57 protein-coding genes and 1 tRNA gene (1 of these 58 cut by a window edge) are annotated in these 56,020 nt (G+C 63.9%); 45 read left to right on the top strand and 13 right to left on the bottom strand.

Annotated features, from left to right (window positions below; genetic code table 11):
• The 15 genes from hisG to tatC form a co-directional block, all read left to right on the top strand.
• Positions 1-74, top strand: the final stretch of a protein-coding gene (gene hisG / locus G3O06_RS17630) for an ATP phosphoribosyltransferase (RefSeq protein ID WP_011350725.1). The gene continues 580 nt to the left of window position 1, outside the view; only the last 74 of its 654 coding nucleotides appear in the window; its start codon lies beyond the left edge, outside the window; its stop codon occupies positions 72-74.
• A gap of 24 nt (positions 75-98) precedes the next feature.
• Positions 99-1,415 (top strand): histidinol dehydrogenase, encoded by a 1,317-nt coding sequence (hisD, locus tag G3O06_RS17625; RefSeq protein WP_205816926.1) that lies wholly within the window; start codon positions 99-101, stop codon positions 1,413-1,415.
• Between the two features lie 144 nt (positions 1,416-1,559).
• A complete protein-coding gene (gene hisC / locus G3O06_RS17620) occupies positions 1,560-2,633 on the top strand; it encodes a histidinol-phosphate transaminase (RefSeq protein ID WP_174999050.1) in 1,074 nt (357 codons plus the stop codon).
• A 65-nt stretch (positions 2,634-2,698) separates the two neighbouring features.
• Positions 2,699-3,286 carry an imidazoleglycerol-phosphate dehydratase HisB gene (gene hisB / locus G3O06_RS17615; protein WP_011350728.1) on the top strand — a complete coding sequence of 196 codons (588 nt, stop codon included), beginning with the start codon at positions 2,699-2,701 and terminating at the stop codon, positions 3,284-3,286.
• A gap of 66 nt (positions 3,287-3,352) precedes the next feature.
• Entirely contained in the window at positions 3,353-3,973 is a 621-nt protein-coding gene (locus G3O06_RS17610; protein ID WP_011350729.1) for a YchE family NAAT transporter, read from the top strand.
• Positions 3,970-4,611, top strand: coding sequence for an imidazole glycerol phosphate synthase subunit HisH (gene hisH / locus G3O06_RS17605; protein WP_011350730.1), 642 nt, complete (start codon positions 3,970-3,972; stop codon positions 4,609-4,611). Before G3O06_RS17610 ends, hisH begins: the two co-directional genes overlap by 4 nt.
• 163 nt (positions 4,612-4,774) lie before the next feature.
• Complete coding sequence (hisA, locus tag G3O06_RS17600) at positions 4,775-5,530, top strand: 1-(5-phosphoribosyl)-5-[(5-phosphoribosylamino)methylideneamino]imidazole-4-carboxamide isomerase (protein ID WP_174918448.1); 756 nt, start codon at positions 4,775-4,777, stop codon at positions 5,528-5,530.
• 107 nt (positions 5,531-5,637) lie between these two features.
• A complete protein-coding gene (hisF, locus tag G3O06_RS17595) occupies positions 5,638-6,411 on the top strand; it encodes an imidazole glycerol phosphate synthase subunit HisF (RefSeq protein WP_011350732.1) in 774 nt (257 codons plus the stop codon).
• Complete coding sequence (gene hisI / locus G3O06_RS17590) at positions 6,411-6,827, top strand: phosphoribosyl-AMP cyclohydrolase (RefSeq protein ID WP_039366640.1); 417 nt, start codon at positions 6,411-6,413, stop codon at positions 6,825-6,827. Before hisF ends, hisI begins: the two co-directional genes overlap by 1 nt.
• A complete protein-coding gene (locus G3O06_RS17585; protein WP_006751798.1) occupies positions 6,824-7,189 on the top strand; it encodes a phosphoribosyl-ATP diphosphatase in 366 nt (121 codons plus the stop codon). Before hisI ends, G3O06_RS17585 begins: the two co-directional genes overlap by 4 nt.
• Before the next feature lie 69 nt (positions 7,190-7,258).
• Complete coding sequence (locus G3O06_RS17580; protein ID WP_011350734.1) at positions 7,259-7,651, top strand: membrane protein; 393 nt, start codon at positions 7,259-7,261, stop codon at positions 7,649-7,651.
• A gap of 31 nt (positions 7,652-7,682) precedes the next feature.
• Complete coding sequence (locus G3O06_RS17575; RefSeq protein ID WP_205816925.1) at positions 7,683-8,048, top strand: histidine triad nucleotide-binding protein; 366 nt, start codon at positions 7,683-7,685, stop codon at positions 8,046-8,048.
• Positions 8,049-8,141: 93 nt separating this feature from the next.
• Entirely contained in the window at positions 8,142-8,372 is a 231-nt protein-coding gene (gene tatA, locus G3O06_RS17570) for a Sec-independent protein translocase subunit TatA (protein ID WP_174918447.1), read from the top strand.
• A gap of 26 nt (positions 8,373-8,398) precedes the next feature.
• Positions 8,399-8,929, top strand: a complete 531-nt coding sequence (tatB, locus tag G3O06_RS17565; protein WP_205816924.1) for a Sec-independent protein translocase protein TatB — start codon at positions 8,399-8,401, stop codon at positions 8,927-8,929.
• Between the two features lie 41 nt (positions 8,930-8,970).
• The gene (gene tatC, locus G3O06_RS17560; RefSeq protein ID WP_174918445.1) at positions 8,971-9,759 is read left to right on the top strand and encodes a twin-arginine translocase subunit TatC; all 789 of its coding nucleotides are present in this window, start codon (positions 8,971-8,973) and stop codon (positions 9,757-9,759) included.
• A 211-nt stretch (positions 9,760-9,970) separates the two neighbouring features.
• On the opposite strand, the gene G3O06_RS17555 is transcribed toward tatC, so the two are convergent.
• On the bottom strand, positions 9,971-11,176 hold the full coding sequence (locus tag G3O06_RS17555; protein WP_039366626.1) for a Do family serine endopeptidase: 1,206 nt from the start codon (positions 11,174-11,176) through the stop codon (positions 9,971-9,973).
• 21 nt (positions 11,177-11,197) lie between these two features.
• Here G3O06_RS17555 and G3O06_RS17550 point away from each other — a divergent pair, with 21 nt between their 5' ends.
• From G3O06_RS17550 to G3O06_RS17485, 13 genes are all read left to right on the top strand, one after another.
• Entirely contained in the window at positions 11,198-11,944 is a 747-nt protein-coding gene (locus G3O06_RS17550) for a Nif3-like dinuclear metal center hexameric protein (protein ID WP_043191752.1), read from the top strand.
• 218 nt (positions 11,945-12,162) lie between these two features.
• Entirely contained in the window at positions 12,163-12,783 is a 621-nt protein-coding gene (gene petA / locus G3O06_RS17545) for a ubiquinol-cytochrome c reductase iron-sulfur subunit (RefSeq protein WP_057924755.1), read from the top strand.
• Positions 12,780-14,162 carry a cytochrome bc complex cytochrome b subunit gene (locus tag G3O06_RS17540; protein WP_174918444.1) on the top strand — a complete coding sequence of 461 codons (1,383 nt, stop codon included), beginning with the start codon at positions 12,780-12,782 and terminating at the stop codon, positions 14,160-14,162. The genes petA and G3O06_RS17540 overlap by 4 nt, the downstream gene beginning before the upstream one ends.
• Before the next feature lie 21 nt (positions 14,163-14,183).
• Complete coding sequence (locus G3O06_RS17535; protein ID WP_039366615.1) at positions 14,184-14,942, top strand: cytochrome c1; 759 nt, start codon at positions 14,184-14,186, stop codon at positions 14,940-14,942.
• 92 nt (positions 14,943-15,034) lie between these two features.
• Positions 15,035-15,646, top strand: coding sequence for a glutathione S-transferase N-terminal domain-containing protein (locus G3O06_RS17530; protein WP_006400565.1), 612 nt, complete (start codon positions 15,035-15,037; stop codon positions 15,644-15,646).
• A 71-nt stretch (positions 15,647-15,717) separates the two neighbouring features.
• Positions 15,718-16,245 carry a ClpXP protease specificity-enhancing factor gene (locus G3O06_RS17525; RefSeq protein ID WP_205816923.1) on the top strand — a complete coding sequence of 176 codons (528 nt, stop codon included), beginning with the start codon at positions 15,718-15,720 and terminating at the stop codon, positions 16,243-16,245.
• A gap of 18 nt (positions 16,246-16,263) precedes the next feature.
• A tRNA-Thr gene (locus tag G3O06_RS17520) sits at positions 16,264-16,339 on the top strand.
• 171 nt (positions 16,340-16,510) lie between these two features.
• Complete coding sequence (locus tag G3O06_RS17515; RefSeq protein WP_205816922.1) at positions 16,511-17,707, top strand: integrase arm-type DNA-binding domain-containing protein; 1,197 nt, start codon at positions 16,511-16,513, stop codon at positions 17,705-17,707.
• Between the two features lie 154 nt (positions 17,708-17,861).
• Positions 17,862-18,086 carry a hypothetical protein gene (locus tag G3O06_RS17510; RefSeq protein ID WP_205816921.1) on the top strand — a complete coding sequence of 75 codons (225 nt, stop codon included), beginning with the start codon at positions 17,862-17,864 and terminating at the stop codon, positions 18,084-18,086.
• Positions 18,087-18,569: 483 nt separating this feature from the next.
• The gene (locus G3O06_RS17500) at positions 18,570-19,166 is read left to right on the top strand and encodes a hypothetical protein (RefSeq protein ID WP_205816919.1); all 597 of its coding nucleotides are present in this window, start codon (positions 18,570-18,572) and stop codon (positions 19,164-19,166) included.
• A complete protein-coding gene (locus tag G3O06_RS17495) occupies positions 19,163-20,311 on the top strand; it encodes an XRE family transcriptional regulator (RefSeq protein WP_205816918.1) in 1,149 nt (382 codons plus the stop codon). Before G3O06_RS17500 ends, G3O06_RS17495 begins: the two co-directional genes overlap by 4 nt.
• Positions 20,312-20,806: 495 nt before the next feature.
• A complete protein-coding gene (locus tag G3O06_RS17490) occupies positions 20,807-23,863 on the top strand; it encodes an ATP-binding protein (RefSeq protein WP_205816917.1) in 3,057 nt (1,018 codons plus the stop codon).
• Positions 23,864-23,865: 2 nt separating this feature from the next.
• Entirely contained in the window at positions 23,866-24,738 is an 873-nt protein-coding gene (locus G3O06_RS17485; RefSeq protein ID WP_205816916.1) for a hypothetical protein, read from the top strand.
• 536 nt (positions 24,739-25,274) lie between these two features.
• On the opposite strand, the gene G3O06_RS17480 is transcribed toward G3O06_RS17485, so the two are convergent.
• Positions 25,275-26,009, bottom strand: coding sequence for a LytTR family DNA-binding domain-containing protein (locus G3O06_RS17480; protein ID WP_174917430.1), 735 nt, complete (start codon positions 26,007-26,009; stop codon positions 25,275-25,277).
• Position 26,010: 1 nt separating this feature from the next.
• Positions 26,011-27,096, bottom strand: coding sequence for a histidine kinase (locus G3O06_RS17475; protein WP_205816915.1), 1,086 nt, complete (start codon positions 27,094-27,096; stop codon positions 26,011-26,013).
• 414 nt (positions 27,097-27,510) lie between these two features.
• On the opposite strand from G3O06_RS17475, the gene G3O06_RS17470 reads away from it, so the two are divergent.
• Together G3O06_RS17470 and G3O06_RS17465 are read left to right on the top strand one after the other, a co-directional pair.
• The gene (locus G3O06_RS17470; protein ID WP_205816914.1) at positions 27,511-28,053 is read left to right on the top strand and encodes a DUF6622 family protein; all 543 of its coding nucleotides are present in this window, start codon (positions 27,511-27,513) and stop codon (positions 28,051-28,053) included.
• A 354-nt stretch (positions 28,054-28,407) separates the two neighbouring features.
• The gene (locus G3O06_RS17465; protein WP_085042962.1) at positions 28,408-28,611 is read left to right on the top strand and encodes a hypothetical protein; all 204 of its coding nucleotides are present in this window, start codon (positions 28,408-28,410) and stop codon (positions 28,609-28,611) included.
• Between the two features lie 59 nt (positions 28,612-28,670).
• Here the strand turns inward: G3O06_RS17465 and G3O06_RS17460 are convergent, their stop codons facing one another.
• Complete coding sequence (locus tag G3O06_RS17460; protein ID WP_174969726.1) at positions 28,671-29,471, bottom strand: transporter substrate-binding domain-containing protein; 801 nt, start codon at positions 29,469-29,471, stop codon at positions 28,671-28,673.
• A gap of 235 nt (positions 29,472-29,706) precedes the next feature.
• On the opposite strand from G3O06_RS17460, the gene G3O06_RS17455 reads away from it, so the two are divergent.
• The 4 genes from G3O06_RS17455 (at position 29,707) to G3O06_RS17440 (ending at position 31,547) form a co-directional block, all read left to right on the top strand.
• A complete protein-coding gene (locus G3O06_RS17455) occupies positions 29,707-30,087 on the top strand; it encodes an Imm10 family immunity protein (RefSeq protein ID WP_174969725.1) in 381 nt (126 codons plus the stop codon).
• A 105-nt stretch (positions 30,088-30,192) separates the two neighbouring features.
• The gene (locus G3O06_RS17450; protein ID WP_205816913.1) at positions 30,193-30,507 is read left to right on the top strand and encodes a hypothetical protein; all 315 of its coding nucleotides are present in this window, start codon (positions 30,193-30,195) and stop codon (positions 30,505-30,507) included.
• Between the two features lie 51 nt (positions 30,508-30,558).
• A complete protein-coding gene (locus G3O06_RS17445) occupies positions 30,559-31,077 on the top strand; it encodes a DUF4265 domain-containing protein (RefSeq protein ID WP_241020092.1) in 519 nt (172 codons plus the stop codon).
• Positions 31,077-31,547 (top strand): hypothetical protein, encoded by a 471-nt coding sequence (locus G3O06_RS17440; protein WP_241020091.1) that lies wholly within the window; start codon positions 31,077-31,079, stop codon positions 31,545-31,547. The genes G3O06_RS17445 and G3O06_RS17440 overlap by 1 nt, the downstream gene beginning before the upstream one ends.
• Positions 31,548-31,758: 211 nt before the next feature.
• Here G3O06_RS17440 and icmH read toward each other — a convergent pair whose 3' ends face one another.
• The 3 genes from icmH to tssJ form a co-directional block, all read right to left on the bottom strand.
• Positions 31,759-32,541: a type IVB secretion system protein IcmH/DotU gene (gene icmH, locus G3O06_RS17435; RefSeq protein WP_174969723.1), complete on the bottom strand. Its 783-nt coding sequence runs from the start codon at positions 32,539-32,541 to the stop codon at positions 31,759-31,761.
• Positions 32,538-33,884 (bottom strand): type VI secretion system baseplate subunit TssK, encoded by a 1,347-nt coding sequence (tssK, locus tag G3O06_RS17430; RefSeq protein ID WP_174969722.1) that lies wholly within the window; start codon positions 33,882-33,884, stop codon positions 32,538-32,540. Before tssK ends, icmH begins: the two co-directional genes overlap by 4 nt.
• Positions 33,885-33,986: 102 nt before the next feature.
• Positions 33,987-34,598: a type VI secretion system lipoprotein TssJ gene (gene tssJ, locus G3O06_RS17425; protein WP_174969721.1), complete on the bottom strand. Its 612-nt coding sequence runs from the start codon at positions 34,596-34,598 to the stop codon at positions 33,987-33,989.
• A gap of 373 nt (positions 34,599-34,971) precedes the next feature.
• Between tssJ and G3O06_RS17420 the strand changes: the two genes are divergently transcribed.
• The 9 genes from G3O06_RS17420 (at position 34,972) to tssA (ending at position 45,652) form a co-directional block, all read left to right on the top strand.
• Positions 34,972-35,601: a tetratricopeptide repeat protein gene (locus G3O06_RS17420; RefSeq protein ID WP_174969720.1), complete on the top strand. Its 630-nt coding sequence runs from the start codon at positions 34,972-34,974 to the stop codon at positions 35,599-35,601.
• Positions 35,602-35,647: 46 nt separating this feature from the next.
• Positions 35,648-36,163, top strand: a complete 516-nt coding sequence (gene tssB, locus G3O06_RS17415) for a type VI secretion system contractile sheath small subunit (RefSeq protein ID WP_006484395.1) — start codon at positions 35,648-35,650, stop codon at positions 36,161-36,163.
• A 15-nt stretch (positions 36,164-36,178) separates the two neighbouring features.
• Positions 36,179-37,669: a type VI secretion system contractile sheath large subunit gene (gene tssC / locus G3O06_RS17410; protein ID WP_174917419.1), complete on the top strand. Its 1,491-nt coding sequence runs from the start codon at positions 36,179-36,181 to the stop codon at positions 37,667-37,669.
• Positions 37,670-37,739: 70 nt separating this feature from the next.
• A complete protein-coding gene (locus G3O06_RS17405; RefSeq protein ID WP_006477093.1) occupies positions 37,740-38,243 on the top strand; it encodes a type VI secretion system tube protein Hcp in 504 nt (167 codons plus the stop codon).
• 62 nt (positions 38,244-38,305) lie between these two features.
• Positions 38,306-38,791, top strand: coding sequence for a type VI secretion system baseplate subunit TssE (tssE, locus tag G3O06_RS17400; protein ID WP_043191646.1), 486 nt, complete (start codon positions 38,306-38,308; stop codon positions 38,789-38,791).
• A 77-nt stretch (positions 38,792-38,868) separates the two neighbouring features.
• A complete protein-coding gene (tssF, locus tag G3O06_RS17395) occupies positions 38,869-40,704 on the top strand; it encodes a type VI secretion system baseplate subunit TssF (protein ID WP_174969719.1) in 1,836 nt (611 codons plus the stop codon).
• Positions 40,668-41,768, top strand: coding sequence for a type VI secretion system baseplate subunit TssG (gene tssG / locus G3O06_RS17390; RefSeq protein ID WP_205816912.1), 1,101 nt, complete (start codon positions 40,668-40,670; stop codon positions 41,766-41,768). The genes tssF and tssG overlap by 37 nt, the downstream gene beginning before the upstream one ends.
• Positions 41,769-41,818: 50 nt before the next feature.
• Entirely contained in the window at positions 41,819-44,488 is a 2,670-nt protein-coding gene (gene tssH / locus G3O06_RS17385; RefSeq protein ID WP_205816911.1) for a type VI secretion system ATPase TssH, read from the top strand.
• Positions 44,489-44,530: 42 nt separating this feature from the next.
• Positions 44,531-45,652, top strand: a complete 1,122-nt coding sequence (tssA, locus tag G3O06_RS17380) for a type VI secretion system protein TssA (RefSeq protein ID WP_174969716.1) — start codon at positions 44,531-44,533, stop codon at positions 45,650-45,652.
• Between the two features lie 81 nt (positions 45,653-45,733).
• On the opposite strand, the gene G3O06_RS17375 is transcribed toward tssA, so the two are convergent.
• The 4 genes from G3O06_RS17375 to G3O06_RS17360 form a co-directional block, all read right to left on the bottom strand.
• Positions 45,734-46,696, bottom strand: coding sequence for an OmpA family protein (locus G3O06_RS17375; RefSeq protein ID WP_205816910.1), 963 nt, complete (start codon positions 46,694-46,696; stop codon positions 45,734-45,736).
• Between the two features lie 4 nt (positions 46,697-46,700).
• Positions 46,701-47,690, bottom strand: coding sequence for a type VI secretion system-associated protein TagF (gene tagF / locus G3O06_RS17370; protein WP_174917413.1), 990 nt, complete (start codon positions 47,688-47,690; stop codon positions 46,701-46,703).
• Positions 47,687-51,634 carry a type VI secretion system membrane subunit TssM gene (gene tssM / locus G3O06_RS17365; protein WP_205816909.1) on the bottom strand — a complete coding sequence of 1,316 codons (3,948 nt, stop codon included), beginning with the start codon at positions 51,632-51,634 and terminating at the stop codon, positions 47,687-47,689. The genes tagF and tssM overlap by 4 nt, the downstream gene beginning before the upstream one ends.
• A 301-nt stretch (positions 51,635-51,935) precedes the next feature.
• Positions 51,936-52,781 carry a M15 family metallopeptidase gene (locus G3O06_RS17360; protein WP_174917411.1) on the bottom strand — a complete coding sequence of 282 codons (846 nt, stop codon included), beginning with the start codon at positions 52,779-52,781 and terminating at the stop codon, positions 51,936-51,938.
• 121 nt (positions 52,782-52,902) lie between these two features.
• Here G3O06_RS17360 and G3O06_RS17355 point away from each other — a divergent pair, with 121 nt between their 5' ends.
• Both G3O06_RS17355 and G3O06_RS17350 read left to right on the top strand, forming a co-directional pair.
• The gene (locus tag G3O06_RS17355; protein WP_205816908.1) at positions 52,903-53,874 is read left to right on the top strand and encodes a phage tail protein; all 972 of its coding nucleotides are present in this window, start codon (positions 52,903-52,905) and stop codon (positions 53,872-53,874) included.
• A gap of 205 nt (positions 53,875-54,079) precedes the next feature.
• The gene (locus tag G3O06_RS17350) at positions 54,080-55,105 is read left to right on the top strand and encodes a transporter (protein WP_205816907.1); all 1,026 of its coding nucleotides are present in this window, start codon (positions 54,080-54,082) and stop codon (positions 55,103-55,105) included.
• A gap of 24 nt (positions 55,106-55,129) precedes the next feature.
• Here the strand turns inward: G3O06_RS17350 and G3O06_RS17345 are convergent, their stop codons facing one another.
• Both G3O06_RS17345 and G3O06_RS17340 read right to left on the bottom strand, forming a co-directional pair.
• On the bottom strand, positions 55,130-55,282 hold the full coding sequence (locus G3O06_RS17345; RefSeq protein WP_081051886.1) for a DUF1427 family protein: 153 nt from the start codon (positions 55,280-55,282) through the stop codon (positions 55,130-55,132).
• Between the two features lie 24 nt (positions 55,283-55,306).
• Positions 55,307-56,020 (bottom strand): zinc-binding alcohol dehydrogenase family protein (locus G3O06_RS17340; RefSeq protein WP_205816906.1); only part of this gene is annotated, 714 nt, incomplete at its 5' end.

Below are 56,020 nucleotides of genomic sequence, written 5' to 3'. Positions count from 1 at the left end.
CGCTGAAGTTGAAGCGCACGGCACTCAAGCCGATCCTCGACGCGTTCGAACGCGCGTCGCAGAATGGCGGTTGAGCGCATCACCGTAACGGAACTCCCATGTCCATCACCATCCGCAAGCTCGATTCGACGAGCGAAGGCTTCGGCGCCGCACTGCGCGCGCTGCTCGCATTCGAGGCGAGCGAAGACGCGGCGATCGAGCAATCGGTCGCGCAGATCCTCGCCGACGTGAAGTCGCGCGGCGACGCCGCGGTGCTCGAGTACACGAACCGCTTCGACCGGCTGAGCGCAAATAGCGTCGCCGCGCTGGAGCTGCCGCAGGACGCGCTGCAGACGGCGCTCGACAGCCTCGCGCCGAAGGCGCGCGCGGCACTGGAAGCGGCAGCTGCGCGGGTGCGCGCGTACCACGAGAAGCAGAAGATCGAGTGCGGCACGCATAGCTGGCAGTACACGGAAAGCGACGGCACGGTGCTCGGCCAGAAGGTCACGCCGCTCGACCGCGTCGGCCTGTACGTGCCGGGCGGCAAGGCCGCGTATCCGTCGTCGGTGCTGATGAACGCGATTCCCGCGCGCGTCGCGGGCGTCGGCGAAATCGTGATGGTCGTGCCGACGCCGGACGGCGTGAAGAACGACCTCGTGCTCGCCGCGGCGCTGCTCGGCGGTGTCGATCGCGTGTTCACGATCGGCGGTGCGCAGGCGGTCGGTGCGCTCGCATACGGCACGGCGACGGTGCCGGCCGTCGACAAGATCTGCGGCCCCGGCAACGCTTACGTCGCATCGGCGAAGCGCCGCGTGTTCGGCACGGTCGGCATCGACATGATCGCAGGGCCGTCGGAAATCCTCGTGCTGTGCGATGGCACGACCGACCCGAACTGGGTCGCGATGGACCTGTTCTCGCAGGCCGAGCACGACGAACTCGCGCAATCGATCCTGCTGTGCCCGGACGGTGCGTTCCTCGAGCGCGTCGAAAAGGCGATCGACGAGCTGCTGCCGTCGATGCCGCGCCGGGACGTGATTCGCGCGTCGCTCGAAGGCCGCGGCGCGCTGATCAAGGTGCGTGACATGGCCGAGGCCTGCCGGATCGCGAATGACATCGCGCCCGAGCACCTGGAGATTTCGGCGCTGGAGCCGCAGCAATGGGGCAAGCAGATCCGCCATGCGGGCGCGATCTTCCTCGGCCGTTACACGAGCGAGAGCCTCGGCGACTACTGCGCGGGCCCGAACCACGTGCTGCCGACGTCGCGCACCGCGCGTTTCTCGTCGCCGCTCGGCGTGTACGACTTCATCAAGCGCTCGAGCCTGATCGAGGTCAGCGCCGAAGGCGCGCAGACGCTCGGCGAGATCGCCTCCGAGCTCGCGTACGGCGAGGGGCTGCAGGCGCACGCGAAGAGCGCCGAGTTCCGGATGAAGCACTGACCGCACGCTGCGCGGGGCCGCGGCTGGCGCTGATGTGCCGCCCGGCCTGCCCCTGAAGGCCGGGGCTGGAGACACCTGTGCAGGGCGGCAGCCGCCGCCCTGCCGACCCATTGACGCCGGCGCGACGCACGCCGGCTTGAGACCATGACGACGCCACAAGACATCATCCGCCGCGACGTGCTCGCGATGACGAGTTACCCGGTGCCGGACGCGAGCGGGTTCGTGAAACTCGACGCGATGGAGAACCCGTACCCGCTGCCCGAACCGCTCGCCGCGGCGCTCGGCGAGCGTCTCGCGCAGGTCGCGCTGAACCGCTACCCGGCGCCGCGCCCGGCCGCGCTGCTCGACAAGCTGCGCCACGCGATGGGCGTGCCGGCCGGCTGCGACGTGCTGCTCGGCAACGGTTCGGACGAAATCATCAGCATGATGTCGGTGGCCTGCGCGAAGCCGGGCGCGAAGGTGCTCGCGCCGGTGCCGGGCTTCGTGATGTACGAACTGTCCGCGAAGCTCGCGCAGCTCGAATTCGTCGGCGTGGCGCTGAAGGCCGACCTGACGCTCGACGTCGACGCGATGCTCGCGGCGATCGCCGAGCATCGTCCGGCGCTCGTCTATCTCGCCTACCCGAACAACCCGACCGGCACGCTGTACGACGATGCCGACATCGAACGGATCGTCGCGGCCGCGCGGCACAGCCTGATCGTGATCGACGAGGCATACCAGCCGTTCGCCGTTCGCTCATGGCTGCCGCGCGCCGCCGAATTCGACAACGTCGTCGTGATGCGCACGGTGTCGAAGCTCGGCCTCGCGGGCATCCGCCTCGGCTATCTGGTCGGTTCGCCCGCGTGGCTGACCGAATTCGACAAGGTGCGCCCGCCGTACAACATCAACGTGCTGACCCAGGCGACCGCCGATTTCCTGCTCGACCACCTCGACGTGCTCGACGCGCAGGCGGCCGACCTGCGTGCGGAACGCACGCGTCTCGCGCAGGAAGTGGCCGCGCTGCCGGGTGCGACGGTGTTCCCGAGCGCCGGCAATTTCCTGCTGGTGCGCGTGCCGGACGCGGCCGCCGTGTTCGACGCGCTGCTCACCGAGCGGGTTTTGGTCAAAAACGTGAGTAAAATGCATCCGTTGCTGGCGGAATGCGTGCGGCTGACCGTCGGTTCTCCCGACGAAAACGCGCGCCTGCTGGCCGCTTTGAAACTCGCGCTGCCCGGTTGAGCCTCTGGGCGCCGCAGCGCGAAGCGATCAATCCCCATTTACATCGACTCAGTCAAGGAATTGCCATGCGTGTGGCGGAAGTCGTTCGCAATACCAGCGAAACGCAGATCCGTGTGAAGCTCAATCTCGACGGCACGGGCCAGCAGAAGCTGGCCACCGGCGTGCCGTTCCTCGACCATATGCTCGACCAGATCGCTCGACACGGTCTGGTCGATCTCGAGGTTGAAGCGCATGGCGATACGCATATCGACGACCACCACACGGTCGAGGATGTCGGCATCACGCTCGGGCAGGCCGTCGCGAAGGCGATCGGCGACCGCAAGGGCATCCGTCGCTACGGCCATTCGTACGTGCCGCTCGACGAAGCGCTGTCGCGCGTCGTGATCGACTTCTCGGGCCGGCCGGGTCTCGAATTCCACGTGCCGTTCACGCGGGCGCGGATCGGCACGTTCGACGTCGACCTGTCGATCGAGTTTTTCCGCGGTTTCGTGAACCACGCAGGCGTCACGCTGCACATCGACAACCTGCGCGGGATCAACGCGCACCATCAGCTCGAGACCGTGTTCAAGGCCTTCGGCCGTGCGCTGCGCGCGGCGGTGGAGCTGGACGAGCGTGCGGCGGGGCAGATCCCGTCGACGAAGGGCAGCCTCTGAACCTGAACTGACCGGACGGAGCGTCAACGACAACCTCACGGCTTCGGCGCGCGGCGCCGGCTTGCGATGGATCTGCTCAAATCGTTCATTTCGCTGCTGGCGCTGATCAACCCGGTCGGTGCGGTGCCGTTCTTCCTGAGCCTGACGGCGCAGCAGACGGATGCCGAGCGGCGGCGCACGATCCGGATCGCGTCGGTGTCGGTGTTCTGCGTGATCACGGTGACGACGCTGCTCGGGCAGCAGATCATCAACTTCTTCGGCATTTCGGTCGGGTCGCTCGAAGTGGGCGGCGGGATCATCATGCTGCTGATGGCGATCAACATGCTGAACGCGCAGATCGGCAACACGCGATCGACGCCGGAGGAGCGCCACGAGGCCGAGCTGAAGGACAACATCGCGGTCGTGCCGCTGGCGATTCCGCTGCTCACGGGCCCCGGCTCGATCAGCACGGTGATCATCTATGCGGCGAACTCGCATCACTGGTATGAGCGGGCCGGGCTGGTCGCGATCGGCGCGGTCCTGGCTTTTCTGTGTTTCGTCGCGATGCGGCTCGCCGAGCCGATCGCGAACTGGATCGGCCGCACGGGCATCAACATCGCCACGCGGCTGATGGGTCTGATGCTGTCGGCGCTGGCGGTGGAATTCATCGTCAATGGACTGAGGGCGCTACTGCCTGCACTGAGATGAAAACTTCGATTGCGATTGTGGATTATGGGATGGGCAACCTGCGCTCGGTCGCGCAGGCGCTCAAGAAGGCCGAACCGGCCGCCGACGTGGCGATCGTCGACACGCCGGCCGCGATCCGCGCGGCCGACCGTGTCGTGCTGCCCGGCCAGGGCGCGATGCCCGACTGCATGCGCTCCCTCGGCGAATCGGGCCTGCAGGAGGCCGTGATCGAGGCCTCGCGCACGAAGCCGCTGCTCGGCGTGTGCGTCGGCGAGCAGATGCTGTTCGACTGGAGCGCGGAGGGCGACACGAAGGGCCTCGGCCTGTTGCCCGGCAAGGTCGTGCGTTTCGAGCTCGACGGCCGCCTGCAGGACGACGGCTCGCGCTTCAAGGTGCCGCAGATGGGCTGGAACCGCGTGCGCCAGTCGCAGCCGCACCCGCTGTGGGACGGCGTGCCCGACGACGCGTATTTCTACTTCGTGCACAGTTATTACGTGACGCCGGACAACCCGGCGCATACGGTTGGCGAAACGGCCTACGGCGCGCCGTTTACGTCCGCGGTCGCGCGGGATAACCTCTTCGCGACCCAATTCCACCCCGAGAAAAGCGCGGAGGTCGGGTTGCGTCTGTATCGCAACTTCGTACACTGGAAACCGTGAACGTCGCGTGCGTGCCACAGTCGGCGGGCCGGAAAGGCCTGTCGCGTGGGGCTCGCGCACCTAAGCGCCGAAAAAGTTGTACTAAACTAGCGAGGCGGCGCGGTACCGGATTGGCCGGTACGCGCCGGATTCTTTTCTTTTTCCACGACGACACCCGATTGCTATGTTGCTGATTCCGGCCATCGATCTCAAAGACGGTCAGTGTGTGCGCCTCAAACAGGGCGATATGGACCAGGCTACGATTTTCTCCGAGGACCCGGCGGCGATGGCCCGCAAGTGGGTCGATCTCGGCGCCCGGCGGCTCCATCTGGTCGACCTGAACGGCGCATTCGCTGGCAAACCGAAAAACCTCGAGGCCATCGAGGCGATCCTCGAAGAAGTCGGCGATGAAATCCCCGTACAGCTCGGCGGCGGCATCCGCAGCCTCGAGACGATCGAGAAATACCTCGACGCGGGCCTGTCCTACGTGATCATCGGCACGGCGGCCGTGAAGGATCCGGGCTTCCTGCAGGACGCGTGCACCGCGTTCGCCGGCAACATCATCGTCGGGCTGGACGCGAAGGACGGCAAGGTCGCGACCGACGGCTGGAGCAAGCTGACGGGCCACGAAGTGATCGATCTCGCGCAGAAGTTCGAGGACTACGGGGTCGAATCGATCGTCTACACGGACATCGGCCGCGACGGGATGCTGCAGGGCATCAACATCGAGGCGACCGTGAAGCTCGCGCAGGCGGTCGGCATCCCGGTGATCGCCAGCGGCGGCCTGTCCAACCTCACGGACATCGAGAACCTGTGCGAAGTGGAAGAGCAGGGCGTCGAAGGCGTGATCTGCGGCCGTGCGATCTACTCCGGCGATCTCGATTTCGCGGCCGCGCAAAAGCGCGCGGACGAACTGAACGGCGAACTCGACAACGCGTAAGCGCGGTTGTCCCGCTCGCCGGGGCTGCCCGCAGGCGGCCCCGACCGGAAGCCTCGCGCGAGGCTTTCCGCAACCGGCCGTCCCATCGCGGCATTTGGCGCAACATCATGGCTCTAGCTAAACGCATCATCCCCTGCCTGGACGTGACTGCCGGGCGTGTCGTCAAGGGCGTCAACTTCGTCGAGCTGCGCGACGCCGGCGACCCCGTCGAGATCGCCCGCCGCTACGACGACCAGGGCGCCGACGAACTGACGTTCCTCGACATCACCGCGACGTCCGACCAGCGCGACCTGATCCTGCCGATCATCGAAGCCGTTGCGTCGCAGGTCTTCATTCCGCTGACCGTCGGCGGCGGCGTGCGCGCCGTCGAGGACGTGCGGCGCCTGCTGAACGCGGGCGCGGACAAGGTCAGCATGAATTCGTCGGCGGTCGCGAACCCGCAGCTCGTGCGCGACGCGGCCGACAAGTACGGCTCGCAGTGCATCGTCGTCGCGATCGACGCGAAACGCGTGTCGGCCGACGGCGAGACGCCGCGCTGGGAAGTCTTCACGCACGGTGGCCGCAAGAACACGGGCCTCGACGCGATCGAATGGGCGCGCAAGATGGCCGAGCTCGGCGCGGGCGAGATCCTGCTCACGAGCATGGACCGCGACGGCACCAAGTCGGGCTTCGACCTCGCGCTCACGCGCGGCGTGTCGGACGCAGTGCCGGTGCCGGTGATCGCATCGGGCGGTGTCGGCTCGCTGCAGCACCTGGCCGACGGCATCAAGGACGGCCGCGCCGACGCGGTGCTGGCCGCGAGTATCTTCCACTACGGCGAGCACACGGTCGGCGAGGCGAAGCGCTTCATGGCCGACCAGGGCATCCCGGTGAGGCTGTGATGAATACGGAAACAAATGCATTGCCCGCGTGGCTCGACAAAGTCCGCTGGGACGACAACGGCCTCGTGCCGGTGATCGCGCAGGAAGCGTCGACGAACGACGTGCTGATGTTCGCGTGGATGAACCGCGAGGCACTGGCGAAGACGATCGAGACGCAGCGCGCGGTCTACTATTCGCGCTCGCGCAAGCGCCTGTGGTTCAAGGGCGAAGAGTCCGGCCACGTGCAGCACGTGCACGAGGTGCGGCTCGACTGCGACGAGGACGTCGTGCTGCTGAAGGTCGAGCAGGTGTCGGGCATCGCGTGCCACACCGGCCGGCATTCGTGCTTCTTCCAGAAATTCGAAGGCACCGTCGACAGCGGCGACTGGGTCGCGGTCGAACCGGTGCTGAAAGATCCCGAACACATCTACAAATGACGCAATCGACCGAAGACACGCTGCTGCGCCTCGCGGCCGTGATCGATAGCCGCAAGGGCGGCGACCCCGATCAATCGTACGTATCGCGCCTGTTCCACAAGGGCGACGACGCGGTGCTGAAGAAGATCGGCGAAGAGGCGACGGAAGTCGTGCTGGCCGCGAAGGACGTGCGCCAGGGCGGCGCGCCGACCGCGCTCGTCGGCGAGGTGGCCGACCTGTGGTTCCACTGTCTCGTGATGCTGTCGCATTTCGACCTGAGCCCGGCCGACGTGATCGGCGAGCTCGAGCGCCGCGAAGGACTGTCGGGTATCGAGGAGAAGGCCCTGCGCAAGCGTCGCGAGCGCGAGGAAAACGGCGGGTGACAGGCCCTTGTCGCGAGATGGCCACAGTGCGGTAAGCTGTAAGAATTGTCATCTAACGGGGGTAGCATCATGACCGATACGCCAAGCCAGTTTCCGCCGCCGTCGGTGCCGGGGGCCGCGGACGCCGAGCGCCTGAACGGGCTGCGCACGCTGACTCACGTGCTCTACGGCCTCTATGCGTTTCATTGGCTGACGGGCGGCGTCACGGGCATCATCGCGATCATCATCAACTACGTGAAGCGCGACGATGTGGCTGGCACGCCGTATGCGGCGCACTTCGAGTGGCAGATCCGCACGTTCTGGCGCGCGCTGATCGCGTACGTGATCGGGTTCGCGCTGATGTTCGTGGTGATCGGATTCGCAGTGATGTTTGTCACATGGATCTGGACGCTGTACCGTATCATCAAGGGTTGGCTGTACCTGAACGACAACAAGCCGCTCGATCCGCAGGCCTGGTTCTGACCGGCCACGGGCGGGCGTCTGCAGGAGCAACATGAGTCACGATCCGAATTGCCTGTTCTGCAAGATCGCGGCAGGCGAGATCCCGAGCACGAAGGTGCACGAGGACGACGAATTTGTCGCGTTCCGCGACATCCGCCCGGCGGCCGAGACGCACGTGCTCGTGATTCCGCGCCAGCATCTGCCGACGCTGTCGGCGGCGAGCGACGCCGATGCGCCGATGCTCGGCCGGCTGATGCTGCTCGTGTCGCGTCTCGCCAGCCAGCTCGGCGTCGCGTATACGGGCGGCGATACCGGTTTCCGTACGGTGATCAACACGGGCCCGGGCGGCGGGCAGGAGGTCTATCACCTGCACGCGCATATCCTGGCCGGCCCGCGCCCCTGGCAGCGGATGGGTTGACGGCGCGGGGCGTTTCCCCGTATCGATGGTCGAAGCCGGCGCGTTGCCGGCGATTTACGCCGCGTAGCGGCGTGGTTGAGGAGAGGTTTCATCATGGGTGGATTGAGCATTTGGCACTGGCTGATCGTGCTGCTGATCGTCGCGCTGGTTTTCGGTACGAAGAAGCTGCGCAACATCGGCGGCGATCTCGGCAGCGCGGTGAAGGGTTTCAAGGACGGCATGAAGGACGGCGAAACGCCGGCCGACGCGCAGCAACTGCCGCGCTCGGGCACGGTCGACGTCAACGCGAAGGAAACGACGCGTTCCGACTCGAACAAGACGTAACGCCGGCACGCTGACAGGCATTCGCGATGCTGGATCTTGGTCTTTCGAAGATGGCGCTGATCGGCGTCGTCGCGCTCGTGGTGCTCGGCCCCGAGCGCCTGCCGCGCGTCGCGCGTACGGCAGGCGCACTGTTCGGCCGCGCGCAGCGGTATATCAATGACGTGAAGGCCGAGGTCTCGCGCGAAATCGAACTCGACGCGCTGCGGACGATGAAAACCGATTTCGAATCGGCCGCGCGCAATGTCGAGACGACGATTCACGACAACCTGCGTGAGCACGAAAAGGAACTGAACGACACGTGGCATTCCGCGGTCGGCGGTCTCAACGAAGCGGCGGATGACGCCGGTTCGTACGGTTCCGACACACCCGCCGCGCCGTCGTGGCGCGGCAGTACGGCCGCGCTCGCGCCGAAACGCCGCAACTGGCGTGTCAAGCAGGCGGCTGCGCCTGTCTGGTACAAGCGCGCGACCACCCGCCGTACGCACGTGCAGTCGGGCGCCGCGCGTGTCGCGCGCCACCAGCCGGCCAGCCTGCGCCGGCCGACGCGCTTCTTCTGAGCCGAGCGAATGCTCGCTCGTCAATCCTACCGAGGGCCGGCGTGAGCGACCCCCAGCAGACCCCGGGCGACGCCCCGGAAGAAACCTTCATTTCCCATCTCGTCGAGCTTCGCGATCGCATCATTCGCGCGGGGGCGGCGGTGATCGTCGTGTTCCTCGGGCTCGTCTACTGGGCGCCCGACATCTTCCGGCTGCTCGCGCGGCCGCTGATGCAGAACCTGCCGAAGGACGGCAAGATGATCGTTACCGACGTCACCGGCTCGTTCTTCGTGCCGATGAAGGTCACGATGCTCGTCGCACTCTTGATCGCGCTGCCGATCGTGCTGTACCAGATCTGGGCCTTCGTCGCGCCGGGGCTGTACCAGCACGAGAAGAAGCTCGTCGCGCCGCTCGTCGGCAGCAGCTACTTCCTGTTCCTGTGCGGGATGGCGTTCGCGTACTTCCTCGTGTTCCCGACGATCTTCCGCGTGATGGCGCACTACAACGCGCCGCTCGGCGCGGAAATGACGACCGACATCGACAACTACCTGAGCTTCGTGCTCGGGATGTTCATCGCGTTCGGGGTCACGTTCGAGGTGCCGATCGTCGTCGTGCTGCTCGTCCGGATGGGCGTGCTGTCGCTGAAGAAGCTGAAGGAGATGCGGCCCTACGTGATCGTCGGCGCGTTCGTCGTCGCGGCGGTCGTCACGCCGCCGGACGTGTTCTCGCAACTGATGCTCGCATTGCCGCTGGTCGTGCTGTTCGAGATCGGGCTGGTGGCCGCGCGGTTCTTCGTGCCGAAGAAGCCGGCCGAGGAAGGCGAAGCGGAGAACGGCGAAGCCGCCAGTTGACGGCCGCGCGCCGGGCGGTGCGCGGCGGCCGGGCTTCCGCGTCAGGCTTGAGCAAAACCCGATGGCGTAGTCGGTCGGAAAGCGGGTGGCGAGGGCATCTTCCCGGCAACGAGGGTCTTTCGATACAAAGCAAAAGGGCAGCCAAGCGGCTGCCCTTTTTCATTTCCGAAGGTGCCCATCTGGAAGGCGGCTGTGCGCCGCCTGCCTGACGTCATTCGGTATCGCTGTCCTGCTCGTCGAGCGTCTGCTTAGGCGGCGGCGGGCGCTTGCCGATCACGACGCTCACATCGAGCTCCTTGCCCTTGCGCACGACGTGCACCTTGGTCGGCGTGCCCGGCTTGATCTGCGCGACGGTGTTCAACAGCTTCGTGGTGTCGGTGATCTCGTCGCCGTTGACCGAGACCAGGATGTCGCCCGGCTTGATGCCGGCCTTGTCGGCCGGGCCGCCCTGCAGCACGCCGGCGACGATCGCGCCCGATTTCTGCGTCAGCCCGAACGACTCGGCGATCTCCGGCGTGACGTCCTGCGGCTCGACGCCGATCCAGCCGCGCGTGACCGAGCCCGTCGTGATGATGCTTTCGAGCACCGTGCGCGCGGTCGACACGGGAATCGCGAAGCCGATGCCGAGCGAGCCGCCCGAGCGCGAGTAGATCGCGGTGTTGATGCCGAGCAGGTTGCCGTTCACGTCGACCAGCGCGCCGCCCGAGTTGCCGGGGTTGATCGGTGCGTCGGTCTGGATGAAGTTCTCGAACGTATTGATGCCGAGGTGGTTGCGGCCGAGCGCGCTGATGATCCCCATCGTGACCGTCTGGCCGACGCCAAACGGGTTGCCGATCGCGAGCACGACGTCGCCGACCCGCGACTGGTCGGAGCGGCCGAGCGTGATCGTCGGCAGGTTCGTCATGTTGATCTTCAGCACGGCGAGATCGGTTTCGGGATCGCTGCCGATTACCTTCGCGGTGGCCGTGCGGCCGTCGGCGAGCGCGACTTCGATCTGGTCGGCGCCATCGACGACGTGCTGGTTCGTTAGAATGTAACCTTCAGGGCTCACGATAACGCCCGAGCCAAGGTTGGCGGCCGGTTCGTCCTGCTGCTTGCGGGCGTTGCGGTCGCCGAAGAAGTAGCGGAACAGCGGATCTTTCGCGCGCGGGTCGGGCGGCAGCGAGCCGTCCTTGCTGGAGAACACGTTGACGACGGCTGGCATCGCCTTCTGCGCGGCTTCGGCGTACGACGTGGTCGCCGGCGCACCGCCGATGCCCGGCGCGACTTCCCGCAGCGCAACGATCGGCGTGGCGAGCTGCTTGCCGAGCTGTCCTTGCCGTTGCAGCCATTGCGGCTTGAGCGTCACGACGATGAACATCAGCGCGAGCAGCACGGTAACCGCCTGCGCGAAGAACAGCCAGAAGCGTCTAAGCATCTGAATGGATTAGAGGTTTATATGGATCGGATCGAACTTGAATTGTACTTGAACAATACCCTTGAAACCGCGCGCTTCAAGGACTATTGCCCGAATGGCCTCCAGGTCGAGGGGCGCCGCAAGATCGAGAAGATCGCCACTGGCGTGACGGCATCGGTCGCGTTTCTCGAAGCCGCGCTCGAATGGGGGGCAGATGCCGTGCTCGTCCATCACGGCTATTTCTGGCGCAACGAGCCGCCGCAGATCACGGGCCGCAAGTACCAGCGCCTGAAGCTGCTGCTCGCGAACGACTTGAACCTGTTCGCGTTCCACCTGCCGCTCGACGCGCATCCCGAATTCGGCAACAACGCGCAGCTCGGCGAGCGGCTCGGGCTGATCGGCGAGCAGCGTTTTGGCGAAGGCGACCTCGGCTGGATGGCGACGCTGCCGATGCCCGTCACGCTCGAGCACTTCGTCGCGAAGGTCGAGCGCACGCTCGGCCGCACGCCGCTCGTGCTCGGCGATCTGGACATGCAGCTGCGCCGCATCGCGTGGTGCACGGGCGCCGCGCAAAGCTATTTCGACGCGGCGATCGACGCCGGCGCGGACGTGTTCCTGACCGGCGAGGTGTCCGAATACGTGACGCACACGGCCGCCGAGAGCGGTGTCGCGTTCGTTGCGGCAGGGCACCATGCAACCGAGCGCTACGGAATCCAGGCACTTGGCGCCCACTTGTCCGAAGAATTCGATATCGAACACCTTTTTATCGATATCCATAACCCGGTCTGAATGCCGGATTTGCGGCAGTGCATCGAAATTTCGCAATGTAGCGGATGCTTAAAAGTGAAATGATTTAATCGCTCCGATAGTGGGGGAAAACCCTTAACTATCAATCACTTCGAAGGGATTTTCATCTCCGGGCCTTGTAAATGGCGGCTCCATTCGAGCAAACTAGCGGCGGAATGGAAAGTCGTGACGGAAAATCCAACTCAGAAGTGGGGCGTGTGATGCGAGACAAGGAAGAGAAACGCGTCGACAGCGGCCGCCGTACCTGGCTGATTGCGACATCCGTAGCAGGTGGCGTGGGAGGCGTAGCCACCGTCATACCTTTCGCGGCGTCGCTTGCGCCGTCCGCGAAAGCGAAAGCGGCCGGTGCACCGGTCGAAGTCGACATCAGCGGGCTGAAGCCCGGTGAAATGGTGACCGTGCCATGGCGCGGCAAGCCGGTGTGGATCCTGAACCGCACCGACTCGATGCTGGCCGATGTGGTTAAGGCCGACAAGGAAGTGGCCGATCCGACCTCCGAAAAGCCCTATACGATGCCGTTGCCCGCGTATTGCGCGAACGAATATCGCTCGCGGGCCGATCGCAAGAACATTCTCGTCGTGATGGCCGTGTGTACGCACCTCGGCTGCACGCCAAGCCAACGCTTCACGCCGGGTCCGCAGCCGAACCTGCCGGACGACTGGCCGGGCGGTTTCCTCTGCCCGTGCCATGGTTCGACCTACGACCTCGCCGGCCGTGTGTTCAAGAACAAACCGGCGCCTCAGAATCTCGACATCCCGCCCTACATGTTCACGTCGGCAACGACCCTCGTGATCGGCAAGGACGAGAAAGGAGAAGCGTGATGGCCGACAACAAGGAAGTCTCCACGACAGGTCTCACCGGCTGGATCGATCAGCGCTTCCCGCTCACGTCCACCTGGAAGAAGCACGTTTCCGAGTACTACGCGCCGAAGAACTTCAACTTCTGGTACTTCTTCGGCTCCCTCGCGCTACTGGTGCTCGTCAACCAGATCGTCACGGGCATCTTCCTGACGATGAACTACAAGCCCGATTCGACGCTTGCGTTCGCGTCGGTCGAGTACATCATGCGCGAGGTGCCGTGGGGCTGGCTGATCCGCTACATGCACTCCACGGGCGCGTCGATGTTCTTCGTGGTCGTCTACCTGCACATGTTTCGCGGGCTGCTTTACGGGTCATACCGCAAGCCGCGCGAACTCGTGTGGATCTTCGGTTGCGCGATCTTCCTGTGCCTGATGGCCGAGGCGTTCTTCGGCTACCTGCTGCCGTGGGGCCAGATGTCGTTCTGGGGCGCGCAGGTGATCGTGAACCTGTTCTCGGCGATCCCGTTCGTCGGCCCTGACCTGTCGCTGTGGATTCGCGGCGACTACGTCGTGTCGGACGTCACGCTGAACCGCTTCTTCGCGTTCCACGTGATCGCGATTCCGCTCGTTCTGGTCGGCCTCGTGATCGCGCACCTCGTCGCGCTGCACGAAGTGGGCTCGAACAACCCGGACGGCATCGAGATCAAGGCGAAAAAGGACGAGAACGGCATTCCGCTCGACGGCATCCCGTTCCACCCGTACTACTCGGTGCACGATTTCCTCGGCGTGTGCGGGTTCCTGATGGTGTTCGCGCTGATCATCTTCTTCTCGCCGGAGATGGGTGGCTACTTCCTCGAGGCGAACAACTTTGTCCCGGCGAACCCGCTGCAGACGCCGCCCGAGATCGCGCCGGTCTGGTACTTCACCGCGTTCTACGCGATGCTGCGTGCGACCACCGACCCGTTCAAGATCGTGCTGATGCTCGTGATCGCGCTGCTCGGCGTGCTCGCGCTGATCCGCGCGCGCGGCAAGTGGAAAGTCGGCCTGCCAGTGCTGGCCGCGGCGATCGTCGTGTTCATGTACCTGACGGAGTCGAAGTTCTGGGGCGTCGTCGTGATGGGTTCGGCGGTGGTCACGCTCTTCTTCCTGCCGTGGCTCGACCGCAGCCCGGTGAAGTCGATCCGCTACCGGCCGCTGTTCCACAAGGTGTTCCTCGGGATCTTCGTCGTGGCGTTCCTGACCCTCGGGTTCCTCGGCACGCGGCCGCCATCGCCGGCCTCGACGCTGATCGCGCAGGCCTGCGCGCTGATCTACTTCGCGTTCTTCCTCGGCATGCCCGTCTGGACGCCGCTTGGCACGTTCAAGCAGCCGCCGGAGCGGGTGCGCTTCAAGCCCCATTAACGTGAGCGAGGAGAGAACGACATGAAGAAACTGCTTTCGACACTCGCGCTGATCGGGGCGACCGCCTGTGCGCTGCTGGTGGCGCCGGCGGTTCGGGCGGAAGGTAATTTTCCGCTCGACCGGGCGCCCGATAACACGGAAAATCTCGTTTCGCTTCAGCACGGCGCGCAATTGTTTGTAAACTATTGCCTGAACTGCCACAGCGCGAACCTGATGCGCTACAACCGTCTGACGGATCTGGGCATATCCCAGAAGGAGATCGAAAAGAATCTCCTGTTCACGACCGACAAGGTCGGCAACACGATGTCCGTCGCGATGCGGCCCGAAGACGCGAAGAACTGGCTCGGCACCTCGCCGCCCGACCTGTCGGTCGAGGAGCGCGCGCGCGGCCGCGACTGGCTGTATACGTATCTGCGGAGCTTCTACCGCGACGATACGCGGCCGAGCGGCTGGAACAACGCGGTGTTCGAGAACGTCGGCATGCCCCATGTACTGTGGCAGTTGCAGGGGCAGCGCACCGCCAAATTCGAAGACAAGACGGACGAGGAGACGGGCGAGAAGGTCCATACGCTCGTCGGCTTCCAGCAGGTCACACCGGGGACACTGTCCGCGGTGGATTATGATTCTGCGGTTGCCGACCTGGTGGCGTACATGACCTGGATGTCCGAGCCGGCTCAGCAGACCCGCAAACGCCTCGGCGTATGGGTGCTGATCTTTCTCGGTGTCCTGACTTTCCTGGCCTGGCGGCTCAATGCCGCGTACTGGAAAGATATCAAGTAATCACGCCTGACCGGCGTGGGGCCGGCGCAAGGTGGAACTCCGGAAGGGGTTCGCCGCGTGCCGGCCCTCGGCTTTTTTGAGGAAACGCAAACATGATGGTTCTGTATTCCGGCACAACTTGCCCGTTCTCCCAGCGTTGCCGGCTGGTGCTGTTCGAGAAGGGCATGGACTTCGAAATCCGTGACGTCGACCTGTTCAACAAGCCGGAAGACATTTCGGTGATGAACCCGTACGGTCAGGTGCCGATCCTGGTCGAGCGCGACCTGATCCTGTACGAATCGAACATCATCAACGAGTACATCGACGAGCGCTTCCCGCATCCGCAACTGATGCCGGCCGACCCCGTGCAGCGCGCACGTGCACGCCTGTTCCTGCTCAACTTCGAGAAGGAACTGTTCGTCCACGTCAGCACGCTCGAAAACGAGAAGGGCAAGGCAGCGGAGAAGAACCACGAGAAGGCACGCCTCGCGATCCGCGATCGCCTGACGCAGCTCGCGCCGATCTTCGTGAAGAACAAGTACATGCTCGGCGAGGAATTCTCGATGCTCGACGTCGCGATCGCGCCGTTGCTGTGGCGTCTGGATCACTACGGCATCGAACTGTCGAAGAACGCCGCGCCGCTGATGAAGTACGCTGAGCGGATCTTCAGCCGTCCGGCATACATCGAAGCACTGACGCCGTCCGAAAAGGTCATGCGTCGTTGATGGTGCAATGAGTGCATGACGGAGAGGGCGGCGCGGCGTGCCGCGCCCCCGCTCCGGGTTCGAGGATTGTGATGCAAGAGATTTCAACGAAGCCTTATCTGCTGCGCGCGCTGTACGAGTGGTGCACGGATAACGGTTACACGCCGCATATCGCGGTGAGGGTCGACAACTCGACGCGCGTGCCGCGTCAGTTCGTGCGTGACGGCGAGATCGTGCTCAACATCAGCTTCGAGGCGACGAGCCAGTTGCAGATGGGCAACGAGTGGATCGAGTTCACGGCCCGGTTCTCCGGGAAGGCGCACAAGATCGAGATTCCGGTGGCCAATGTGCTCGCGATCTATGCGCGCGAGAACGGGCAGGGCATGGCGTTCCAGGTCGATGCGGTCGCGGGCGAAGGCGCGGATTCGGGCGCGTTCGACGAAGATGCGGCGCCGGCGGATGATGCGCCGCGCGAGGAGTCGCCTGCTGCATTGACGCCGGTGGCCGACAGCGGCGCGAACGAGGAGCCTTCCGAAGGCGCCGACGAACCGCCGAAAACCGACGGCGATGGCGACGGTTCAAAAGGTGGCAGCAGACCTCGCCTCAAGATCGTGAAATGAGGTAGAATCTCGCGCTACGCCGGCTTAGCTCATCTGGTAGAGCAGTTGATTTGTAATCATCAGGTGGCGGGTTCGAGTCCTGCAGCCGGCACCATATGCTATTCCGACGACTTCCGAAGTCGTCCGAAAACCCCGCCAGAGTCATTGATTCTGCGGGGTTTTTTGTTTTCTTGGCTTGGTTTTTGTCCTCGGGAATCCAATCGAAGCCGGCGGACTTGTTGGTATATTCGTTGGTACCTGCTGATGCTCTGTTGGTATCGACGATATGAACCTTACAGACCTCGCCGTACGCAACGCCAAGCCGAAGGAACAACCGTACAAGCTGACCGACGGCGATGGCATGTTTTTGTTGGTTCAGCCCAATGGCGGCAAGTATTGGCGGCTCGCATACCGCTATCTCGGCAAGCAGAAGACACTGGCGTTGGGCGTGTATCCGGAGGTTGGTCTGGCCCTTGCGCGTCAACGCCGTGCCGAGGCGCGAGAGCAACTGGCGTTAGGGGCGGATCCGGGTGAGACGAAGAAAGCAGATAAGCGGGCGGCGCGTGTGACTGCCAACAATACTTTCGAGGCGATCGCGCTTGCTTGGCTGGAAGAGCGTCGGCCCTATGTCGAGCCCCGGCAACATGATCGGACGCTGGCCCGGTTGCAAGCCGATATATTTCCCTGGCTAGGGAAGCGCCCGATCACCGAGATTGATCCTCCAGAGCTTCTTGTGGTGCTGAAGCGAATCGATAGCCGTGGCGCTCGCTTCACGGCGCACCGTATTCGAAGCGAGATCAGCCGAGCGTTCATGTTCGGGATCAAGGAGGGGCTTTGCACGATCAACCCCGCTGCGAGCCTTATAAAGGCAATTCCTCCCGCACAAACTACTCACTTTGCGTCGATTACCGATCCAGCGAAGGTTGGTGAGATGCTGAGGGCGTTTGACGGTTTTTCGGGGACGTTCCCCGTGTTCAGTGCGTTGAGGTTGTCACCCATGCTGTTCGTGCGGCCCGGCGAGCTCCGTCAGGCGGAGTGGGCGCAATTTGACCTCGAGAAGGCGGAGTGGCGTTATCTGGTCACGAAGACGCGGACGGAGCATCTGGTACCGCTGGCGACCCAGGCTGTCCGGATCTTGGGAGACCTTCATGCGCTGACCGGTACAGGCCGTTATGTATTTCCGGGAGCGCGTTCCGCACAACGACCGATGAGTGATGCTGCGATCAATGCCGCTCTCCGGCGGTTGGGTTATGACACGCGGACGGAAATTACGGGGCACGGCTTTCGGGCGATGGCTCGCACGATTCTGCACGAGGAGCTTGAGCAGAAGCCCGAGGTGATCGAGCATCAACTTGCCCATGCGGTTCCCGATGCGCTCGGGAGCGCGTACAACCGCACGAAATTTCTCAAGGAGCGGCGGGTGATGATGCAGCGCTGGGCCGATTATTTGGACGAGCTTAAGACGCGGCAAGATGTTGGTTAGACGCTGTCGCATGCGGCCGTTGCCTGCATGGGTGCCCAAAACCGGCGCAAGCCTATCCTGCGTGCCCTTGTTTTTCATGTCGTTTTTGCGGCCGAGAGTTAATCCCGTTCAACCGATGTGTAAGCCGTGCGCAGAAAAAGTTGACGTGCGTGCAATGGCGGTGCACAGCAAGTGCAACGCGGTGAAACGTGCGTGTAATGGCGGTGCGCAGCATGTGCAAAACAGTGAAATGCGGATGCAAAGGGATTGCGCATGGCTGATCAATCCTGGTGTGCAAGGTGTTGCAGCGAGAAACTACCCGATCAAATGGATGTTTGGTCGGCGCAAGAAGCGGCAACTAACGGCGCAAAAAGATGAGCTATTGCAGCGGAAAAGATGACGTCGTTGCGTAGACCGTCTTGCTCGCCGTGCGGCAAGCGTGCAAGGACGCACAAGCCAGGCGTATTGGACTGCGTCCTGACGGCGGTATGATCCTACGATCTGAACGGGAACTGAGCTTCCCACGTCTGTGACCTTGGAACGCCTGACGGTTGCCATGCGGCCCGAGATGACGGCCGCCATCAGGCAGGCCGTCGAAGACGGCGAATATGCTTCGACCAGTGAGGTCGTGCGCGAAGCGCTGCGGGAGTGGAAAGCCCGGCGCACCGTGAGTCGCGGGCCATCGAGATAGCAGAGCAGGGACATCCTCGTTGCCCGTATGAAGCACCGCATTCCTGGCCAGCATTTGCTCATTATGCACTTGGCGGCCGGGCAGGGGCGGCGCTGCACCGACGGTGCAAATTTTGGTTGACGAATTTCAGAATTTGCACAAAAATCTGGTTGACGTTTTCCAGATTTTGCACATTTATAAGGTCCCGCACTGATGAATCTGCCGCTTCCGGAAGTTTTTCACGCCGCGCTTCGCGGCGACCGTCTCGAAATCATCGCGAACATCTTGATCGACGAGCATTTCACGACGCTGACAGATCTCCAGAGCGAGTATGACGACGGCTACTCTCGGGGCACCACGCGCTTCGCCCGTCAGAAGAACAGGCTCAAGTCGGTTGCCTTGTTGGGGCAATATGACTGGCTTCAACTGTTGCATGCCGGCAATGACCTCGTTTTCACGATCGAGGGTATTCCGTGCCGGTTTGCGACTGACGATCCGGTGAATCCGACCAAGCCGGCAGTTCTTGATGCGACGCCGATCCAGCAGTCTTTTTTCGATGAGGTGGAAAGCGGCGTGCCTTGCAAGTTCTGCTTTATTCTTGACGGCGGTTATGCAGAAGCAGACGATCCGCGAGTCGTGTTCGTTGGTGAGGACATGATTGGAGTTGCGAAGTGTCGCTGGACGTCGGACGGTACTAAGGCACTTCACGCGGTTTCTGCTAACACCCCGCCGGCGAAAGACATTGGTAAGGCACCGGTCGGTCCCAAGCGGATCGACTCCGCCAAGACTGGAACTTCTGACGCACCATGACTTTTATTGGATCGAACCTGCGGGTCGCACGGCTTTTCCATGGTTTGTCGCAACAAGAGCTGGGCGAGCACATTGGTTGCTCCAAGCAGTTTCTGAGTCGTCTGGAATCGGGAGGTGATGAACCGACGGCGGCGCTTGTGTCGAAGCTCAGCGACCGACTTGCAGTCTTGCCTGAATTCTTCGTTGAGCCGGACCCGATGCCGATCGCCGATGAGCAATGCCACTTCCGAAAACAACTGACGACCAAGGTGGCACTCCACCAGATCGCCCGCGCAAGAGGGGAATTCCTGAAGCGGATGATCAACGTGATGGATGAGCACTTGGAGTTGCCTCGATATGACTTTGAGGAAGGCGATGCCTCATCCGCGGAGGCGATTGAGCAGGTAGCAGAACGCGCGCGTGAGCATTGGGGATTGGGCCTTGGCCCCATCCAGAACATGACGCGCATTGCGGAGAATGCCGGCGCTGTTGTGATGCCGATCAATGGGCTGGCTCCCGAGATTGACGCGATCTCATTTGCGACGCGGCGTCCGGTTATTGCGATGAACTCTGACGGTCGCTCGTCATGCCGCGCCCGTTTTGGGATCGCGCACGAGATCGGTCACTTCTGCTTGCATATCGGTATCCAGACTGGTGATAAGGTAACTGAATCCCAGGCGAATCGGTTTGCCAGTGCATTTTTGATGCCTCGTCGGTATTTTGCGGCTGAATGTCGAACAGCAATGCGCGGTTCGCGTTTGAATTGGACGGTGCTTGCTGATATTAAGGTCCGTTGGGGAGTCTCGAAGGCTGCGATTCTCTATCGTGGACGGCAGCTCGGTGTGTTTACAGATGAGCAATATCGAAGTGGCGTGATCGGCATGACACGGCGAGGGGAAGCGCGATCGGAGTTCGAGGATAAAGACATGCCCCTTGAGTCGGCCGACTTGATCACGGATGGCATTCAAGTCCTGCGCGATGCGTTTGGTATTTCGCGGACGGCATTGGCTCAGGAGATGAAGGTGCAAACGTCGTTGCTGGACGAACTTCTGTCGGCGCGTTTTGATACGGGGGCGTATGCAGCGCCGACCGATAACGTCGTCTCGATGTCCGTTGAGCGTCGCGCGCGGAGCGGCGCGGCAAAGAGCGCAAGGCATTCTCAATAGGCCGGTCGTCACATGCTTGCCCCAGTCTTGGCTATCGGCGGTCAGGGTGCATAGTGATGGGTTATATGGTGGCCAGTGCGGCGGCACTGGCCATTTTCGTTCTGACTATCACAGATCGTCTTCGTAGAGATGTAGTGTTCCGTGAGCTGGTGACCGGGTGCCAAGGATCGAAGAGCCGAGACGCTGTGACGTTGTGTTCCGGCGACCACGGCACACTGGCATAGTGCGATGTCCAAATACTCACCGGCACGTCGGTATCGTCGTCGGCGACGGGCGGACGGGTCGACGACGCCTGGTGGTCGGGTATAGGTGGGGTACCTGTATGGCAATGGTGCGTCAGCCTTCTTGCATTAAATATCGACCATCTCGGGTTGTAAGCGAATCCGATTGTTGTGAAGCGAATATATGAGAGAATTTTTGGAATATTCTCGTGCGATAAATGCGTTGGCCAACCGCCCTGCGCGTTAACTGGACTGCTATTTAGTTGGGGGGGGTATGCAACAAAATTCTGAAAAAATAGAGCAGGCAACGATTAAGTCGACTCTGCAAAAACTCGAAGAATTGCGGCAACGTACTGATGCAAGGGCGGATCATGATAGTGCGCAACAATGGCATCAAGCGATTTCGCAGAGTCAGCAATTTTTAGAGAGCCGGGATCATCCGATCATTTTTGTCGGTGAAGTGGGGGTTGGGAAGTCATCGCTTGTTGCCGTGGCCGCTCGGTTGCTACGGTCGGACACGCTACCGCACGATAGAAGTAGCCTCAAGAGCCAGTCGCTGCTCGCGATCGGAGCCGGCCGGACTACAATTTGTGAAGTGCATGTTAGTGCAGGCACGCCGGCTGAAAATGAGGCCGGAATCAGTCTGGAGATAGAACCGATTGATTCCGAAGAATTTGATCAGTTGGTTTCGCTTTGGGCGGAAGACGAATGGCGGCGTCGTCAGGGCCATAATCGTATGCCGGAAGAGGCTCCCCCTACCCCGCAAGAAGTTTCGCGCGCTCTCCGCGCCATGGCAGGTTATTCGGAACGCGTCGAAAGCTATCGTGATGGAAGTTTGTTGCGGCGTAGGACCATCCAACCGCTGGACGAGGTTGTCCCTCAGTTCGCCAATGCGGAGGCGTTAGCAGAGCACTTGCGTGGACGCATGAATTTGGCGCAGCGCTCGAAACGTAGATGGTCATGGCCGGATACGTCTGAATCTTCGTTGCAGAGCCTGAAAGAAACCGCTGAGGCCATCAATTCAGGAACAGAGCGGTCCGCTGCGTTACCTCGGTCGATGACATTTGTGCTGCCTGATATTTTGGCGGGACTTAGTTCTGCTCTATCTCCTGCCGAGACACTTACGTTTGAGTTGTTCGATACGCGCGGGCTGGATGCGGGCGTCGGTCTATTTGGACGACCTGATCTGCAGGAATTTGTCGCGAACGAGCGAGCGGTTTTGGTCTTGTGTGCGCCCTTTAAATCTGCACCCGGTGAAGCTATCCGTACATTTTTGCTTTCTGTGAAAGCGGATGCTCGTTGGCAACATGCACTGAAACGCACTGTCGTTGTCTTGCTTGATCAAGGTGATGCCGATCAAGTCAATGGAGCCGGTGGCGATCGTCAGATAGGGCAAGAGATTAAAATCTCCGAATGCTTAGGCGAACTGTCTGATGTCGGACTAGGGGATTTCGGTCATGAGCAAATCATTGCACTTGATGTGCTGGCGGATCAGCGAGAACGTCTACTTGAAGCGCTAAAACTCCGATTTGAAATAATGCGGAAGTCGGTGGCGTCAGAGCTTGCACAGGATTTGCAGAATGCCAATGACTTTCTGAGCAAGCGTGGCCAAGAGAACCGGACAAGGCTGCAGCAAGAAGTCGATCGAAAGATTCGAGAAAGCCTCGACAGTCGACTCCCTGAAGGGCAACCATTAGTCGATCCGATCGCAGGACTATATGCTGCCGTGCAAGGGACTCGTTACGCCTCCGTAATCTATGCAAGTTGTCGGCGCAGGGGAATTTATCGTGGGTTGAACTTGTATGAAGCAATCAAGGCAGAAGCATCGCGTTCGATGAGTGCTTGGCTACAGCCGCCCGTTGGCGCGGTGATGGACTACCTTGAAAGTTCGAATCGTGAAGACTATTACAGCGAGATTTCCGATTTCATCAGCTTGAGAAAGCGGCAGTTCGCGCAAGGCCTTGTGGATACGGTAACTGATTTCGCTGCAGCGGTTGAGTCTGAGGTTAAGAAAGCCCTCTTACATGACGATTTGCTATGGAGGCGCTGTAACAGCGAATGGGGCGTTGGCGGCGGATTCAAAGCGAAGGTCCTTGAATACGTCCGGCAATGGGCGAGTGCCCAGGCATTCATGGCACATGCTGATTTGCGAGTTGTAAGTAAGTCAATACCATTCTGGGGCGACGTAGTAAAACCTGCGCGCCCACCTCAATTCAGCCTTTACGTTCGTCAGCTGCGGGCTTTGCGGAAAGTTGACTGGACACCAGGTCCGGTTAGTCTTTTGATCGGTGCAAACGGAGCGGGAAAAAGCACGACTATGCAAGCGCTACGTCTGCTAAGACTGGCGTACGAACGTAGCCTCCCGGACGCCGTTCGAATAATTCTTGGTGGGTCTCACAACTTGGGATCTTGGGGGCGGAAAGAGACTGAGCCGATTGAGATAGGGGTGGAACTCGGAAATGTTCGTTGGAAGGTAGCGCTAAATTTCAGTGAAGGTTCCGTCGACCCTCTTGCCGAGGAAGTACTGGTCGAAGATGGGCAAGTGATTTTCAGCCGTGATGCACTGGGTAAGCTGATATATAAGGATCAGCCAATAATTTCAGAGGGTGGGGCGGTCGGGTTGCGGACGCTTGTTGATCGCGGCGCAGTTGAGTCGGCAATTCGCGAAACCGCTGCTTTTCTTCAACGGATCAATGTCTTCCAAGAGCCCGATCTTGTAAGCCTGCGTCGCGGGTCGTCGGCGGAAGACGATCAAGGTTTGGAGCTACGCGGCGGGAATGCGATCAGTGTACTGAGACGCTGGCACCAGAACCGGTCGATGAAGGACAGGTATGACTTTGTGATTGGTGGTCTCCGCGCAGCATTTCCCGGAGATTTTGATGAGCTTGAATTTCATCAGGCGGGCAGTACGCTAACCGCTCGGATATTTAAGCCTCACACAGAAGACGCCTACTGGTTAATGGATGCGGCGAACGGTGTGCTTCAACTGCTGGTCCTGTTGTGCGAAGTGGCTAATACGGAAGATGGCGGAGTTGTTGCGATAGACGAACCTGAAAATGGCTTGCATCCATACGCGTTACGTGTATTTTTACGTAAGGCCGAACAGTGGGCGACGCAGCACCACATCACGGCGTTGCTTGCCACTCATTCGACAGTATTACTAGATCACTTTACCGACTCGCCAAGCTATGTTTTTGTCATGAGCAAGGCTGAAGAGCATGAAAGCTTGCCGGTGGCATTGGATAAGCTATGTGACAAGGATTGGTTGAGTGGGTTCAAGCTTGGGGATTTGTACGAGCAAGGGGAAATTGGCAGCAACGACGACAAATAATTATGGCAACGATCAAACTTGTTGTGACTGGGGATTTGGAGTTGAAGTCGCTTGCAGAGTCTCTGAAATCGCAGTTCCCGACTCACCGGGGAGGCGAAGAGGTCATTTGGGACAAGACCCGCAAGATGAATTGCTCCACAAGTCATCGGCTACGCAGTGGAGCGGAACCGTCACAGCCTATGCTGAATCTTGCTAGGGCTATGCTTGCCGAAGCGTTAAATGGCAAGCAGGGGAAGCCGGCAGACCTCGTAATAGTCATTGACGATGTCGAACTTGGGAACGTTGGTCAAGAGGAAGTGATTGCGGAACACTTTCGAGCGGCCGTAGATATCGAGCTAGAAAAAAAAGGTTTTAGCGGGAACACGCTTGATCGATATAAAGGCGAAATTCGCGATCGCTGCTCATTTCATGTACTCAGGCCAATGGTCGAGGCGTATTTCTTTGGTGAAATGCAAGCGCTCCGAAGTATGGGAGTCATGGATGCGCCGCTGCTTCGACATGAGACAGATGTCGAAAATTTTGAAAGTGTCGACGGCTGTTGGCTGCCGGAATGCTATACCCAAAACCAAATTCAGGAGAAGAATGGGGTGGGCTGGTGGAGGCATGAGACTCATCCTAAGCATTACATCAGTCACCTACTCATGCGTGGCAATTCTGCTGCGTACGACGAGACTCTACAAGGGGCATCTGCGCTCCGGACGCTGGACTGGAAAAACGTGCCGAAAATTGCAACGGATGCGCTATTTATTCGAGCACTATTTGAAGACTTGGCGGACTGGTTTGGAGTTATATCACCCGTTGGCGGTAATACGGCTCCTAGCTATTACCCACAAAAGAATGTCCGGCGCGCAAATCTAGTCTTGAGGAATTTGTAATGTTGGAGTGAGAGGGAGCGTTGGTGGAATGCGATATGTAAAGTCGATATGCTGATAAATTTTCGAAGGTGTTAGGGGCGCGCTTTCACCTCTTGCAGAGGGGCAGCGCGAATCGAGGAAAAATATCGATGAAGAGCCGGACTGTTAACGCATCTTACTGGCCGCACTGCAGTGCGCCTCAAGCACGGTGCTTTGATGCACAAACTGTCGGCTGGCCTCGGGCCAGCACATCGACGAGGATGGCATGATCGGTGCTGTCTGGCTTCGGCGAGGCCTAATACCCGCTCGTCAAGACGAGTCGCCTACGCACGCGCCATGGAACCAAATTAGCGACGATTTCTGTTGGTACTTTTGTTGGTACATATTTGCGGCGGTTTCCACTGAACCCGCATGAACGCTAGGATCAGAAAACTATTCGAGTCCTGCAGCCGCACCATATTGAACGAAGGGCTACGAGATCTTGTCTCGTAGCCCTTTGTCGTTTTCAGGCCAGTTTCCAGCGGGCATGCTGTACAGGCATCCCCGCCCGATCTGCATCACATCTGCCTGAACAACCCCGCATACGCACGACTGACCGGCAGCATCTCCCGTTGCCCATGCACGCGAATCCGCAGCCTTCCCAGCAAGTCACGCTCGACACGATCGATCGCTGCGTACGCAACGATCACGCCGCGATGCACCTGTGCGAACCGCTCCGGATCGAGCCGCTGCATCAGTTCCTTCAGCGGCGTGCGAATCACGAGCCGTTCGCCGGCCGTGACGACTTCCGTGTATTTTTCCGACGCCTGGAAGTACAGCACGTCGTCGACCGACACGAGCCGCGTCGCGTCTTTCACACCTACCGTCAGCCAGCGGATCGGTGCCGCCTCTCTCGCTTGCGCCGCCTCCGCGAGCGCATCGGCCTGCGCGAGCGCCGGCCCGCCGCGCTGCAGCTTCGCGATACAGCGCAGCAGCCGCTCGTCCGTCACCGGCTTCAGCAGGTAGTCGACCGCCGCACGATCGAACGCGTCGACCGCATATTCGTCGTAGGCAGTGACGAACACGACATGCACGTCAGGCGCCAGCGCAGCGAGCTTCAATCCGTCGATGCCGGGCATCCGGATGTCGAGAAACGCGATGTCCGGTCGCGGCGATGCATTCAGCGCGGCCAGCGTTTCGATGCCGTTGCGCGGCATCGCGACGATGTCCAGTTCGGGCCAGAGCTGGCCCAGCCGCTGCGCGAGCGAGGCGGACAGGTTCGGTTCGTCGTCGGCGATGAGGGCGGTCGGCATGTCAGTCGATCGGAATCAGCAGGGTGGCGGTGACGCCATGCGCGGCGGCGGCGTTCGTCTCGACGCGGACGCGGCCGCGCTCGCCGTGCAGCGTCCGGATGCGCGCCGCGACGTTGGCGAGCCCGACGCCGCCATGCAGGCGCGTGTCGCCTTTGCCGAGGCCGACGCCCGTATCGATCACGTTCAGTTCGAGGCTGTCGCCGCGCATCCTGCCGCGAATCACGATCACGCCGCCGTCGATCGACGGCTCGATGCCGTGCAGCAGCGCATTTTCGACGAGTGGTTGCAGCAGCAGCGGCGAGAACGGCAGCGCATGCAGATCCTCCGGCACGTCGATCGCATACGAAAGCCGTTCGCCGAGCCGGATCGATGCGATCTTCAGTAACGCGTCGACGAGTTCGAGCTCGTCGCCGAGCGTCGACGTCGCATCGCGCGTGCGTCGCAGGCTCGCACGCAGGTAACGGTTCAGGCTGTCGAGCATCGTCGATGCGCGCGCCGGATCTCGCTCGATCAGGCTCTGCACGTTCGCGAGCGTATTGAACAGGAAGTGCGGCTCGATTTGTGCCTGCAGCAGCGCCAGGCGCGCAGCCGTTTCGGCCTGGCGCGCTTCGGCGGCTTCGCGGCGCTCGGTCTCGAGCGTCGCACGCATGCGCATGGACTGCAGGAACAGCGACACGCACACGAACAGGATCGCCGAGATGAGAAACGACGGCCCGTAGTTGTCCCACGTTCCGATGCGGGCGCGCCCGAATATGTGCGGCACGTTCCCGCTCGTGAGCGCCGCCGAGATCTCGAAGCCGATGAGCACGCTGGCCGGTGCGATCACGATGGTCTTCAGCACGAGTCCCGGCTTGCGCGGCAGCAGGCGGTCAGCGGCATAGCTGAACAGCAGCGCGCAGAAACCGATCACGTTGGCGACGACGAGGTAGGGCAACAGCGGTTCGTTGAAATGGATGGCCCAGAAACCCAGCCCGACAACCGAGTTGAAGCACGCGAACGCGAGCAGCGCGGCCGGATCGCGCAGCAGCCGCGGCGGGGCGCCGGCGGGCGGCTGCGGAAGCGGCGAAGGGTCGGACGTGGCTCGCATGGTGTCGGGTGAGAGAGGGGCGCAATGCGCCGATGGCCTGACCTTATCGCCGGTCGGGCCGATTGCGTGCGCGTTGCGACGAACGGCGCGCGGCTTCGACGAAGCGCATCGGCTGCCGACGGTTGGCCGGTTACAGTTACGAGTGTAGTGGACGGGACAACGGAAGGACACGGGGCGTTGCCGGTTGCGCGTCGAGCACGAAGCGCCGGCTGGCGCGGTGAAGGCGGCCCTTTCGGTTCGGAAGTCGCCGGCCGCCGGGTTCGATGGCGCGTCAGTCGTCCCGATTCGCGACACGATCATCGCCGCGACGCGCAACTCGTCCGCGAATTTCCGCCTCCCGTCGCAAGCCCCGCCGCCTGCCGGGATCGCGCAGTACGGTGTTGCCGTGTCCACTCCGATCAGGCGACTCCGACCATGTTCCCGCTCCTTCACCTGAAGTCCTACGTGTACGTCATGTTTTGCGTGCTGCTCTATATCGGCATCAAGCGCTGCTTCCCGCGCGAGGTGCCGGCTGCGCGACCGCTGATCTCGCCCGTCGCGTTCGGGATGCTCGGCATCGTCAGCCTGAACGGACGCTTTCCGCACGCGGGCATCGACGCGAATGCGATCGCGCTGGCGGCGGTCCTCGCCGGCGCGGCGCTGGGCTGGCTGCACGCGAGCCGGTGGCGGCTCGCGTACCGTCAGGCCTCGTCCGGCTTGCGCGTGCGCCTGCCCGGCGACGCGAGCCTGCTCGTCACGCTGATGCTGACGTTCGTCGCCGAAACCGGCATCCATTACGCGGTCGCCGTGCACGCGCCGTGGGCGGCGACGAGCGGCTTCGCGGTGCTGTCGTTCGCGGTATGGGGCGTGCTCGTCGGGATGACGCTTGGGCGCGCGGTGAACGTGGTCGTGCGCTGCATGCGCCACGCGAGCGGATCGGGGCGTGGGGGTTTCCCTTATTCGGCCGATCCGCGATGACGGGCACGAAACAGCCGGCGAGCAGGTAACCGACGGCCAGACGGGCGATCCGACCCGTCTTCGTCAATCGTCGGGGCATTGAGCCGAAACGGCGTGTGACGCGCACCGATTTGCGCCCCGTTTTCCTGTCACGGTCACGTCACGGTGCGCCCATAACGTTGCACGTTCCCGTCGCGGCGGCACCGCCGGATTCGGGACGTGCGCAACCCGCTCGCGACGACGTGCCCCCGTCGCAGGCGGGCCGGCCGGGATCTCGCTCCCGGCGGCGCGGCGGTCATGCATCGCGCCATTTCATTCGAAAATACGATCGACGACGGTTCGAACCGGACCGCGGACGATCAGGAGACAGGGACCATGCTGAGCCCGCATGAATTCTCGCTGCTGTTGCGCATTGCGCGTGCGCCGGACAGCGTCGATCCGTCGAATCCGGCCTTTGCCGTGCTGGTCGAGAAGCGGCTGGTCGACGATACGCAGGTGCGCCTGAACGCCGTGGCCGCGCGCCCGGCGCTGACACCGATCGGCCAGATGCTGCTGGCGCGCTTCGACGAAGCGGCCTGAAGGGGCGCGTCACGCCCTCATCGAAACGAAGGGCGTGACGCGTCGAAGTGCCGGGCCGCTTACTGCGCGACCGGCACGGTCACGTCGCTGCCGAACCAGTGCGTCGAGATCTTCTTCAGCGTGCCGTCCTTGCGCAGCGAATCGAGGGCGTCGTTGACCGCCTTCTCGAACTTCGGGTTGCCCTTGCGGAACGGGATCGCCATTTCCTGCTTGCCGCCGTTCAGCACTGCGCCCGCGCGCAGCGGCAGGTTCGACGTCTTGATCATGTACGGCAGCATCAGGCGATCGTCGAGCGTCGCCTCGATCCGGCCCGCGGCGAGATCGCGCAGTTTCTCCGGCGCGCCCGGATACGTCTGCACCTCGATACCCGGCACGGTGCGCGCCATCTGGTCGTAGTTGGTGCCGAGCGTCACGCCGAGCTTCTTGCCCTTGAATTCGTCGAGCGACTTGAAGTTGCGCGTGTCGTCCTTGCGCTGGATCAGCTGCGCGGCCGAGTACGTGTACGGCTCGCTGAAGTCGAGCGCTTCCTTGCGTTGCGGCGTGATCGTGACCTGGTTGACGATCACGTCGAACTTGCCGGCCTGCAGGCCCGCGATGATGCCGCTCCATTCGGTCGGAATGAACTGCGTCTTCACGCCGAGCTTGCCGGCGACGGCGTTCGCGACGTCGACGTCGAAGCCCTCGAGCTGGCCCGATGTGCCGCGCGAGTTGAACGGCGGATACGTGCCTTCGAGGCCGACGCGCAGCACGCCGGCTTTCTTGACCGAATCGAGCAGGTCGTCCGCGTGCGCGGCGACTGCCGTGAAACCAAGGGCCGACGCGAGCAGCAGGCCCGACAGCAGGAACTTCGAACGTTTCATCGCAGATCTCCAGTGGTCAGCGTGGTGTGGGGGAGCGCCGGGCGCCGGTCGGGCGCGGCGGTCCGCAATACGGGCACGTAGACACTACTCGCAACCGCGCCGCGCCGGAAGTCGAATTGGCCCTGATTGCACTCGATTTCATCGGAACCGGATGACGTGACCGCGCAAGCGGAATAGTCTGACGAAAGCCGCCCATTCGGGTGTGTCGAAGCCTTCGGGCCAGGAGCAGATCGCCATGGATTTCAGGTTCTTCGCCGACGTCGCAACGTACACCGTCGATGACGGCATTCACGTCGTCGGCTTCGCGGATCGCGATCCGCCAATCAGTTACGTGATCCTGCAGCGAGGCGTAGAGGACGATGAACAGGATCAAGCACTCGGCCACGACACGTATTACATGGAAGTTTGCGAGAACGGTGTGGCCGGTTATGGCGGTGTCGAATCCGTATCGTGGCGCGGCGAGATGCTGAATATCGAGCTGGCGCCGGATGCGGCGTGGGCGGAAGGGTTAGGGCTGGTCACGATCGTGGTGCGCGCGACCGACGGGCTCGAACAGGTGAAGCAGGGGCTGGCGGCGATCTTCTCGGGAACGCCGACGCGGCTTCGCGTCGATTGAAGTGCACCGGGAGGCGGGCGGATCCGAAATTGGCATAATCACGGCCTGCCGCGAGGATCTCGCGGTCGAAGCAAGACAATCAACCCGGATACCACTGCACTACCCATGTCGAATGACGCCGCGACCGAAGTGTCGTTGAAACATATTCTTGAACGCCCCGGCGACTTCTCCGGATGGCTCTATCTGCCGCCGATGCCATGGACGCCCGATACGGCGGGGGTATTCTCCGACGATGCCGGCGACGACGACGTCGCGGTGCCTGCCATCGCCCGGGAATCCGGCTGGAAGCTCACACTCGACAGCGCGACGATCGAGGACGTCGTGATCAACGCGCACGACCAGATCGACGAGCCGAGCATGGTCCAACTGTTCGACGCGTTCGTGTTCTACGTCGAAAACGACGCATTCATTCTTTTCTGACGGGGCCCAGGCCACTCACGCGCAGGACGCCGCGTTCAACTGGATGACACGATGGACGACATGAATCCGAAGCCGCGCGCCGCTGAACTCCACGACCGCGATTTCGACGTGATCTACGTTTATGCCGGCGGTTCCGGCGACGGGCCGGTTCACGAGGAGCTTCCGGCACGCGACGCGGGGCAGGGCGTCTACGAGCTGCTGGCGTCGCCGGGCCTGACGCTGAATCTCGCCAAGGGCGACCTCATCCGCATCGACGATCCCGATCGCCCGGCGACCGTGCTCGAGCGGGGCGGCAACTACTGCATCCAGATTTACGGAAGTGCGATTCCGGGCGATGAAATCGAACGGCTCGAATACGAGGTCGGGGCCGGACTGGGCGGAACGCTGGATGGTCGCCATGGCGGCTCGCTGGCGCTATCCGTTCCGGCGAAGGTTGGCGGCGAGCGAATTCGCGTCGTATTCGACGGCTTCACCGAGAGAACCGGTATCGCCTGGTACTACGCAAACATCTACCGCAACTTCGAGGATCCGGAGGATGAAACGCTGCTCGACTGGTGGCTCGACCGATAGTGACGCCACGCCAGCGCGTACTGCTCGCCGAACGTGAGCGCAAGCGATCGACGCACCGCTATGCCGGCAAACAAGCTGGTGCGCCACAGGACAGGAAGGGGATGATGAAAATGACTGACGATCCGGCCGAGCTGCGAGCGCGTCAGGAAGCTGTTTGTGCGCGATACGGCCTGCCCGTTGTCGAACCGGACGACATGGTTGCCGTCGCGATGTCGACGCTCGGGAAAGCGCCGGTCTACGGCACGCGCATCGTGCTGTCCGAAGGTCACAACGTAAGCTGGTTTTTTCATTGCGGCGAATACTCGGATGCCGCTGATTTTTATCAGCCGCTGCATGCCGCGCATCTGTCTACGCACCTGCCGCTGGTCTTGCCTTATCTGATGCTGCCGGCCGGTGCACGTTTCATCATCGATGACACCGGCTATGAGGACATCTGGATGGATCTGTCCGATAACGCGGAGCCGCGATGAGCGCACGGCAAACCTTCCGCAAGGCGTTGATGCTGCGCGATCGAGGAGGTCGTCCGCTGCCTCGACCATTTCGATCGCCACGACGACTTCCTCGATCTGGACCCGAACGGCATGCAGTCGCGAGCATGACTGAATAGCATGCCGCAATAAAAAAAGGACCGCTCGGCGGTCCTTTTTCATCGTGAAGCGAGGCACGAACAACCTGCACCCCTCAAGGCAGCGAAATCGTCAAATTCGCCGACTCCGGGCCCACCTTGATCACCTGCGAATAAGGCGCCAGCGCCTGCAGCGTCTTGTCCTTCAGATACGTGTTGAGCCCGAGATACCCGAGCAGCGCAACCAGCGCGAACACCGCCCCGATCGCCCACACCGGCACCTCGCGCTTCAGCCGATGCGCGATCTGATCCGGCAGCGGCCAATGCGGCGCGAACGGCGCCCGCTTGCCCTTCATGTGCGCGATCTCGTCCCCCAGCCGCGCGGTGAGGTAAGCCAGCTTCTCCGGCCCTTCGAGCAGATACTTGCCCTGGAACCCGAGCAGCAGGCACATGTGAAACACCTCGAGCGACTGCAGCCGCGCCGCACCCTGCGCGCGGCAATCCTCGAGATACTGGAAGAACTTCTCGCCCGCGAGCTGCTCGCCGAACAGCACGAGCTGCAGCGGCCGGCGTTCCCAGTCCGTGCGGATCTTGAACTGCGACGACAGCACCATCTCGTCGATCGCCGCGCAGAACGCGAACTTCGCGCTGTACACATCTTCAGCGGCGATATTCAGCTTCTTCGCGCCGCGCTCGAAGTCGGACAGGAATTCCTGGATCCGCGTGCTGAACTCGCCCGCGCCCTCCGGCTCCCGCCCGTTCTTGAGCAGGAACAGCATGAAGAACCCGTCGTACAGCAGGTCGAGCAGCGAACGAGCCTGGAACGAGGCGTCCGTCGACGCCGGGGTATGCAGGGGAGGCGGCGCGTTGTCGCCAAACAGGGAAGGCGCGTAGCTCATGATGTGACCGCGATCAGTTCGAATTTCAGGTCATTGATGCCAGTCGGCGCGTAGATCATCGCGGACTGGGCCTGCAGCATGCGCTCGTACAGCGCGCCGCGCGAATCGAGCGCGAAGTAGCAGGCGCCGGGGCGCACCGGAATCGCGGGCGGCACCTGCGGCGTGTACGAGAGCCGCACGCCGGGCATCGCCGACAGCACGAGCTTGTCGACGTCGTCGGGTGCGCCGACCTTGAAGCGGGCGGGTACCGCATCGACGAGCTCGACGCTCGGCATGTCCGCGGACACCGCCAGGTAGAACTCGGTCTTGTCGTCGATCTTGCCAGAATCGAGGCGGCCGAGATGGAACGACGGGCGCACCTCGTCGAGCGTGATCGCGAAGTAGCGCGTCGAGATCACGGTGTCGAGCAGCTCGCGCAGCATCAGGTCGAGACGCGCAAAGCTCGGGCCCGGATCGTCGTGGCGATACACCGGCAGGTCGGCGAGCGTATAGCCCTTCGAGAACGTCATCAGCTGGCCCGCGAGGCGCAGCAGCTCCTGGAACAGCCGCTCCGGATGCAGCGCCGAGTGCTGGTGCAGGTGCGCGAGCGTCGCGAACGCGGCGTTCGCGGTGTGCAGCAGCCAGAACGACGCGATGTCGCCCGAGCGGAATTCGATGATGTTCTTCGACGGCTCGCGGTGGAAGCCGTACAGCGCGTTCACCTTCGCCTGCAGCGCATCGACGAGCTGGCGCAGCCGCTGATGCAGGATCGGCGATGCGTCGATCGCGAGGCAAGGCGGCACGAAACTGTCGTCGATCTCGAAACCGGACGTCGCGGTGCGGCGCACGCGTACGAGCGGCACCGACAGCAGCTGGTCGCGCGGTTCGCTGTGCGCGATCAGCTTGACCTGTGTCTTCAGGAACGTGATGTCGGCTTCGGCGGCGTCGGTGAAGTTGTCGGCGATGCTCGTCTGCTCGCTGACGAAACGCGTCATGAAGCCGGCGGCCGGATCGTCGCTGTAGTTGGTGCCGTTCTCGCGCAGCGGGTGCAGCGCGAGATAGAACACGAATTCGTTGATGCCGTCAGGCAGCGTGTCCAGCGCGATCGGCGGCGGCAGGTCGTCGGCCTGCGGCGCGGCATACAGCGCGCCGTCCGGGAACACGAGCGCGAGCTCGGCCACCCGCAGCACGTTGCTGCCGAGCGCATCGCGGTCGATGCGCACCGAGCGCACGCCCCAGTTGTACGGCTGGATCGCCTGGATCGATTCGAACAGGCGCGCTTCGTGGTACGCGTCCTGTCGCTGAAAGTGTTGAGGCCGGAGGAACAGCCCTTCCCCCCACAGCACCTTGGCCGAATAACTCATGTCAAATCCGGTTAATGTCGCGTTGCGATGTAATCGATTCGTTCGTGCCCGAATTAAATCGCCAATTGTTAACTCTTGTTAATTGACATTCGTGCGTCATGTTTAACCGCAGGACACCGAAGAAAGCAAATTCAGCGGTTGCGAAGGCGCACCCTGTTGCGGTGCAATGACGGTGCCGTCGGTGACCGTCATCGCGCAATTATGCAGGCCGATGATTATGCCGGATTTCTCCGACTTCACCGGATCGAACGTCAGTTTCCATCGTTGTAGTGCGGGATCGCGGAACAGCGCGACGATACCGAATGCCTGCGCTTCGCGTGAAACCTTCTCGGTTGCCGTATAGCGCTGGCCCGGAATCAGCGTGATTTCACGCACGTTCAGCAGATCCGCGCCCAGTGCGGCTTTTTCCTTGGTCGGATCCGTAAATGCGTCGAATGGCGCCTGCTGGAACGACGTCGGGTCTTTCAGCGTATAGAGCCGCACGACGAGCGCGAGCGGTTTGTTGTCGGTCGCGGCATTCAGGTTCGGCGCCGCGGCGAGCGTGAGGCCGAGGTTGCGCGGCGGCTTCTGCGCGTCGGGCAACTCGGGCTTGCCGATGCCGGCCGCGGACATCACGGCGCTCGCGGCCGAGCCGAGCAGCGGGGCGGCCGCGCATCCGGCCAGAAGGGCGCAGGCAACCAGTGGCAGCGCGTAGCGAATCATCAACGATCTCATCGTATTTCCGGCGTGCCGCCTTTATCCCTGTCAAATCTGCCGGGTATTTCCGCGTTCGCTGCGTATCCCCGGCATTGCACCGTTCAACTATTAAGCACGCCCGCGTCATGGCAGGCGTCCGGAAATTTTTTCCGCCATCCGGGCGGCGCGTCGCGCAACCAGTAAAACTTGCCCAATCCGGCCGAAAGAAAAATCGCTGCGAGCCCGCTGCGAGAGGCCATTGGAGGGGGTAGCGCCCGGTTTTAAAAGGAATTACTCTTCACACGACGATTGAATTATGAAAAATTGATCGGTACTATACCCGCGCGCTTCTTGCAAAGCAAAAGAACCAGATTCTCAACGATTTAAAACTCACGCGCCGGTGGATATAACGATGAAAGACCGTCTCTTCGCAAAACTGTCTGGGGTAGTAGTGGCTTGCGGCGTGATCGCCGGTTGTGCGAGCCAGCCTCCCGCGCCGCCGACTGCCGAAGTGTTCAACAAGTCGCTGGCGGATGCGGACGCAGTTGCGAAGGCGGGGGACCAGGACAAGGCGCTCGGCCTGTACCAGCAGCTCGCGAAGTCGGATCCGACGCGCGAAGAGCCGTGGTCGCGCATTGCGCAAATCCAGTTCGCCCAGAACCACTACGGCCAGGCAATCGTTGCCGCGCAGGAAGCGCTGCAGCGCGACGCGACCGACCGTCAGGCGAAGAGCGTGCTGGCCGTGGCCGGCCTGCGGATCGCGACGCAGTCGCTCGGCGAACTGCGCCAGGATTCGTCGCTCGCGGGCGACGCGAAGTCGGATGCGCAGGCACTCGCGAAGCAGCTGCGCGATACGCTGGGCGAATCGGCGCTGTTCCCGCCGGAGACGAAGGCCGTGAAGCCGCGCCCGCCGCGCCGGGTCGTTCATCGTCCGAAGGCCGGCGCTGCACCGGCGGCCGAAGCAGCGGCGACCAGCACGCCGACGCCGCCCACCACGCCGCAGAAGGGCGGCGCGGATCCGTTCGGCGCACTGCGCAACTGACCGCAAAACTGACGCGATAACCACAACTAACCTGGGAGCCGTCGAGATGGCCAAGAAAGAAAGCATTCAGAAAAGCTTGCAGAAAATACGGCCGCCGCGCGTCCAACTGACCTACGAGGTCGAGAAGGGCGACGCGATCGAGGTGAAGGAACTGCCGTTCGTCGTCGGGGTCGTCGGCGATCTGGCGGGCCAGTCCGAAATCGAGCAGCCGAAGCTGCGCGACCGTAAATTCGTCAACATCGATCGCGACAATTTCGACGACGTGATGAAGGCGATCGAGCCGCGTGCCGCGTTCCAGGTGGAAAACCGCCTGAGCCCGGAAGGCGGCAAGTTCGCGGTCGACCTGAAGTTCCGATCGCTGTCGGATTTCAGCCCGGACGAAGTCGTCGAACAGGTCGAGCCGCTGCGGCGCCTGCTCGAGGCGCGCTCGAAGCTCGCCGACCTGCGCAACAAGCTCGCCGGCAACGACAAGCTCGAGGATCTGCTGTCCGAGGTGCTGAAGAACACACAGCAGCTGCAGGAGCTCGCGAAGGGCACGGGCGGCGACAAAGACGGCGAATGACGACGGAGTGTTGAGATGAACCAGCAAACGGCTGCGGCCCAAGCGAGCGGCGCGGACTACGCCGCCGGGACCTCGCTGCTCGACGATATCGTCGAGAAGAGCAAGGTCGCGAAATCCGATTCCGAGCATGCGCGTGCGAAGGACCTGATCGGCGAACTCGTGCACCAGGTGCTCGACGGCACGGTGATCGTGTCGGACAACCTGTCGGCCACGATCGACGCACGCGTCGCCGAACTCGACAGCCTGATTTCCACGCAGCTTTCCGCAGTGATGCACGCGCCGGAGTTCCAGCGCCTCGAAAGCACGTGGCGCGGGATGGATTACCTGGTCAAGGAAAGCAACACCGGCCAGACGATCAAGATCAAGGCGCTGCACGCACCGAAGCGCGACCTCGTGCGCGACTTCAAGGGCGCGAGCGAGTTCGACCAGAGCGCGCTGTTCAAGAAGGTCTACGAAGAAGAGTTCGGCACGTTCGGCGGCTCGCCGTTCGGTGCGCTGATCGGCGATTACGAGATCTCGCGCCAGCCGGAAGACATGTACTTCATCGAGCAGATGTCGCACGTTGCAGCGGCCGCGCATGCGCCGTTCATCGCGTCGGCGTCGCCCGAGCTGCTCGGCCTCGAGTCGTTCTCCGACCTCGGCAAGCCGCGCGACCTCGGCAAGGTGTTCGATACGGTCGAATATGCGAAGTGGAAGTCGTTCCGCGACGCCGAAGATTCGCGCTACGTCGGCCTGACGCTGCCGCGCTTCCTCGGCCGCCTGCCGTTCAATCCGAAGGACGGCCAGACCGCGGAGAACTTCAACTTCGTCGAGGACGTCGACGGCACCGACCACGACAAGTACCTGTGGTGCAACGCCGCGTGGGCGTTCGCTGCGCGCCTGACGGCCGCATTCGACGACTTCGGCTGGTGCGCGGCGATCCGCGGCGTCGAAGGCGGCGGCCTCGTCGAGGACCTGCCGACCCACACGTTCAAGACCGACGACGGTGAAGTCGCGCTGAAGTGCCCGACCGAAATCGCGATCACCGATCGCCGCGAGAAGGAGCTGAGCGACCTCGGCTTCATCCCGCTCGTCCATTGCAAGAACTCAGATTACGCCGCGTTCTTCGCTGCGCAGTCGGTGCAGAAACCCAAGAAATACAGCACCGACAGCGCGAATGCGAACGCCGTCCTGTCCGCCCAGCTTCAGTACATCTTCTCGGTATCGCGCGTTGCGCACTACCTGAAGGCGATGATGCGGGACAAGATCGGCAGCTTCGCATCGGCGCAGAACGTGGAGACTTTCCTCAACCGGTGGATTTCGCAGTACGTCCTGCTCGACGACAACGCCTCGCAGGAACAGAAGGCGCAATTTCCGCTGCGTGAGGCATCCATACAAGTGTCGGAGATTCCGGGCAAGCCGGGCTCGTATCGTTCGGTCGCGTTCCTGCGTCCGCACTTTCAGCTCGACGAACTCTCGATTTCTCTGCGACTTGTCGCTGATCTGCCCAAACCGGCAAATTCATAAGCGAGTAAATCGCCCGGGCGGGCCGCCTGGGTAGGACGTTAAAACCACCTCTTTGGGGAGTCGAAGGGCCATGTTACATATGCACTTGCAGTTTGGTAGTCCCGCGGTGAAGGGCGAGTCCGCGGACAAGGACCACCAGGGCTGGATCGAGCTGAAATCGTGGGATCACTCGATCGTTCAACCGCGTTCGGCAACCGCATCGACCGCTGGCGGTCACACGATGACGCGTTGCGAACACGGCGACATGATTTTCACGAAGGAAATCGATTCGTCGAGCCCGCTGCTGTACCAGCACGCTTCGGGCGGCACCACGTTCGACGAGGTGACGGTTCATTTCTCGCGCGCTGACGGTGAAGGCAAGCGCGTGCAGTATCTGGAAGTCAAGCTCAAGTACGTGATCATCTCGAGCATCGCCCCGAGCGTTCGCGAAGAAGGTCTGCCGCTCGAGACGTTCTCGCTGAAGTACGCAGCTGTGCAGTGGAAGCAAACCCAGCAGAAGATCGGCGGCAACCAGGGCGGCAACACGCAAGGCGCCTGGAGTCTGACGAAGAACGACAAGACCTACGCGGTCTAAGGTCGGTTGCGGCAACGGGGCGCGCGGCGTCCCGTTGCCGTTTTCGCTGTGAACACCGGCCGATGAAACGATTCGAACCCAGTTTTCTCGACAAGCTGTTCGACGACGAACCGCACCTGCCGGCCTCGGCAGCGATGCGGCAATTGTCGCTGGACGAGCTCAAGAACACGGTCGCCCGCGACGTCGAGGCGATCCTCAACACCCGTATCGCCCACACCGAAATCGAGCTGGCCGCGCTGCCGGAGTGCCAGAAGTCGGTGCTGACCTACGGGCTGAACGATTTCGCGGGGCTGAGCCTGGCGAGTCACTACGACCGCGCGTTCATCTGCAAGTCGATCCAGCAGGCCATCGCGCGCCACGAGCCGCGCCTGCAGCAGGTGCAGGTGACGTTCGAGCTGAACGAGCAGGCCACCAACGCGCTCTACTTCGCGATTCAGGCGCTGCTCGTCGTGCACCCGGCCGAGGAGCCGGTGAGTTTCGACGCGATGCTGCAGCCGTCGACGCTGCAGTATTCGGTTACGCGCGCACGCGCCGCAAGAATGCAGTAAATCATGCCGCCGAGCGGGCCGGACCGCCCGGTGGTGGATCAGGGTCCGGCAGGAAATATTGAGGTTCGGGGTCGTCGATGGAAGAATTGCTGCCGTATTACGAGCGCGAATTATCGTTTTTGCGGCGCTATTCGCGCGATTTCGCCGAACGCTATCCGAAGATCGCGGCGCGGCTCGCGTTGTCCGGCGAGCATTGCGAGGATCCGCACGTCGAGCGGATGATCGAGTCGTTCGCGCTGCTCGGCGCGCGCATCAACAAGAAGCTCGACGACGACTACCCCGAATTCACCGAAGCGCTGCTGGAAGTGCTGTATCCGCACTACCTGCGGCCGTTCCCGTCTTGCTCGATCGCGCAGTTCACGCCGGCGTCGCCCGGCCAGCAGACCGAACCGGTCGTGATCGGTCGCGGCACCGAGCTGAAGAGCCGCCCGGTCCGCGGCGTGCAGTGCCGGTTCCGCACTGCCTATGACGTGACGCTCGCACCGATCCGCATCTCGGAAGCACGCTACATGCCGGTCGCGCTCGCGCCGAGCGCGACGGTGCTGCCGTCGAACGCGACGGGCGTGATCTCGATCACGTTCGAATCGCTCGCCGCGCAGCTCGATCTCGGCGCGCTGAAGTTGCCGACGCTGCGCGCGCACCTGCATGGCGAGCAGTCGTTCGTCGCGGCGCTGACCGACTGCCTGTTCGTCAACGTGCTCGGCGCGTATGTCGAGCCGGAACGCAACGGCCGCTGGACCGCGCTGCGCAAGCTGCCGATCGCGCACGCCGGCTTCGACGAGGACGACGCGCTGATCGACTACCCGGCGAAATCGCATCCCGCGTATCGCTTGCTCACCGAATACTTCGCGTTCCCCGACAAGTTCGATTTCGTCGATTTCGACATCGCGGCGATCGCGCGCGCGAGCGGCCGCTGCCAGCGCGCGACGCTGCATCTCGTGCTGCAGGACGTGCGCAGCGATTCGCACGTCGCGCGGCTGCTCGAACTGCTGACGGCGAGCCATTTCCGGCTGTTCTGCACGCCGATCGTCAACCTGTTCCGCCAGCACGGCGAGCCGATCCGCATCACGCACCGCGCGGTGTCCTACCCGGTGATCGCCGAGGCGCGGCGCGCGTTCGCGTACGACGTGTATTCGATCGACTCGGTGAAGCTCGTCCGGCAGCAGGCGCACGAGGAATCGGTGATCGAGTTCCGGCCGTTCTATTCGCTGCATCACGGCGAATCGGCGCGGATCGGCCATTACTGGTTCGCGCGCCGCAACGATTGGGTCGCGCAGAAGAGCCCCGGCTATGAAACCGAGATCTCGATCGTCGACATCGATTTCGAGCCGACGTCGCCGCAGACCGACACGCTGAGCCTCGACCTCACCTGCACGAACCGCGACCTGCCGGCGATGCTCGCGTTCGGGCTCGAAGGCGGCGACCTGTTCCAGGAAGGTGGCGCGCAAACCAGCGGCATTTCGCTGCTGCGCCGCCCGACGCAGAGCGTGCGCTTCGAGCGCGGCCGTGCCGCGCACTGGCGGCTCGTGTCGCACCTCGCGCTCAATCACGTGTCGCTGGTCGCGCACGGGCTCGCGCCGCTGAAGGAAATGCTGACGCTGTACGACCTGCGGCGCACCGCCGTGTCGATGCGCCAGATCGACGGCCTCGTCGGCGTCGAACAGCGCGGCGCCGTGCAGTGGCTGCCCGGCAAGCCGTTCGCGACCTTCGTGCGCGGCATCGAGATCCGCCTGACGATCGACGAGGAGCACTTCGTCGGCGCAAGCCTGGCCTCGTTCGTGCGCGTGCTCGACAGCTTCTTCGGGCTGTACGTGCACCTCAACAGTTTCGTTCAACTAGTCGTCGTGTCGAAGCGCACCGGCGAGGAGATCATCCGATGCAAGCCCCGGACCGGCGAATCGATCCTGGCGTAGTCGACGCGCTGCTCGACGAACCGCACCGCTTCGAGTTCTTCCAGGCCGTGCGCGTGCTCGAAGGGCTGTTCGCGCGGCAGGCGTCGGACGCGCCCGGCGCATGGCGGCAGGGCGACGTGGTCGCGCAGCGCATCGAATTCCGCAATACGCTGTCGCTTGGCTTTCCGCCGAGCGAGATCGAAGGCGCGCGCTCGTTCGACGACGACGGCACCCAGCTCAAGACGGGCGAGGCGCGCGGCGCCGCGCTCGCGGCCGGCGAGCTCGGCCACGTCGAGCTGACGCCCGCGTTCTTCGGGCTGCTGGGTGGGCAGGGTGCGCTACCGCTGCATTACACCGAGCAGATCGTCGCGCGCGAGCACCTGAAGCGCGACCATGCGGCGCGCGCATTCTTCGACGTGTTCTCGAACCGCGCGACGGCGCTGTTCTATGCCGCGTGGAAGAAATACCGGCTGCCGTTCCATTACGAGCTCGACCGCGACGAGCGCTATCTGCCGCTGCTGCTGGCAATCGCGGGCGTGCCGAGCGACGAGGTGCGCGACAGCCTCGCGGCCGGCGCGGGCGGCGTGCTCGACGAGGCGGTCGCGGGCTATGCGCTGGCAGCGCGGCACCGGCCGATGTCGGCTGCGTACCTGCAGCGCACGCTGTCTGACTATTTCCGCGTGCCGGTGAAGATCGACCAGTTCGTCGGCAAGTGGTACGACGTGCCGCCCGACCAGTTGAGCGTGCTCGGCGAAGTCAACGCGGTGCTCGGCGCGACGGCGCTCGTCGGCGAACGTGTATGGCAGCGCGACATGCGCGCGCGGATCGTCATCGGCCCGCTGTCCAAGCGCGACTACGAGGCGTTCCTGCCCAGCGGCGCGCAGGCCGTCGCGCTGGAGCGGATGCTGACGCTGCTCGCCGGCGTCACGCTCGAATACGAGGTGAAGCTCGTGCTCAAGCGCACCGAGGTCGGCGCGAGCGTGCTCGGCGCGGGCTCGCGGCTCGGCTGGGACGCGTTCCTGTGCACGCGCGATGCAATCGAGGACCGCTCCGATGCCCGCTACGAACTGCACGTGATTCACTGATTCCGAACGACAACAAACACGCAATCGAACCTGAGACTGAGATCGACGCCATGAGCACGCCTCTGAAGACCCTGATCACGAAACTGAACCCGCTGTGCCGCCACGCGACCGAGCGTGCGGCAAGCGCGTGCCTGGCGCGCGGCCATTACGAGGTCGATCTGGAGCACCTGTTCCTCGCGTTGCTCGACGAAGCGACGGGTGACCTGCCGCTCGCACTGCGCGCGAGCCGCGTCGATCCGCACGCGCTGCACGCCGATCTTGAGCGCGAACTGACGCGCCTGAAGACGGGCAACACGCGCACGCCGGTGTTCTCCGTGCACCTGATCGCGCTGTTCGAACAGGCATGGCTGATCGCGTCGCTCGACTCGCAGCTCGGCCGCATCCGTTCGGGGCACCTGCTGCTCGCGCTGCTGACCGCGCCCGATCTCGCGCAGTTCGCGCAACGGATGTCGTCGCAGTTTGCGGAAATGAACGTGACGGACCTGAAGCACAAGTTCGACGAGATCATGGCCGGCTCGAGCGAAGCCGAGCCGCGTCAGGCGGACGACGAGGGTAGCGACGCCGCGCCGGCCGCCAACGGCATGGCACCCGCGGCCGGCCCGTCGAAGACGCCCGCGCTCGACACGTACACGACCAACCTCACGCAGCGCGCACGCGACGGCAAGATCGACCCGGTGATCGGCCGCGAAGCCGAGATCCGCCAGGCGATCGACATCCTGATGCGCCGCCGCCAGAACAACCCGATCATGACCGGCGAGGCCGGTGTCGGCAAAACGGCGGTCGTCGAGGGCCTCGCGCTGCGCATCGCGGCCGACGACGTGCCGCCGCCGCTGCGCGGCGTCGCGCTGCACGTGCTCGACATGGGGCTGCTGCAGGCCGGCGCGAGCGTGAAGGGCGAGTTCGAGAACCGCCTGAAGAGCGTGATCGACGAGGTGAAGAAGAGCGCGCATCCGATCATCCTGTTCATCGACGAGGCGCACACGATCATCGGCGCGGGTGGCCAGGCCGGCCAGAACGACGCGGCGAACCTGCTGAAGCCGGCACTGGCGCGCGGCGAGCTGCGCACGATCGCCGCGACGACGTGGAGCGAATACAAGAAGTACTTCGAGAAGGATGCGGCGCTTGCGCGGCGCTTCCAGGTGGTGAAGGTCGAGGAGCCGAGCGAGCCGCTCGCGGCCGCGATGCTGCGCGGGATGTCCGGCCTGATGGAGAAGCACTTCAACGTGCGGATCCTCGACGATGCGATCACCGAGGCCGTGCGCCTGTCGCACCGCTACATCAGCGGCCGCCAGCTGCCGGACAAGGCGATCAGCGTGCTCGATACCGCATGCGCGAAGGTTGCGCTTGCGCACAGCGCGACGCCGGCGGCGATCGACGACACGAAGAAGCGCATCGAGCGGATCGACGTGGAAATCGCGTCGCTGGAGCGCGAGGCGGCCGGCGGCGCGTCGCACGACGAGCGGCTCGGCGAGCTGCGTGGTGCGCGCGACACGGCGCTCGAACAACTCGCGAAGGACGAAGCGCGCTATGAAGCCGAGCGCGTGATCGTCGCCGAGATCACCGAACTGCGCGAAGCGCTCGACAAGGCACGCGGCCCGTCGGAAGACGGCCAGCCGGTCGACGTGCAGGCCACCCGCGACAAGCTCGCCGAACGCGTCGCGGCACTGCACGCGCTGCAGGGCGGCGAGCCGATGGTGCCGCTGCAGGTCGACGGCCACGTAGTTGCCGAGATCGTCGCCGCATGGACGGGCATTCCGCTCGGCCGGATGGTGAAGGACGAGATCGACACCGTGCTGAACCTGCAGCCGCTGCTCACCGCGCGCGTGATCGGCCAGGACCACGCGCTCGACGCGATCGCGCAGCGCGTGCGCACCGCGACCGCGAACCTCGAGGATCCGAACAAGCCGCGCGGCGTGTTCATGTTCGTCGGGCCGTCGGGCGTCGGCAAGACCGAGACGGCACTCGCGCTGGCCGACATCCTGTACGGCGGCGAGCGCAAGATGGTCACGATCAACATGAGCGAGTACCAGGAAGCGCACAGCGTGTCGGGCCTGAAGGGCTCGCCGCCGGGCTACGTCGGCTACGGCGAAGGCGGCGTGCTGACCGAGGCCGTGCGCCGCAACCCGTATTCCGTCGTGCTGCTCGACGAGGTCGAGAAGGCGCACCCCGACGTGCTCGAGATGTTCTTCCAGGTGTTCGACAAGGGCGCGATGGACGATGCGGAAGGGCGCGAGATCGACTTCCGCAACACGCTGATCATCCTGACGTCGAACGTCGGCTCCAGTGCCGTGATGCAGGCGTGCCTGAACAAGCCCGCCGAGGAACTGCCCGATCCGGACGCGCTCGCCGAGACGCTGCGCCCGCAGCTGTACAAGACCTTCAAGCCCGCATTCCTCGGGCGGATGAAGGTCGTGCCGTACTACCCGATTTCCGACGACGTGCTGGCCGAGATCATCGAGTTGAAGCTCGAGCGGATCCGCTGCCGGATCGAGGCGAACCACAAGGCCGCGTTCGAATGGGACGAATCGCTCGTCGATGCGGTGCTCGCGCGCTGCACCGAGGTCGACTCGGGCGCCCGCAACGTCGACCATATCCTGAACGGCACGCTGCTGCCGGAGATCGCGGGCCATGTGCTCGGCCGGATCGCCGACGGCGAGGCCATCGCGCGCATCGCGGTGCGCGCGGACGAGGCCGGCGAATTCACGTACACCGTCGAATGAGCGCGGCCGTGCAACACAAGCATTTGATGAACTGACCGAATCATGCCGATCAATCTCCCCGAGCTGCTGACGCCGATCAGCGATGCGTCGCCCAGCGGCGACGACCTGCTGTTTTCGAACGAATTCGACGCGATCCAGGACGCGCGGCGCTACGACGATCCGACGCTCGACCAGGGCGAATGGGTGACCGAGATCAAGGAGGCCGACTGGGGCTTCGTGGTCGACCATGCGGGCGAGCTGCTGCGCACGCGGACGAAGGACCTGCGGCTCGCCGTGTGGCTGACCGAGGCGCTCGCGCTCGAGGACGGCATCACCGGCCTCACCGAAGGCTATGCGCTGCTCGAGGGCCTGTGCCGCGACTTCTGGGACACCGTGCACCCGCTGCCCGAGGACGACGACACCGAGCACCGGCTCGGCAACGTCGCGTGGCTGTCCGGCCGCACGGCCGAGCTGCTGCGCGCGGTGCCGATGACGGACGGCGCGTCGAACGCGTTCAGCACGCTCGACTGGGAAGTGGCGCAGCACGTCGCGCAGGCCATCAAGCGCGACCCCGAACACGCGGACGACATCGCACGCGGCAAGCCGTCGATCGAGCAGATCGATTCGTCGCGGCGCGTGACGTCGATCGCGTTCTACACGGCGTTGCTCGCGAACCTGAAGGCGTTCGAATTCGCGCTCGATGCGTTCGAGGAAAGGCTCGTCGAGCGCGCGGGCGATTCGGCGCCGAGCTTCCGGCAGGCGCGCGACGCATTCGAGACGGTGTACCGGCTCGCCGAGCGCTTCGCGCGCGAGCAGGGCTATACGGGCAACGCACCGCACACGCAGTCGGCACCGCAGGCGCAGCCCGAGCGCATCGAGCCGGTGTTCGGCAATCCGATCCAGACCGAGGAGACTCATGTGCAGCCGCAGTCCGTTCCGCGCGCCCCGGTGACGCAGATGATCGCCGGCATCCAGAACCGTGCGCAGGCCGTCGACCAGTTGCGCGCGGTCGCCCGCTATTTCCGCCAGACCGAGCCGCACAGCCCGGTCGCGTATCTCGCCGACAAGGCCGCCGAATGGGCCGACATGCCGCTGCACAAGTGGCTCGAGAGCGTCGTGAAGGATGACGGCTCGCTGTCGCATATTCGCGAGCTGCTGGGCGTGCGGCCCGACGAGCAGTCGTAAACGCAAAACGGGCGGCGCATCGCTGCAGCCGCCCGTTGTCCGGTGCCGGGGTGCGCCGCGCGGCGCACCCCGTGCCGTCCGTTACTGCCCCACCCGGAACTCGATCCGCCGGTTCCGTGCGCGTCCGTCCGCCGTATCGTTCGGCGCGATCGGCTGATCCGGCCCGACGCCCGTCGTCGTCATCTGCTGCGGCGGAATGCTCTTCGTGATCAGGTAGCCCTTCACCGAGTCCGCGCGCGCCTGGCTCAGCGCGATGTTCGACGTGCGGTTCCCCGAGTTGTCGGTGTGGCCAATGATGTCGACCGTGCGGTTCTGCATCTTCGAGAGTGCGGTCGCCATCTGGTCGAGAATCAGCTTGCCCTGCGGCGTGAGCGTCGCGCTGCCGGTCTCGAACTCGATCGTCCGGTTCGCGAGCGTCTGGTCGAGCACACCCTGTTCGGACGCCGACACGCGCAGCCCGTTCTTGATCGTGTACGTCGGGTTCAGCGTGTTCGCCATGTCGCTCGCGAGCTGCTGGCGCTGCGCTTCGTTGTGCACCTCGCCCTTCATCTCGATCTGCGTGCCGTTGATCTTCAGTTGCCCCTTGCTGATCTGCTTGAGCTGCGTGCCGAGCAGTTTCTGCACGTTCGCGCTCCAGTTCGGCGGCGTGGCGACGTCACCGACCTCGATCTGGTCGACGACGTTCGTCGCGCCGTAGGTATCGCGCAGTTTCTGCAGCACGGCGGCCTTGGTCGCCTCGTCGGGCACCTTGCCGCCGACGACCACCTGGCCGGGCGTCGCGGTCGCGGGCGGCGGCGTGACGGTGCTCGCGGTGCCGGCCGTGCCGTGCACGACGGCGCCGGAGGCCGTCCCCGGTGCGGCACCGGTGTTCGCGGACAGCGCGGTCGTCGTGACCGTCCCGTTGCCGACCGGCGTGACGGTCGCGCCGGTGTTCTGCGCGAAGGCCGCGCCACTGGCGAAGAGCCCGGCAGCGAGGAGGGTGGCGACGGCGGGCGAGAGCGCGACCGAAAGGCGCGCGCGCCGGACGTGAATCGTGCGATGCATCCCGTCAGCCTCCGATGAACGCTTCGCGGAACGCGTCGATGGCGACGCGCAGCGAGAGTTGCGGTTGGTCGAGGTAGCTGACGAGCTTGCTGATCTGGTGATCGTTTTGCGCATGGGCGTCGATCCACTCGGGATCGTCGATGTCGATGTTGTGGGCGGCGTAGGTCTGCGGGTCGACGACGCTCAGCAGCGTCTTGGCCGACGCGCCGTTGAAGCCGATGATGAGCCGTTCGCGCTCGGCGATCGTGCCGATGAAGATCGCGAGCTCGAAGTCGGCCTGCGCGACGAACGGTGCGATCAGTTCGAGCCAGAACGCGGCGACGAGGCTGCGGTAGAACGGATCGACCGGCAGCGGCAGCGTGAGGCCGCGTTCGATGTGCGACGTGCCGCTCTGCATCACCGGCCGCAGCAGCGAGCCGAGCGCGAGCATCGCGCCGCGCAGCCGCACGGGATGACCGCTTTCGAGCAGCATCTCCTGGAGGCCGTACAGCGACTGGTGTTCGACGAAATCGTTGAAGGTGCCGTCATGCGACGTGCCGGGGCCGCCGACGTCGATCGGCACCTGCGTGTCGCCGAGCGCCTGCAGCGCGCCGGGCGGCTCGTCCTTGCCGAGCAGCGGCGGGATCTGCGTGGCGACGCGCGACCACAGCCGCGCGAACGCGAGCGGGCTGCGCGCGAGGAACGCGAGCGGCCGGTCGACCTCGAGCGCGGTGGCGCCGAGGAACGGGAAGCGGCGCATCGACACGTCGTGGCTCGCGACCATGTGGCCCGCGATCGCGAGCTTGCTGCGCGAGCCGAGGAACGCGAAATGCATCGGCTTCGCATCCTCGTAGACGAGCTTCCAGCGCGGATCTTCCGCGAGCAGTTCGAGCGCCTGCGCGATCCAGCGGTCGAGCGTCTGCAGCAGCTGCGGGTTGTGCGGGCTCTTCACGAAGTCGCCGCGCGACGGAATCTTGCCGAAGTAGGCGATTTGCGCCTGTACGGTTTGCGTCATTGCGCCCCCTGGGCATTCGTTGCGTTGGCGGCCGCGACGGCCGGCGCTGCCGCCGGCGTGCCCGTGCCGGCGGACTGGGTCGCGTTCTGCGCGGCGCCCGTGCTCGCGTCGGCGACCGACGACGGCAGCCGCAGGCCGCGCAGGCTCTGCTGCTGCGGCTGGTCACCGCCACCGCCGGACGGCTGCGACGTGCTGATGATGCGCATCGTCACCGACACGTTCACGCTGCCCTGCACCCACGTCAGGTCGAAGGTGCCGTCCGGACGGCGCTTGCGTTGCGCCGAGTTGATCAGCTTCTCGAGACCGTAGCGGCCCGGCTCGTTGACGAGCTGCACCGTGCGGCCGTCGAAGGTCGTCGCGGACAGCGTCGCGCCCGGCGAGCCCTGCGGGTTCGGCCACACGAAGTTGGTCCACTGCGGCGGCGTGTTGCGGTAGCGCAGTTGCTGGCCGTCGATCGCGATCGTGTATTCCGTCGTGCCCGTGCTCGGCTGCGGCAGGATCTGGAACACGGTCTGCGGCTCGGACGACGCGGCGGCGCTGCCTGCCGCACCGCCGGCGAGCGGCGCGACCCAGCGTGCGAAGCCGCTCGTGAAGTCCGGCGTGAGGCCGATGCCCATGTCGCCCCACGTGCGAGCGGCGAGGGTGTCGCCGCGGCGCACCGCGAGCGGCCCGAGCGTCGTGCCGACGAACTTCGCGATCGAGCCGTCCGGACCGAACACTTGCGCGATTTCACCGGCGCCGGCCTCGACCTTCGCGCTCGCCGCGAACGGGTACTTCGTCGCGAGCGAGTTCTGGAACGGCTGGTAGACCTGCGCGTTCCACACCTTGTTGACTTCGGCGCTGGCCGGCTGGATCACGACCGCGAACGCCTGCATCAGCGGCCGCACGAGCAGCGGACGCAGCGACTTGCGTTGCGAATCGGTGAGGCCCGTCAGCATCTGCTCGTCGACGAGCTTCAGCGAATCGGCAAGCTCCGAACCGTTGCCGTCGAGCGTCTGCTGCATCAGCTGGCGCGCGCCCGGCCCCGGGTCGCCCTGGTTCTTGATCACGTTGAAGCGCGTGCGGACCTTCGACAGCGAATCCATGTAGCCCTTGAGCATCGACGTGCCGTCATGCACCGCGACGATCCGCGCGAGCCCGATGAACTCCTGGCCGATCGGACCCATCGGCACCTCGGCCGGATTGCCGTTGATGTCGATGTTGGCGGCCGCCACCTGGCCGGCCGGCGAGCGCGAGAACAGTTGCTTGACCCAGTTCACGACGCCCGTCTGCGCCTTCTTGATCGTCACGTTCGCGAGCGACGGGTTGTCCCACGACGTCTGGTCGTACGCGGTCTCGAGGATCTTGCGGATCGGCGAATCCTGCGGGTCGCCGAGGCGGTTCATCCCGTCGACGGCCTGGCCGAAGCTGCTGAAGCCCTGCACCGCGATGCCCTGCATGAACTTCTGCCAGTGCTGCGCGTACTCGGTCTTGTACATGCCGACGAGCGTCTTCTGGATCTGCTCGGGGCTACCCTCGAGCGTCAGGTCGTCCTGCGTCGACGTGTTCAGCACCCAGTCCTTCGCCTGCAGTTCCTTGGTCGCCGCGTCGCGGATCGCCGGCTGCACGTAGTCGAACCACGCTTCGCGCGTGAACGTGCCCGGAATCGCATAGCTGCCTGCCACGAGCCCCTGGTTGCCGTCGCCGACGATGCGCGCGATGGTCATCGGCGCGAAGCGGGTCGACGCGCGTGCCTTGATTTCCTCGTACACGCGCTGGCGGGCCGGCATCCCGCGCACGACGTGGCGCAGGTTCTCGCGGGTCTGGTCGACGAGCGCGAGGTTCGCGTCGATCATCGGCCAGTCGTTGTCATTCACGCGCGACAGGTAGAACGAGATCATGCGCTCCGCGCTCTTGATCATCTCGTCGCGCGGCATGTTGCCGCGATTCGTCTCGAGCCAGCCGCGCCAGAAGCGGGCGAGCTGGTCGGTCAGGTGCGCCTGCTCGACGTGGCGCTTGTCGGACAGCATCAGGTACGTCTTGAGCGCGTTGTACGCGTCCTGCACGTTGGTCGGCGATGCGTCGCTGTAGAGGCCGCCCTGCGGTGCGGCCGGCTGCTGCGGTGCGGCGGCCGCCGCGGTGCCGGACGCGGCCAGCGCGGCACCGGCCTGCGGCGCGGCGCCTGCCGCGTTCGTCGAGACCGGAATCGCGCCACCCTGCACGGCGCCCGATTCGGGCGGGCGCGTCATCGGCACGAGCTGTTCGGGGTGCGCGTTCACGTCCTTCATGAACGACGCGAGGTTCTGCGACACGGGGGCCAGCAGGATCTGGCGCACGCCGTTGTAATACTCGGTCAGCAGGTGCTGCTCGAGACGGTCGCCCTGGTACAGGCCGAGCGACACCGACAGCGGCTTGTCGCGGCGGAACTGCTCGAGCTGCTCGATCCGGTCCTCGAGGATGTCCATCGCCTGCAGGCGCGACTGCAGGTCGTTGCGGCCCTGCTGCAGGCGCGTGACGTTGTCGAGGTCGGCCTGCACGTTCGAGACGAGCTGCTGGTTGCCGATCGTCGACCAGGTCCAGCCGCCGAGCGCGAGCGCGAGCGCCGCGACGAAGCCGAAGAAGGTCGCGTAGCGCAGCCGTGTCTTGGTCGGGCTCGCGAACTGACGCACCGTCTGGCGGTCCGCGAAGATCACCTTCGAGAACAGGTCGCGCAGGAAGAAGCCGTTCTTCGAGAACGCACTGTGCGGTTTCGGCAGCGCGGCGCCGTCGAGGCCGAAGCGGTGCGCGATGCGCTGCGCGGCCGCGCTGTTGGTTTCGCCTTCCTGCAGCGCGCTGGTGAAGTAGAAGCCGCGGAAGATCGGCTTGTACTGGAACGGGTTGTTCTCGAACAGCGTCGCGAGGAACGCACGCAGCGACGGCTTGATCGTCGAGAATTCGAGCGGGAAGCTCAACTGGCCCGGCGACAGCTGGTTGCCGCGCGACAGCGACAATTGCGCGACGCTGATTTCCTTCAGCCCTTCGTAGAGCTCCTCGAAGTGCGTGTCGAACTGCGCGACGACGTCGCGCTTGTCGTCGGGCTCGTAGGGCAGGGTGGCGCCCCATACGCGGTCGTACTCGTGCTTGTCGCTGCTGCTGAAGAATTCGGTGAAGCCGGTGATCAGGTCGGCCTTCGTGAACATCACGTAGACCGGCGCGAACACTTCGAGCTTCTCCGTCAGCTCCTGAACGCGCTGGCGGAGGTTTTTCGCGAGGTTGATCGCGAATTCGGGGCGGTTGCCGGTGAGTTCGGCGATGCTCGCGGTGACGATGATGCCGTTGATCGGCGCTTTCGGGCGATAGCGCTTGAGCAGGCCGAGGAAGCCGAGCCATTCGCTGCGGTCTTCTTCATGCACCGAATAGCGGCCGGCCGTGTCGAGCAGGATCCCCTCGGTCGTGAAGAACCAGTCGCAGTTACGCGTGCCGCCGATGCCGTGGATCACGGCGCTGTTCTTGTCCGCGAACGGGAACTGCAGGCCGGAATTGAGCACGGCGCTGCTCTTGCCCGCGGCCGGGTTGCCGATGACGATGTACCACGGCAGTTCGTACAGCGCGGAGCCGCCCGACACTTGGCCGATCTTCGACGTCTTGATCGTCTTCACCGCGTCCGACAGGCGCGTGCGAAGCACGTCGAGGTCGGCCGTCTTCGCGTCGGGAGCGAGCGCGGCGGCGGCGGGCGCGGCGATCTTGCCGGTTTCCGCCTGCTCTTCCAGTATCTGGCCGAGCTGCTGGTTCGCGCGCTTCACGCGCCAGCGGCGCCACAGCGCGACGACGAGCCACAGCGCGAGGATCGCCGCGAACGCGATCGCCGCCCACAGGAGCGGCAACTGCAGCATGTCGGCGACGATGAAGAGGATGGCTGCTAGCGCGACGATCCCGACGATCGAGAGCGTACGCGGATGAGTCAGCACGTTGAGGATGCGTTGCATAGGACGTTCAGGTTCCGGTGCGATTCGGTGAGGCGACGCAGGCGCGCCGAGCGGCAAGGGTGGCGCCGCGATGTGTCGCCATGCTGTCAAACGGGATGAAGGGAGCCGGCATCAATGCGCCCGCGGCATCGGAGAGGGCGCGCGCATTAACGAAAGGACGCTGTGAGATTTAAAACGGAAGCGGCGGCCGGAAAAAATCGCGCACCGGAATGCATGATTTTTTGCGCCGCCCATATCGTTTCCTGCCGGGATATTAAAAAGCCCCATGCCGCCCTCATTATTTCCTGTCCGGCAGCCCTGGCTAGCTGCCGCGTCCCAGTTTAAAACCGGGTTTATGGTATTCCACGTGCCCGAGATCCATCATTTTCCAGCGGCCCCCCCAGGTCAGGCCAACCTGTTCGGCGACCTGGCCATACAACTGGTAGCCGCGCATCGCCCACGGATCTTTCTCGGAAATGACCAGCTTGCCGTCGCGCAGGAATGCGTTATCGGTCGCCAGCCCGAATTGGTGATAACTCTGGAAGGCTGCCGCGTTGGTCACGTTGCTGCCCATCTGCGCCAGCCGGTTCTGCCGTTCCGGGCTCCGATAACCTTCCAGCAACGCCATTTCATAACCATATTGTTCGTGCATGATCTTGTAGACCAGCAGCAAACGCGTACGGAAATCCGGGTCCAGCAGGTTCCAGTCGCGGCTCGCATCCTTCAGCGCCGGGCGTACCTGTTCGACTTCCTTGGTGGCGAAGACTTCCGGCGGCAGCGGCGGGGGCGGCACGAGTTGTTCGCCCTGCAGCAGCGCGGCGATCTTCTCGTCGGGCACGCGCGCCGTGTCGTCGTACTGGAACAATTGCCGGCCGCGTAACGCAATGGCGACCAATGGCGGCGTCGCAAGAATACCTGCCGATACCATAATCATCAAGCGCCGGCGAACCAGTAAATTTTGCACATCGTTTAAAGCGCCGCGCGTAACGCTTGCCGATTTAACAATCTGACTTCGCGTACGCGCGGCGCGATCGTTCGCACGGCGCGTTAGACGGCCGTGAAACTGGGCGACGGATTCGAAAACGGTCGCGCGGATACCCGGTAAAAGCAACAGTGCCGCAACGGCTACGGCAAGGGCGAAATAGGCGATGAGTGCGACGGCAATCAACGAAATCCCCGGAAATTGGAATTGATTGTGTTTTGCAATGCTTGCTCTTAGAATCAGGCTGCTTCGAGAGGCCGGGCTATATTATCGCGGTGAATTAAACCAGGATTCAATGAGACGCTGAATGAGTGCGCCGGAAAATTCAAATTCGAAAACTCCGCCCAGCCTGCTGTCCGATACTAAACCGGCAGGCGACGGAGGAGCTCAGCAGTCGCGCATTCTCGCGAATCTGGAAGGACGTGTCACGCCGCCGGCCGAACCGCCGCGCCGTTCGCTGAAAGCGCCGATCGCCGCCGTCGTGGCCCTGGTGGTTGCCGTCGGTGGCTGGGGCGCGTGGCGCGTGCAGCATTCGGGCGAGCAGGTTCCCGCCGTCACGGCCGAGGCCGCGCCTGCAGCCGCCGCGCCGGCGAAGGCCGCAGTGGCCAGCGATGCCGCCGTGCAGGTCGCGCAGAATGCCGCGTCCGCCGCTTCCGCCGTACAACCGGCCACGATCGTCAACGACGACGCGGCTTCCCGAACCGTTGCATCCGCATCGTCCGCGTCCGCCGCGGACAACAGCCGTTTGTCACGCGCGCTCGCCAGTGGCGCCGACGACGCATCGGGCGCGGCCACGGCCGGTGCGGCCGCCGCCGCTGCTGCTGCGACGACCAAGACCGCGAAGGCCGACGCTGCGAAGGGCGCGAAGGTCGCGGCGCACGGCAAGGCCGATGCGAAGGCCGACACGAAGGCAGATGCGAAGGCCGAGGCCCGCAAGCATCGCAAGGAACAGCAGGCCGAGCTCGCGCAGGCGAAGAAGCATCGCGACGCGACGCCGGCCCGTACCGCGAAGGCTGCCGGGAAGGACGATCCGGATGCGGATCTGCTCGCCGCGCTGGTCGCGCGCACGAAGCCGGCCGACAAGAAACTCGCCGCGCAGAAGACGCAGGCCGTGCCGACCAAGACGGCCGCGACGACCGGCTCGCTGGCGTCGCGCGTGAAGGAGTGTTCGGAGCGCGGTTTCTTCGAGGATCAACTGTGCCGCTGGCGCGTCTGCGAAGGCCACTGGGGCAAGGATCCCGCGTGCCCGAGCGCCGCACAGTCGGAGACGCGGCAGTAACGCGTCTTGCGCATGCCGCCCGCCGCACCTGCGCCGCCCGTTGGGCGGCGCGTTGCTTTGGGGGCAGGGAATCGGACGGTATGATGCGGCGTGACGCTGTCACGGGCGCGTCACGCCCGTCGGGCATACGTCTCCTTTCCCTTTCCGGCGCGGGCTCGCGACCCGCTATGCGCGGTGCGCCGCGCGCCGCACGACCTTCGACACGATGGAACTGATCGTACAGACTTACGGCGCCGATACGTCCGGCATGGTGTGCGGATTCCGCTTCGTTCCGGGCGGATCCGGCGCGACGCTCGATGCGGACGCGGCTGCCGCATGGCTGCGCACGTGTCGCGAGAACGATGCCGCGTCGGGCGATTTCGTCTGGCTGCACTTCAACCTCGCGCACGGCGCGAGCGAGCGCTGGATGCGCACGCATCTCGGTCTGCCCGACAGCTTCTTCGAATTCCTTCACGAAGGATCGCGCTCGACGCGCATCGAACAGGAAGACGGCGCATTGCGCGCGATCGTCAACGACGTGATGTTCAACCTCGAACTGACGCCTTCGGAGATCGCGACGCTGTTCGCCCACGTCGAGCGGCGCATCATGGTCACCGCGCGGCTCAAGCCGCTGCGCTCGGTCGACACGCTACGCGCGTGCGTGCGCGACGGCGAGCAGTTCAGGTCGCCCGCGGAACTGCTCGTGCACCTGCTGCGCGACCAGGCCGACCTGCTGATCCAGATCATGCGGCGCACGAGCGTCGACGTCGACCGCATCGAGGATCGCTTCCTGTCGCAGCGGCTCACGTCGAGCCGCATCGAGCTCGGCGCGATGCGCCGCACGCTGACGCGCCTGCAGCGCATGCTCGCGCCCGAGCCCGGGTCGATCTTCCGGCTGCTCGCGAAGCCGCCCGCGTGGCTGCACGTGGAAGACGTGCAGGAGCTGCGCGAGTCGACCGAAGAGTTCTCGCTGGTGCTCGCCGATCTGGCGGGGCTCAACGAGCGGATCAAGCTGTTGCAGGAAGAGATCGGCTCGCGTCTCGACGAGCAGAACAACCGGACGCTGTTCACGTTGACGCTCGTGACCGTGATCGCGCTGCCGATCAACATCGTCGCCGGCTTCTTCGGGATGAACGTCGGCGGCGTGCCGTTCTCGGAGAACAAGCACGGCTTCTGGCTGATGGTGCTGCTCGTCGCGGGCTTCACGGGGCTCGCCGCGTGGTGGGCGTTCCGCCGGCGCGACGACCGCTAGCGCCATCGGCGCCGCATCGACGCGTCAGCGCAGCAGCGCGATCGCGCGTTCGCCGATCACCATCCCGAGCAGGCCCACGAGCGCGACGAGCGGCGGAGCCGGCGAGCGCACGTGCAGCAGCGCGTACAGCACGCCGACGCCGAGGCCCACCGCGAGCGAAGTCACGTAATCCATCATGGCGGTCTCCCGTGTGGTCCGGCGTCAGGGCTTGAGGATGACGCGCTCGCGCGCACCGGCCAGCACCGCGCGATACGCGTCGTGCGCGCGCTCGAGCGGGTACACGTAGTCGTCGCCGATCGGGAACGGGCGCAGCGTGCCGTTGCCGAAGCCGGGTGCGAGCGTGTCGAGGATCTGCGCGACCGCGGCGCCGCCGAGTTGCAGTGAATCGATGCCCACGAACGTGTGCTGGCCGCGATAGAACGCGAAGATGTCGAACGGCACGCTGCGGTCGATCGTCGAGATGAAGATCTGCCGCGCCCCGATCGCCATTGACGCATTCGCCGCTTCGAAGTACGGGCTGCCGACCGTGTTGTAGACGATGTCCGCACCATGGCCGCCGGTCGCCGCGCGCACCGTGTCGGCCACCGGTTCTTTCGACGCATCGATCATGTGCACGTCGCTCGATGCATGGCCGCGATAGCCGCCGGCGCTGCGCTCGACGCCGATCACGGTCGCGCCGTGCGCGGTCGCGAGCTGGATCGCGGCCTGGCCGACCTTGCCGTTCGCGCCGAACACGAGTACGACGTCGCCGGCCGTCGGCATGCCGGCGCGGCGCAAGCCTTCGTACGCGGTGACGAACGGCACGCCGACGCCGGCCGCTTCGTCGAGCGTCAGCACCGCGGGCTTGCGGCGCACGAGGGCCGCGTCGAGCACGAGCCACTCGGCATGCGAGCCGTCGCGATGCACGCCGAGATA

The organism is Burkholderia sp. Ac-20345 (assembly GCF_017104825.1).
In the GTDB taxonomy this organism is placed as follows: Bacteria; Pseudomonadota; Gammaproteobacteria; order Burkholderiales; family Burkholderiaceae; genus Burkholderia; species Burkholderia lata_B.
This window is presented reverse-complemented; position numbering and strand designations above follow the sequence as displayed.

Excerpts from the sequence above, each read along its gene's own strand:
- tssH (WP_205816911.1), top strand. The coding sequence starts at position 41,819 with ATGAGCACGCCTCTGAAGACCCTGATCACGAAACTGAACCCGCTGTGC.
- tssC (WP_174917419.1), top strand. The coding sequence starts at position 36,179 with ATGAACCAGCAAACGGCTGCGGCCCAAGCGAGCGGCGCGGACTACGCC.
- G3O06_RS17500 (WP_205816919.1), top strand. The coding sequence starts at position 18,570 with ATGAATCTGCCGCTTCCGGAAGTTTTTCACGCCGCGCTTCGCGGCGAC.
- G3O06_RS17405 (WP_006477093.1), top strand. The coding sequence starts at position 37,740 with ATGTTACATATGCACTTGCAGTTTGGTAGTCCCGCGGTGAAGGGCGAG.
- G3O06_RS17555 (WP_039366626.1), bottom strand. The coding sequence starts at position 11,176 with ATGCTTAGACGCTTCTGGCTGTTCTTCGCGCAGGCGGTTACCGTGCTG.
- tssF (WP_174969719.1), top strand. The coding sequence starts at position 38,869 with ATGGAAGAATTGCTGCCGTATTACGAGCGCGAATTATCGTTTTTGCGG.
- G3O06_RS17510 (WP_205816921.1), top strand. The coding sequence starts at position 17,862 with ATGGCGGTGCACAGCAAGTGCAACGCGGTGAAACGTGCGTGTAATGGC.
- petA (WP_057924755.1), top strand. The coding sequence starts at position 12,163 with ATGCGAGACAAGGAAGAGAAACGCGTCGACAGCGGCCGCCGTACCTGG.
- tssJ (WP_174969721.1), bottom strand. The coding sequence starts at position 34,598 with ATGAGATCGTTGATGATTCGCTACGCGCTGCCACTGGTTGCCTGCGCC.
- G3O06_RS17420 (WP_174969720.1), top strand. The coding sequence starts at position 34,972 with ATGAAAGACCGTCTCTTCGCAAAACTGTCTGGGGTAGTAGTGGCTTGC.
- tssG (WP_205816912.1), top strand. The coding sequence starts at position 40,668 with ATGCAAGCCCCGGACCGGCGAATCGATCCTGGCGTAGTCGACGCGCTG.
- G3O06_RS17450 (WP_205816913.1), top strand. The coding sequence starts at position 30,193 with ATGTCGAATGACGCCGCGACCGAAGTGTCGTTGAAACATATTCTTGAA.
- hisB (WP_011350728.1), top strand. The coding sequence starts at position 2,699 with ATGCGTGTGGCGGAAGTCGTTCGCAATACCAGCGAAACGCAGATCCGT.
- G3O06_RS17575 (WP_205816925.1), top strand. The coding sequence starts at position 7,683 with ATGAGTCACGATCCGAATTGCCTGTTCTGCAAGATCGCGGCAGGCGAG.
- G3O06_RS17465 (WP_085042962.1), top strand. The coding sequence starts at position 28,408 with ATGCTGAGCCCGCATGAATTCTCGCTGCTGTTGCGCATTGCGCGTGCG.
- G3O06_RS17525 (WP_205816923.1), top strand. The coding sequence starts at position 15,718 with ATGCAAGAGATTTCAACGAAGCCTTATCTGCTGCGCGCGCTGTACGAG.
- hisD (WP_205816926.1), top strand. The coding sequence starts at position 99 with ATGTCCATCACCATCCGCAAGCTCGATTCGACGAGCGAAGGCTTCGGC.
- tssM (WP_205816909.1), bottom strand. The coding sequence starts at position 51,634 with ATGCAACGCATCCTCAACGTGCTGACTCATCCGCGTACGCTCTCGATC.
- tagF (WP_174917413.1), bottom strand. The coding sequence starts at position 47,690 with ATGACGCAAACCGTACAGGCGCAAATCGCCTACTTCGGCAAGATTCCG.
- hisF (WP_011350732.1), top strand. The coding sequence starts at position 5,638 with ATGGCTCTAGCTAAACGCATCATCCCCTGCCTGGACGTGACTGCCGGG.
- G3O06_RS17490 (WP_205816917.1), top strand. The coding sequence starts at position 20,807 with ATGCAACAAAATTCTGAAAAAATAGAGCAGGCAACGATTAAGTCGACT.
- G3O06_RS17375 (WP_205816910.1), bottom strand. The coding sequence starts at position 46,696 with ATGCATCGCACGATTCACGTCCGGCGCGCGCGCCTTTCGGTCGCGCTC.
- tssE (WP_043191646.1), top strand. The coding sequence starts at position 38,306 with ATGAAACGATTCGAACCCAGTTTTCTCGACAAGCTGTTCGACGACGAA.
- G3O06_RS17355 (WP_205816908.1), top strand. The coding sequence starts at position 52,903 with ATGAGTGCGCCGGAAAATTCAAATTCGAAAACTCCGCCCAGCCTGCTG.
- hisI (WP_039366640.1), top strand. The coding sequence starts at position 6,411 with ATGAATACGGAAACAAATGCATTGCCCGCGTGGCTCGACAAAGTCCGC.
- G3O06_RS17550 (WP_043191752.1), top strand. The coding sequence starts at position 11,198 with ATGGATCGGATCGAACTTGAATTGTACTTGAACAATACCCTTGAAACC.
- tssB (WP_006484395.1), top strand. The coding sequence starts at position 35,648 with ATGGCCAAGAAAGAAAGCATTCAGAAAAGCTTGCAGAAAATACGGCCG.
- G3O06_RS17470 (WP_205816914.1), top strand. The coding sequence starts at position 27,511 with ATGTTCCCGCTCCTTCACCTGAAGTCCTACGTGTACGTCATGTTTTGC.
- G3O06_RS17580 (WP_011350734.1), top strand. The coding sequence starts at position 7,259 with ATGACCGATACGCCAAGCCAGTTTCCGCCGCCGTCGGTGCCGGGGGCC.
- icmH (WP_174969723.1), bottom strand. The coding sequence starts at position 32,541 with ATGAGCTACGCGCCTTCCCTGTTTGGCGACAACGCGCCGCCTCCCCTG.
- G3O06_RS17445 (WP_241020092.1), top strand. The coding sequence starts at position 30,559 with ATGGACGACATGAATCCGAAGCCGCGCGCCGCTGAACTCCACGACCGC.
- G3O06_RS17455 (WP_174969725.1), top strand. The coding sequence starts at position 29,707 with ATGGATTTCAGGTTCTTCGCCGACGTCGCAACGTACACCGTCGATGAC.
- tatB (WP_205816924.1), top strand. The coding sequence starts at position 8,399 with ATGCTGGATCTTGGTCTTTCGAAGATGGCGCTGATCGGCGTCGTCGCG.
- G3O06_RS17350 (WP_205816907.1), top strand. The coding sequence starts at position 54,080 with ATGGAACTGATCGTACAGACTTACGGCGCCGATACGTCCGGCATGGTG.
- G3O06_RS17610 (WP_011350729.1), top strand. The coding sequence starts at position 3,353 with ATGGATCTGCTCAAATCGTTCATTTCGCTGCTGGCGCTGATCAACCCG.
- tssA (WP_174969716.1), top strand. The coding sequence starts at position 44,531 with ATGCCGATCAATCTCCCCGAGCTGCTGACGCCGATCAGCGATGCGTCG.
- G3O06_RS17475 (WP_205816915.1), bottom strand. The coding sequence starts at position 27,096 with ATGCGAGCCACGTCCGACCCTTCGCCGCTTCCGCAGCCGCCCGCCGGC.
- G3O06_RS17585 (WP_006751798.1), top strand. The coding sequence starts at position 6,824 with ATGACGCAATCGACCGAAGACACGCTGCTGCGCCTCGCGGCCGTGATC.
- G3O06_RS17460 (WP_174969726.1), bottom strand. The coding sequence starts at position 29,471 with ATGAAACGTTCGAAGTTCCTGCTGTCGGGCCTGCTGCTCGCGTCGGCC.
- G3O06_RS17530 (WP_006400565.1), top strand. The coding sequence starts at position 15,035 with ATGATGGTTCTGTATTCCGGCACAACTTGCCCGTTCTCCCAGCGTTGC.
- G3O06_RS17480 (WP_174917430.1), bottom strand. The coding sequence starts at position 26,009 with ATGCCGACCGCCCTCATCGCCGACGACGAACCGAACCTGTCCGCCTCG.
- G3O06_RS17485 (WP_205816916.1), top strand. The coding sequence starts at position 23,866 with ATGGCAACGATCAAACTTGTTGTGACTGGGGATTTGGAGTTGAAGTCG.
- G3O06_RS17515 (WP_205816922.1), top strand. The coding sequence starts at position 16,511 with ATGAACCTTACAGACCTCGCCGTACGCAACGCCAAGCCGAAGGAACAA.
- G3O06_RS17345 (WP_081051886.1), bottom strand. The coding sequence starts at position 55,282 with ATGATGGATTACGTGACTTCGCTCGCGGTGGGCCTCGGCGTCGGCGTG.
- hisA (WP_174918448.1), top strand. The coding sequence starts at position 4,775 with ATGTTGCTGATTCCGGCCATCGATCTCAAAGACGGTCAGTGTGTGCGC.
- tssK (WP_174969722.1), bottom strand. The coding sequence starts at position 33,884 with ATGAGTTATTCGGCCAAGGTGCTGTGGGGGGAAGGGCTGTTCCTCCGG.
- hisC (WP_174999050.1), top strand. The coding sequence starts at position 1,560 with ATGACGACGCCACAAGACATCATCCGCCGCGACGTGCTCGCGATGACG.
- G3O06_RS17495 (WP_205816918.1), top strand. The coding sequence starts at position 19,163 with ATGACTTTTATTGGATCGAACCTGCGGGTCGCACGGCTTTTCCATGGT.
- tatA (WP_174918447.1), top strand. The coding sequence starts at position 8,142 with ATGGGTGGATTGAGCATTTGGCACTGGCTGATCGTGCTGCTGATCGTC.
- G3O06_RS17535 (WP_039366615.1), top strand. The coding sequence starts at position 14,184 with ATGAAGAAACTGCTTTCGACACTCGCGCTGATCGGGGCGACCGCCTGT.
- hisH (WP_011350730.1), top strand. The coding sequence starts at position 3,970 with ATGAAAACTTCGATTGCGATTGTGGATTATGGGATGGGCAACCTGCGC.